At 51.0% G+C, this 57,671-nt stretch carries 50 protein-coding genes and 1 tRNA gene (2 of these 51 only partly in view); 22 read left to right on the forward strand and 29 right to left on the reverse strand.

The features are described 5' to 3' along the window. The 13 genes from L9P87_RS07205 to L9P87_RS07265 all read right to left on the reverse strand — a co-directional run. Positions 1–329: the start of an ATP-binding protein gene (locus L9P87_RS07205; protein WP_237443999.1), read on the reverse strand. It extends 3,160 nt beyond the left edge of the window; the window shows 329 of its 3,489 coding nt (coding positions 1–329); it begins with the start codon at positions 327–329; the stop codon falls past the left edge of the window. Between the two features lie 151 nt (positions 330–480). Beyond that, a complete protein-coding gene (phoU, locus tag L9P87_RS07210) occupies positions 481–1,185 on the reverse strand; it encodes a phosphate signaling complex protein PhoU (RefSeq protein WP_237444000.1) in 705 nt (234 codons plus the stop codon). A gap of 24 nt (positions 1,186–1,209) precedes the next feature. Continuing rightward, complete coding sequence (gene pstB, locus L9P87_RS07215) at positions 1,210–2,091, reverse strand: phosphate ABC transporter ATP-binding protein PstB (RefSeq protein ID WP_237444001.1); 882 nt, start codon at positions 2,089–2,091, stop codon at positions 1,210–1,212. A gap of 63 nt (positions 2,092–2,154) precedes the next feature. Continuing rightward, a complete protein-coding gene (gene pstA / locus L9P87_RS07220) occupies positions 2,155–3,438 on the reverse strand; it encodes a phosphate ABC transporter permease PstA (protein ID WP_237444002.1) in 1,284 nt (427 codons plus the stop codon). Further along, positions 3,431–4,663 carry a phosphate ABC transporter permease subunit PstC gene (gene pstC / locus L9P87_RS07225; protein ID WP_237444003.1) on the reverse strand — a complete coding sequence of 411 codons (1,233 nt, stop codon included), beginning with the start codon at positions 4,661–4,663 and terminating at the stop codon, positions 3,431–3,433. The genes pstA and pstC overlap by 8 nt, the downstream gene beginning before the upstream one ends. Positions 4,664–4,746: 83 nt before the next feature. Further along, a complete protein-coding gene (locus L9P87_RS07230; RefSeq protein ID WP_435531787.1) occupies positions 4,747–5,778 on the reverse strand; it encodes a substrate-binding domain-containing protein in 1,032 nt (343 codons plus the stop codon). 209 nt (positions 5,779–5,987) lie between these two features. After that, complete coding sequence (locus tag L9P87_RS07235) at positions 5,988–7,343, reverse strand: substrate-binding domain-containing protein (RefSeq protein ID WP_237444004.1); 1,356 nt, start codon at positions 7,341–7,343, stop codon at positions 5,988–5,990. A 177-nt stretch (positions 7,344–7,520) separates the two neighbouring features. Beyond that, entirely contained in the window at positions 7,521–8,141 is a 621-nt protein-coding gene (locus L9P87_RS07240; protein ID WP_237444005.1) for a histidine phosphatase family protein, read from the reverse strand. A 23-nt stretch (positions 8,142–8,164) separates the two neighbouring features. Then, positions 8,165–9,205, reverse strand: a complete 1,041-nt coding sequence (gene cobT, locus L9P87_RS07245) for a nicotinate-nucleotide--dimethylbenzimidazole phosphoribosyltransferase (RefSeq protein WP_237444006.1) — start codon at positions 9,203–9,205, stop codon at positions 8,165–8,167. Further along, the gene (gene cobU / locus L9P87_RS07250) at positions 9,202–9,720 is read right to left on the reverse strand and encodes a bifunctional adenosylcobinamide kinase/adenosylcobinamide-phosphate guanylyltransferase (protein WP_237444007.1); all 519 of its coding nucleotides are present in this window, start codon (positions 9,718–9,720) and stop codon (positions 9,202–9,204) included. Before cobU ends, cobT begins: the two co-directional genes overlap by 4 nt. A gap of 121 nt (positions 9,721–9,841) precedes the next feature. Continuing rightward, positions 9,842–10,744, reverse strand: a complete 903-nt coding sequence (locus tag L9P87_RS07255) for an ROK family protein (protein WP_237444008.1) — start codon at positions 10,742–10,744, stop codon at positions 9,842–9,844. Positions 10,745–10,766: 22 nt separating this feature from the next. Next, a complete protein-coding gene (gene ampD / locus L9P87_RS07260; RefSeq protein WP_237444009.1) occupies positions 10,767–11,324 on the reverse strand; it encodes a 1,6-anhydro-N-acetylmuramyl-L-alanine amidase AmpD in 558 nt (185 codons plus the stop codon). Positions 11,325–11,401: 77 nt separating this feature from the next. Then, complete coding sequence (locus tag L9P87_RS07265) at positions 11,402–13,723, reverse strand: DUF1631 domain-containing protein (RefSeq protein ID WP_237444010.1); 2,322 nt, start codon at positions 13,721–13,723, stop codon at positions 11,402–11,404. Positions 13,724–14,016: 293 nt separating this feature from the next. On the opposite strand from L9P87_RS07265, the gene L9P87_RS07270 reads away from it, so the two are divergent. Next, the gene (locus tag L9P87_RS07270; protein ID WP_237444011.1) at positions 14,017–14,541 is read left to right on the forward strand and encodes a retropepsin-like aspartic protease family protein; all 525 of its coding nucleotides are present in this window, start codon (positions 14,017–14,019) and stop codon (positions 14,539–14,541) included. An 89-nt stretch (positions 14,542–14,630) separates the two neighbouring features. Continuing rightward, positions 14,631–15,476, forward strand: a complete 846-nt coding sequence (nadC, locus tag L9P87_RS07275) for a carboxylating nicotinate-nucleotide diphosphorylase (protein ID WP_237444012.1) — start codon at positions 14,631–14,633, stop codon at positions 15,474–15,476. Between the two features lie 87 nt (positions 15,477–15,563). Here the strand turns inward: nadC and aceF are convergent, their stop codons facing one another. The 6 genes from aceF to L9P87_RS07305 all read right to left on the reverse strand — a co-directional run bounded on the left by aceF (position 15,564) and on the right by L9P87_RS07305 (position 25,124). Then, positions 15,564–17,516 carry a dihydrolipoyllysine-residue acetyltransferase gene (gene aceF, locus L9P87_RS07280; protein WP_237444013.1) on the reverse strand — a complete coding sequence of 651 codons (1,953 nt, stop codon included), beginning with the start codon at positions 17,514–17,516 and terminating at the stop codon, positions 15,564–15,566. A 75-nt stretch (positions 17,517–17,591) separates the two neighbouring features. Beyond that, positions 17,592–20,231 carry a pyruvate dehydrogenase (acetyl-transferring), homodimeric type gene (aceE, locus tag L9P87_RS07285; protein WP_237444014.1) on the reverse strand — a complete coding sequence of 880 codons (2,640 nt, stop codon included), beginning with the start codon at positions 20,229–20,231 and terminating at the stop codon, positions 17,592–17,594. A 219-nt stretch (positions 20,232–20,450) separates the two neighbouring features. Then, positions 20,451–20,687, reverse strand: coding sequence for a hypothetical protein (locus L9P87_RS07290; protein ID WP_237444015.1), 237 nt, complete (start codon positions 20,685–20,687; stop codon positions 20,451–20,453). 224 nt (positions 20,688–20,911) lie between these two features. Beyond that, entirely contained in the window at positions 20,912–23,770 is a 2,859-nt protein-coding gene (locus tag L9P87_RS07295; RefSeq protein WP_237444016.1) for an insulinase family protein, read from the reverse strand. A 29-nt stretch (positions 23,771–23,799) separates the two neighbouring features. Next, positions 23,800–24,873: an AI-2E family transporter gene (locus L9P87_RS07300; protein WP_237444017.1), complete on the reverse strand. Its 1,074-nt coding sequence runs from the start codon at positions 24,871–24,873 to the stop codon at positions 23,800–23,802. Between the two features lie 26 nt (positions 24,874–24,899). Next, entirely contained in the window at positions 24,900–25,124 is a 225-nt protein-coding gene (locus L9P87_RS07305) for a sulfurtransferase TusA family protein (RefSeq protein ID WP_237444018.1), read from the reverse strand. A gap of 225 nt (positions 25,125–25,349) precedes the next feature. Here L9P87_RS07305 and L9P87_RS07310 point away from each other — a divergent pair, with 225 nt between their 5' ends. Beyond that, a complete protein-coding gene (locus L9P87_RS07310) occupies positions 25,350–26,828 on the forward strand; it encodes a M48 family metalloprotease (protein ID WP_237444019.1) in 1,479 nt (492 codons plus the stop codon). Positions 26,829–27,039: 211 nt separating this feature from the next. Then, complete coding sequence (locus L9P87_RS07315; protein WP_237444020.1) at positions 27,040–29,208, forward strand: malate synthase G; 2,169 nt, start codon at positions 27,040–27,042, stop codon at positions 29,206–29,208. A 67-nt stretch (positions 29,209–29,275) separates the two neighbouring features. Here L9P87_RS07315 and L9P87_RS07320 read toward each other — a convergent pair whose 3' ends face one another. The 3 genes from L9P87_RS07320 to L9P87_RS07330 form a co-directional block, all read right to left on the reverse strand. After that, positions 29,276–29,956 (reverse strand): TetR/AcrR family transcriptional regulator, encoded by a 681-nt coding sequence (locus L9P87_RS07320; protein WP_237444021.1) that lies wholly within the window; start codon positions 29,954–29,956, stop codon positions 29,276–29,278. A 109-nt stretch (positions 29,957–30,065) separates the two neighbouring features. Next, positions 30,066–30,956 carry an outer membrane protein OmpK gene (locus tag L9P87_RS07325; protein WP_237444022.1) on the reverse strand — a complete coding sequence of 297 codons (891 nt, stop codon included), beginning with the start codon at positions 30,954–30,956 and terminating at the stop codon, positions 30,066–30,068. 385 nt (positions 30,957–31,341) lie between these two features. Beyond that, the gene (locus tag L9P87_RS07330) at positions 31,342–32,526 is read right to left on the reverse strand and encodes a pyridoxal-phosphate-dependent aminotransferase family protein (RefSeq protein WP_237444023.1); all 1,185 of its coding nucleotides are present in this window, start codon (positions 32,524–32,526) and stop codon (positions 31,342–31,344) included. Between the two features lie 353 nt (positions 32,527–32,879). On the opposite strand from L9P87_RS07330, the gene xdhA reads away from it, so the two are divergent. From xdhA to L9P87_RS07380, 10 genes are all read left to right on the forward strand, one after another. Beyond that, positions 32,880–34,364, forward strand: a complete 1,485-nt coding sequence (gene xdhA, locus L9P87_RS07335) for a xanthine dehydrogenase small subunit (RefSeq protein ID WP_237444024.1) — start codon at positions 32,880–32,882, stop codon at positions 34,362–34,364. Then, positions 34,357–36,702, forward strand: coding sequence for a xanthine dehydrogenase molybdopterin binding subunit (gene xdhB / locus L9P87_RS07340; protein ID WP_237444025.1), 2,346 nt, complete (start codon positions 34,357–34,359; stop codon positions 36,700–36,702). Before xdhA ends, xdhB begins: the two co-directional genes overlap by 8 nt. A gap of 1 nt (position 36,703) precedes the next feature. Beyond that, positions 36,704–37,672, forward strand: a complete 969-nt coding sequence (xdhC, locus tag L9P87_RS07345; RefSeq protein ID WP_237444026.1) for a xanthine dehydrogenase accessory protein XdhC — start codon at positions 36,704–36,706, stop codon at positions 37,670–37,672. A gap of 4 nt (positions 37,673–37,676) precedes the next feature. Next, positions 37,677–39,035 carry an allantoinase AllB gene (gene allB, locus L9P87_RS07350; protein ID WP_237444027.1) on the forward strand — a complete coding sequence of 453 codons (1,359 nt, stop codon included), beginning with the start codon at positions 37,677–37,679 and terminating at the stop codon, positions 39,033–39,035. Between the two features lie 54 nt (positions 39,036–39,089). Beyond that, positions 39,090–40,082, forward strand: coding sequence for an allantoicase (gene alc / locus L9P87_RS07355; RefSeq protein WP_237444028.1), 993 nt, complete (start codon positions 39,090–39,092; stop codon positions 40,080–40,082). After that, complete coding sequence (gene uraD / locus L9P87_RS07360) at positions 40,082–40,588, forward strand: 2-oxo-4-hydroxy-4-carboxy-5-ureidoimidazoline decarboxylase (protein ID WP_237444029.1); 507 nt, start codon at positions 40,082–40,084, stop codon at positions 40,586–40,588. Before alc ends, uraD begins: the two co-directional genes overlap by 1 nt. After that, positions 40,585–40,926 carry a hydroxyisourate hydrolase gene (uraH, locus tag L9P87_RS07365; protein WP_237444030.1) on the forward strand — a complete coding sequence of 114 codons (342 nt, stop codon included), beginning with the start codon at positions 40,585–40,587 and terminating at the stop codon, positions 40,924–40,926. Before uraD ends, uraH begins: the two co-directional genes overlap by 4 nt. Then, positions 40,898–41,425 (forward strand): ureidoglycolate lyase, encoded by a 528-nt coding sequence (locus tag L9P87_RS07370; RefSeq protein ID WP_237444031.1) that lies wholly within the window; start codon positions 40,898–40,900, stop codon positions 41,423–41,425. The genes uraH and L9P87_RS07370 overlap by 29 nt, the downstream gene beginning before the upstream one ends. Positions 41,426–41,462: 37 nt before the next feature. Next, positions 41,463–42,803 (forward strand): guanine deaminase, encoded by a 1,341-nt coding sequence (gene guaD, locus L9P87_RS07375; protein ID WP_237444032.1) that lies wholly within the window; start codon positions 41,463–41,465, stop codon positions 42,801–42,803. 82 nt (positions 42,804–42,885) lie between these two features. Next, a complete protein-coding gene (locus L9P87_RS07380) occupies positions 42,886–44,076 on the forward strand; it encodes a urate hydroxylase PuuD (RefSeq protein WP_237444033.1) in 1,191 nt (396 codons plus the stop codon). A 190-nt stretch (positions 44,077–44,266) separates the two neighbouring features. On the opposite strand, the gene L9P87_RS07385 is transcribed toward L9P87_RS07380, so the two are convergent. Continuing rightward, positions 44,267–45,226 (reverse strand): HlyD family secretion protein, encoded by a 960-nt coding sequence (locus tag L9P87_RS07385; RefSeq protein ID WP_237444034.1) that lies wholly within the window; start codon positions 45,224–45,226, stop codon positions 44,267–44,269. Continuing rightward, positions 45,226–45,621 (reverse strand): DUF3302 domain-containing protein, encoded by a 396-nt coding sequence (locus L9P87_RS07390; protein ID WP_237444035.1) that lies wholly within the window; start codon positions 45,619–45,621, stop codon positions 45,226–45,228. The genes L9P87_RS07385 and L9P87_RS07390 overlap by 1 nt, the downstream gene beginning before the upstream one ends. A gap of 84 nt (positions 45,622–45,705) precedes the next feature. Between L9P87_RS07390 and L9P87_RS07395 the strand changes: the two genes are divergently transcribed. The 4 genes from L9P87_RS07395 (at position 45,706) to L9P87_RS07410 (ending at position 52,410) form a co-directional block, all read left to right on the forward strand. After that, the gene (locus tag L9P87_RS07395; RefSeq protein WP_237444036.1) at positions 45,706–46,017 is read left to right on the forward strand and encodes an MGMT family protein; all 312 of its coding nucleotides are present in this window, start codon (positions 45,706–45,708) and stop codon (positions 46,015–46,017) included. Positions 46,018–46,545: 528 nt separating this feature from the next. Continuing rightward, positions 46,546–47,265: a VPLPA-CTERM sorting domain-containing protein gene (locus L9P87_RS07400; RefSeq protein WP_237444037.1), complete on the forward strand. Its 720-nt coding sequence runs from the start codon at positions 46,546–46,548 to the stop codon at positions 47,263–47,265. 451 nt (positions 47,266–47,716) lie between these two features. Beyond that, on the forward strand, positions 47,717–50,320 hold the full coding sequence (locus tag L9P87_RS07405) for a TonB-dependent receptor (protein WP_237444038.1): 2,604 nt from the start codon (positions 47,717–47,719) through the stop codon (positions 50,318–50,320). A 38-nt stretch (positions 50,321–50,358) separates the two neighbouring features. Beyond that, positions 50,359–52,410 carry a hypothetical protein gene (locus tag L9P87_RS07410; protein ID WP_237444039.1) on the forward strand — a complete coding sequence of 684 codons (2,052 nt, stop codon included), beginning with the start codon at positions 50,359–50,361 and terminating at the stop codon, positions 52,408–52,410. A gap of 49 nt (positions 52,411–52,459) precedes the next feature. Here L9P87_RS07410 and L9P87_RS07415 read toward each other — a convergent pair. The 3 genes from L9P87_RS07415 to L9P87_RS07425 form a co-directional block, all read right to left on the reverse strand. Further along, positions 52,460–52,536, reverse strand: a tRNA-Arg gene (locus tag L9P87_RS07415). A gap of 110 nt (positions 52,537–52,646) precedes the next feature. After that, positions 52,647–52,934: a YebG family protein gene (locus L9P87_RS07420; RefSeq protein ID WP_237444040.1), complete on the reverse strand. Its 288-nt coding sequence runs from the start codon at positions 52,932–52,934 to the stop codon at positions 52,647–52,649. A gap of 102 nt (positions 52,935–53,036) precedes the next feature. Then, positions 53,037–53,729, reverse strand: a complete 693-nt coding sequence (locus tag L9P87_RS07425; protein WP_237444041.1) for a class I SAM-dependent methyltransferase — start codon at positions 53,727–53,729, stop codon at positions 53,037–53,039. A 184-nt stretch (positions 53,730–53,913) separates the two neighbouring features. On the opposite strand from L9P87_RS07425, the gene L9P87_RS07430 reads away from it, so the two are divergent. Further along, positions 53,914–54,189: a hypothetical protein gene (locus tag L9P87_RS07430; protein ID WP_237444042.1), complete on the forward strand. Its 276-nt coding sequence runs from the start codon at positions 53,914–53,916 to the stop codon at positions 54,187–54,189. On the opposite strand, the gene L9P87_RS07435 is transcribed toward L9P87_RS07430, so the two are convergent. Next, positions 54,190–54,753, reverse strand: a complete 564-nt coding sequence (locus tag L9P87_RS07435) for a hypothetical protein (RefSeq protein WP_237444043.1) — start codon at positions 54,751–54,753, stop codon at positions 54,190–54,192. 120 nt (positions 54,754–54,873) lie between these two features. On the opposite strand from L9P87_RS07435, the gene L9P87_RS07440 reads away from it, so the two are divergent. Continuing rightward, positions 54,874–55,527: a pseudouridine synthase gene (locus L9P87_RS07440; RefSeq protein WP_237444044.1), complete on the forward strand. Its 654-nt coding sequence runs from the start codon at positions 54,874–54,876 to the stop codon at positions 55,525–55,527. Between the two features lie 54 nt (positions 55,528–55,581). Here the strand turns inward: L9P87_RS07440 and L9P87_RS07445 are convergent, their stop codons facing one another. Continuing rightward, entirely contained in the window at positions 55,582–56,382 is an 801-nt protein-coding gene (locus tag L9P87_RS07445) for a sulfurtransferase (protein ID WP_237444045.1), read from the reverse strand. Positions 56,383–56,478: 96 nt separating this feature from the next. Here L9P87_RS07445 and L9P87_RS07450 point away from each other — a divergent pair, with 96 nt between their 5' ends. After that, positions 56,479–56,991, forward strand: coding sequence for a DUF2244 domain-containing protein (locus L9P87_RS07450; RefSeq protein WP_237444046.1), 513 nt, complete (start codon positions 56,479–56,481; stop codon positions 56,989–56,991). A 73-nt stretch (positions 56,992–57,064) separates the two neighbouring features. Continuing rightward, a protein-coding gene (locus L9P87_RS07455; RefSeq protein WP_237444047.1) for a 16S rRNA (uracil(1498)-N(3))-methyltransferase crosses the window boundary here: on the forward strand, positions 57,065–57,671 show its 5' portion. Its footprint extends 113 nt past the window's final position; only the first 607 of its 720 coding nucleotides appear in the window; the start codon lies at positions 57,065–57,067; the stop codon falls past the right edge of the window.

Below are 57,671 nucleotides of genomic sequence, written 5' to 3' on the forward strand. Positions count from 1 at the left end.
TCCAGACCGTGTTTGGCCGAATAATAGCTGATGGGCAAACCAGTGAGAAAGATGACCAGCGCAACCGTCAACATAGCCCACAGGGTATTGATAAACCCGTACTGTAAGGTCGAGGCCGCAGCCAGAGCCTCCAAGGCTAAGAAGGCGGTTGCACCCAGAGCGGTAAGACCTACCTGGCCAATGCTAAAACGACGGGCGGTCTTGGCGGTAAAACGCAGAGCATAATCTTCCAGCGTCTGGTTGCCCACCCACTGGTTATATTGTCGGCGAACACGAAAAATCGACTGCGACGCCCTCATAACAGCCTCATGTTCGGCTGCTTTTGCCATTTGTTGATTGTCTGCATACCGTTTTGTCCACAGGGTTTGATCTCGGCACGGTGTATTATTATCGTCGTCGGTGACAATGACCGTTATTTAAGCTGATATCATACCATGTGTGATCGGCAATAAAATTCACCCATAAGCGCAAGCGTTTTGGTCAAGACTGGGCGATATCGTCCAACAACGATTTCACCGAAACATGGCGAATATCCTTGCCCAGCTTGTAATAGATTGCCTGTTCGGCAACATTCAATGCATGGTCGCCGACACGCTCAATACTACGCAGCGTCCATATAATCTCCATGACACTCTCTATGCTGTCAGAGTCTTCGCTCATCATCTTCATTGCATCGTGAATACCCTTGCCATATTGCTGATCAATCCTCTTATCTGAGCGAATGACATCGACGGCCATCCCGACATCACCGTTGCTAAAAGCACTCAGTGCCCGCTCTAATTGAGCATTCACATCGTTGGCCATTTTTTTTAATCGACCATCGGCAAACACCTCGTTGCGGCTTTTCAAGTTTTCAACAATTTTTGCGATCTTATTGGCCTCGTCACCTGCGCGCTCTAAATCACGAGCGATACGGGAAATCGACAGGATCAAACGCAGATCCCGGGCCGCAGGTTGGCGAACAGCCAAAATATGTGCGCACTTATCGTCGACGATGATTTCGAGCTGGTCAATCTCTCTCTCGGCAGCTCGCACCTTCGAAGCCAGCGCTTGATCATTAGTCGACAACGCTGACACCGCCGCCACCAATTGTTTACCCACCAAGACACCCATGCGATAGATATCATCATTAAGTGCCATCAACTCTTCATCATACTGGCTGTAAATATGGTTTTTTAAACTCATAGTAAACCTCATAATCTGTATTTATTAACCGAAACGACCGGTAATATATGCTTCTGTTAATTCATGTTCTGGATTGGTGAATACTGTGTCGGTATCGTTTACTTCGATTAATTTTCCGAGATGAAAATAAGCTGTTCTGTTAGACACGCGAGCCGCCTGCTGCATAGAATGGGTAACAATGGCAATACAGTAACGGTTGCTGAGTTCATGCATCAGTTCCTCGATGGTTGCCGTGGCAATCGGGTCCAGTGCCGAGCAGGGTTCATCCATCAGTATCACTTCTGGGTCAACGGCAATTGCACGCGCAATACACAGCCGCTGTTGTTGACCACCGGACAAGCCATTACCCTGTGTATGTAGACGATCCTTCACCTCATTCCACAAGCCGGCCTTGATCAAACTGCTTTCAACAATATGGCCAAGCTCACTCTTGCCAGTAGCAATACCGTGAATTCTTGCACCATAGGCAACATTATCAAAGATCGATTTAGGAAATGGATTGGGTTTTTGAAAAACCATACCCACCTTTGCCCTCAGCTCGACAACGTCCTGCTTCTTGCTATAGATATCCTGCCCGTCGAGTAAGATTCTGCCTTCAACACGGCAGCCGACAACCGTATCATTCATTCGATTCATACTGCGCAGAAAAGTCGATTTACCACAGCCTGACGGGCCGATTAACGCAATGACCTGATTCTTGGCAATGTCCAAATTGATGTCTGAAATCGCTGTTTTACCCGAGTAACTCACCGCCACATCGCGTACTGATATCTTGGCATCATCGGCAAAGGGCTGGCCAACGGTATGGCTGTCAAATTGCTCGATGTTTAAGTGACTGGCCTGAATTTTTTCAGTCTTTTTCGTCTTGATAGACGCCTTGTCGACCACGGTTGCAGCACTATTCATTATTCGTCTCCAATATTCTTTTGATTATTCCGCCTGAAAACCTTGAGTTTACTATTCGCTTCACTACCAGCGTCGCTCAAGCTTTCTACGGGCCCAGACTCCAAAGGCGTTCATTACCACCAAGACAACTAACAGGACAATAATGGCCCCCGATGTCCTCTCGGTGAATGCCCGTTCGGGGCTGTCAGCCCAGAGAAAAATTTGTACCGGTAAGACTGCCGCGGGATCGGTAAACGTCTGTGGGATATCAACAATAAAAGCCACCATACCGATCATCAGCAACGGCGCAGTCTCGCCTAACGCCTGTGCCATACCTAAAACCAAACCGGTCAACATGCCCGGCATCGCCAGCGGTAGTACATGATGCATCACTACCTGAGTCTTAGACGCGCCCATACCCAATGCCGCCTCTCTGATAGAGGGCGGAACCGATTTAATCGCCGCTCTGCTGGCGATAATGACGGTTGGCAGTGTCATTAATGTCAACACTAATCCACCCACCAGGGGAATCGAGCGCGGCATATTGAAGAAGGCAATGAAGACCGCCACCCCCAATAAGCCAAAGACAATAGAGGGTACCGCCGCGAGGTTATTAATATTGATCTCCAACATGGCCGTCCAACGGTTCTTTGGCGCGAATTCTTCCAGGTAGAGCGCTGCTGCCACACCGATTGGGAAGGATAAAAACAGCGTAATCACCAAGGTCAATGCCGACCCCATCAAGGCCCCGCGAATACCGGCCAACTCAGGTTCTCTCGAATCACCGTTAGTAAAGAATCGTTGATTAAACACCGTCTTCGCTTCGCCGCTGACCTTGAGTTGATCGATCCATGACTGACGCTGTTCGCCGACCCGGCCATAAACCTCACCCGTGTCATAATAATGTTTTAGATAAGTATCAACTTCATCATCAGCCAGTAGTGGCAAAGCTACTGTCTGCCCTAACTGTTGCGGATTTTCTAGCAGGTAATCACGCAACTCGTACTCTGCTCCGATGCTCCACAGACTGGCTGCGGCACGACGATCTTTACGCTTACTTACCTCTAGGCGCTGATAGATAGCACTGCGCAACACCGCCAAATAATCACCGGAACGCAGCAACGCTTGCGAGGCCAACTTACCGTCTAACGGCATCTCTATGCCGAGATAATCCGGGTCAAATGTCACCTCCAACGCAATAGTTGTTGTCGTCAATGCGCCGATGCCCTTGCCGGTAATATCAATCAATAGAAACAGTAAACAAAAGGCGGCAAAGGCCACTGATAACAGGCCGAAGCCTGCAAATATTTTTTCTTTTCGGTAGCGTTTTTTTAAGTTGTTCGCAACAACATTATTCGTATTAGTCATATTGCTCTCGGTATTTGTTCACCACGTACAGCGCGATCACATTCAACATCAGGGTAATCACAAACAGCACCAGACCAAGAGCAAAGGCTGCCAGTGTCTTGGCGCTGTCAAACTCCTGATCACCGGTGAGCAGAGTGACAATTTGAACCGTTACGGTAGTGACCGATTCCAGTGGATTAGCCGTTAGCTTTGCCGCCATTCCCGCCGCCATGACCACGATCATGGTTTCACCAATGGCACGGGAGATAGCCAGCAGAACACCGGCAATAATGCCCGGTAACGCCGCTGGCAATACCACTTTTTTAACGGTTTCACTGCGTGTTGAACCTAAGCCCAGCGCACCATCTCGCAACGTCTGGGGCACAGCGCGAATAACGTCGTCGGATAACGATGAAACAAAGGGTATGATCATCACCCCCATCACAATACCAGCAGCCAATGCGCTTTCAGATGACACCGACAAGCCAATGGATTCACCCAGCTGCCGTACCCAAGGTGCCACTGTTAGCGCGGCGAAAAAGCCATAGACCACTGTCGGTATACCGGCCAATAATTCCAACACCGGTTTCAACATGCTGCGGTATTTTTCGCTGGCATATTCCGACAAATAAATTGCAGACATCAGCCCTATTGGCACCGCAATCAACATGGCGATGGCAGTAATCAACAAGGTACCCGCCAGCAACGGTACAACACCAAACAAACCTGTGGCACCGGCTTGATCTTCACGCATGGCAATTTGCGGGCTCCACTGCAAACCAAAAAGAAAATCGTTAAGAGGGATTTCATTAAAAAATCGAATCGATTCAAACAACACTGAAAACACGATAGCAAAGGTGGTTAACACCGCGATAGCGGCACAAAAAAACAGCAACAATTGAATAAATCGCTCGACCACGACCCTGGCGTTGAATTGTTGACTCACTCGCTCACTGGCATAAAATCCACCGGCGATAGCGACAATCAACAATATTGAACCAACATAAATCGTATTAAGCTCAAGCGTTAGAAATACAGTGACAATGTGAATTACTATCACTGCCACCACCACCGCTAACAGTACGGCGATAGCGGTAAAACTGGCGTGATAAATCGGCTTAGCCGACATCCTCTGGTTGTTAGCGGCGAGTGCGTTGTATTGTACAATCACCGCCTTTTTATACGACTTAAACACAAAGAATGCCGCCATAACCACCATAAAAGTTATATAAATAATACTTGTCATAATAATTTTAAAACCTGAAAAACCATGGCCGCAGTCTCTCCTTCGTCCATGGCTTTCTTTTCTTAAAAACTGCTATTGATAACTTATAAGGTAACGCCATTTTTAACGTTGCTCTTGATCTTCGCGTAGTACTCGCTATTTAGCGGAATCATACCTTTGTCGACCAGGTAACCTTGCTCGCCCATTGCTTTTTTACTGGTGAACTCGGCTAAAAAGGCTTCAATTCCTGGTGTTTTCTCGATGTGCTGTTTCTTGACATAGAAGAACAGTGAGCGTGATACCGGGTAGGAACCATCAGATATTTTTTCAAATTCGGGTTGCTCACCATTGATCTTTGCGCCCTGCACAACATCGGCATTCTGATCGAGATAGGAGAAGCCAAAAATGCCTAGCATGGTTGGGTTTGCACGTAATTTTTGCACGATTAGGTTGTCGTTCTCGCCCGCCTCAACATAGCCACCATCTTCACGCACGCCATGGCAGACAGCCTTGTACTTCTTTTTATCTTGCTTCTTCATCGCCCTGATCCAGCCATATGTTTTACAGCCACCCTCCAGCGCTAATTCAGCGAATGCATCACGGGTACCCGATGTCGGTGGTGGACCCAATACTTCGATCCTGCTGTTCGGAAGCGCTGGGTTCACATCGTTCCAAGTCTGATACGGGTTTTCAACCAGAGTCTCAGAGCCGTCAGGGTTTGGTACATTACGCGCCAAAGCGAGGTATATGTCGCGAAGAGACAAGTCATACTGGGCTGCACTCTTGGCATTGGCTAATACGATGCCATCATAGCCAATCACAACTTCCATAATGTCTTTAACGCCGTTACTGTTACACAGCTCAACCTCAGATGGCTTAATCGCCCGCGAGGCATTGGTAATATCAGGTGTATTGGTGCCAACACCGGCACAAAATAGCTTGAAACCACCACCCGAGCCTGTCGATTCAACCTTGGGGGTTTTGTAGTCGGTATTCATGCCAAAACGCTCTGCCACTACGGTAGAGAAGGGATATACCGTCGACGAGCCAACAATACTGATGTAATCGCGCTGCTGAGCCTGAACGACGGTTGATACGAGACCTGTAAGGGCCATGACTGCCAGTGTTTTTTTCATGATCTACTCCAATAAGTTATTATATTTAAATGCTGATGACTTACTTTCTGTTAATACCGGATATCTTAGCGCTGACAATTGACAGTTACGTGAACGTAATATGAAGCTTCCGTGACAGGCGGGCGAAATTATGAGGGACAAAAAAGCCCCGCATCAACCACGATAAAATCGGGCCGACCGGGGCAAAGAGAAAACATATTTTTATTATTTCATTGTGCTGATGACAGCCAGACTTCAACCCGTCCATTTTTCATCTTGGCCGCATCATCGGCATTATTCGCAATCGGCATAAACGCACCAACACTCATCACCGGCTGAATATTTTCTACCTTGCCATGCAGTTTATTCTTCACCTTCAGAGCCCGATGTCTGGCCAACAATGATTCTAATGCCGGGCTGCTTTTCTGATCGCTAAAACCTACCAACCAAACCTCATCACCACTCTGCTCGCGGGCAAAATAGTGCTCTAATCGCAGTAAGTCACGGTAGGCCTTGGTATCAAGTTTAGAACTGCCGGGTGAGAAATAAAAATTGACGCTCAGCCTCTGCGCTCGCCGAATCAGCTCGTTATAATTATCGGGGGCACCACGTACTATTGGTTGTTTAACGGCAATAATATTCTGCGATATAAAACCGATGTCCTCGACCACCGTCTGCCCTTGTCGCGCCATCACGTAGTCAATAAAATGTAGAATATGGGGGTTATCCACATCCGGGCGAGTATACAAATACAATCGCCGAGCCAGCGGGTAATCCTCTGTGGCAACATTGATTTGCTGCGGTCTCATCGCCCGAGTCTGATCGTCCGATACCGACAACACCTTGGCTTGCCCCACTGCGGCCAAGGGAACAAAGCCAATACCATAGAGGTCGGTACTGACTCGACGAGACAACTCCGCATTGGATTCGAAACGTTCTGCCGACTTATCCAGCGGCACCTTACCCAGCACCAGCTTTTTAAATGTATCCCAAGTACCCGATTGATCATCACGTGCATAACGATTAATCGCTGTATCAGCGCCGCCGAGCTGTTGCCAATTATTAATTTCACCAGAAAATATTTTTGCTAAAAGTGTTTTAGACAAAGTCTGAAGTTTGTTATCCCGATGAACTATAATAGCTAATCCATCGATAGCAATTATATGTTCAGCCCCTATCGCCTTGAGATCGCCAAAGCGCTGTAGGCGTTTTACTTCCTTGGGCTTAATCTGCCGTGACGACATGGCAATATCAGCCACCTCACTGTTTAACGCCTTGAATCCCGTGCTGGAACCATGAGCAGCCAAATGCACCGAAATTAATTGGTACAATCCATTATCGCTCAGCAGTCGAGCCCTTATCACCGACTCATTGTTATTTGTCGCGCTGGGTTCGATATTAATCGCCTCGGCACCGACACTTTTCAAATATCCAATCACCAGAGCCGGCGCCAGTTTCGCGCCGACAGTATTGGAACCAGACAGCGAAAATATAACCTCCTCAGACACTGCTGAACGGGGCAATAACAGCACGATGCACAGTATTATCAGCAGGATATTTTGGCCTGCCACTTTTCTCAAAATCATAGTTATTAACACCCTAGACAACAATAATAACGTTATTATTTTTGACTATTTTAATAACAAAAGATGAACTATTAGTGACAGAAAAATGACAACTTAATGACAGCCTAGGCTGGCTAGCCGAAGCGTAAGCCTGACAGCAACGACAGAATAGCAGCCGATACCTGCAAACATTTCAAACTAACCCAGCATTTCAATCGAGGTATTATGGCTTACCAACTGGCTCCAATCGCTGCGGCCATTACTGTGATAGATTTTAACCCGTGTGAAACAGGCGTAGGGGACATCCAGCTGAACAATGGCATCAAGCGGCATCGATAATATCTTGGTCAATAACACCCGCAACGCCCCACCATGGTTGACCAGCAGCAGATGCTGGCCACGGTAATCCGCCAACAGACTTTGCCAGCCACGGTCTAGACGATCTGAAAATGCCACCATCGGCTCTCCGTTCGGTGGTGTGTTAGTCGTCGGTGAATGCCAAAACTTCTTTAAATTTTCACCCTGCTCGCGCTCGACATCACTGACCAAGCAGCCCTCCCAATCACCAAAGCTAATCTCGGCAAAATCTTGGTGCCTGGTACAGGGCAGCTGATGCTGTGCTGCCAACTGCTCGGCAAATAGCGCACACCGTTTCAATGGCGAGGTAATAATTTGCTGCCACGGCGCGCTCTCACAAGCGCTGCTGACCTGCATTTGCCGCCAGCCTTTGTCGGTCAGTTCGACATCAGTGGTGCCTCTAAATATTTCTCCGCCCTGACATTCGCCATGACGCAGCAAGTCGATAATTGTTACATCCATAGTACACCTCGCCCCTGCACACACTATTCGCCGGTTGAGACACCGGCATCGGCAAAACTTGCCATTTGATTATGTAAGGCCAGCGCTGATTGTACAACGCTATACGCCACCGCAGCGCCAGACCCCTCACCGAGGCGCATATCGAGCTGCAGTATCGGCTTCGCTTCAAGCTGACGCAGTACTTTGACGTGGCCAGGCTCTGCAGAACTATGGCCAAACAACATCCAATCCCGAACGGAGGGATTGATTTTAACCGCGATAAGCGCCGCCACAGTGGCAATAAAGCCATCAACTAAGATTGGCAAACCACGTTGAGCACAACGAATATAAGCGCCGACCAGTCCGGCGATTTCCAGGCCACCCAGAGCTGCTAACAAGGCAACAGGTTGCTCCGCCGATGGCTGATGTAAGTCGATGGCGGCGGCAATAACCTGGGCCTTGTGATCGACCACGTCCTTACTGACACCGGTGCCGGGGCCAGCTAAATCATCGGCGTTTTGCACCAGCAAGACTGTCGCTAACGCAGACGCTGAGGTGGTATTGGCAATACCCATCTCGCCGCCAATAAAAATGTCGCAGTCGAGACCATCAATAAAATCAGCGCCGGTCTGTAAACAGGCCTCTGTTTCGGCTGGGGTCATGGCGGGCTGCTGACTAAAATCATCCGTGCCCGGTTTAATACTGACGTCAATCACGCCTTCCAGTGGCTCCACATAATAAGCGGTTCCCATATTTAACACACTGAAGCCCGCGTTCATCTGCTTTGCCATTACTGTGATAGCGGCACCACCGGCGGAAAAATTTCGAATCATCTCACCGGTGACCACCTGCGGGAAAGCCGATACACCCTGGTTTGCGACGCCATGATCACCGGCAAAAATTGCAATATACGGCTTTTTTAGCACCGGCTTTACCGCACCCTGCATCGAGGCAAGCGCTACAGCAACAGCCTCAAGCTGGCCGAGCGAGCCTGGTGGTTTGGTCAGCACCGATTGTCGCTTGATCGCCTCTAGCTTCATCTCAACATTGATTTCTTTTGCTGCCTGCTGATACCACATAGTCATAACGCCTCACCTTTAAACACCTGTGGCAACCCGGCCACCACAAAAATAACGCGGTGGCATTGTTTTGCCAGCGCCTGATGCAGCCAACCGGCCTCATCGCTAAATCGCCGAGAGAGCTCCCCCAAGGGCACAATACCCAAGCCCACCTCGTTGCTGACAAATATTATGTCACCTTTAAAATCCTGCAGTAGCGCCAGCAGTGCCTGTTTTTGCTGCTGCCAACAGTCTACCTCTGCCAATAAATTATTGGTCAGCCACAGGGTCAAGCAGTCGACCATCAAGCAATATTTTTCATCGTTATAGCGGGTCAGTGCTTGGGCCAATGCAATCGGCTCTTCAATTGTCGGCCATTGACCGGGACGGTCGGCACGATGACGGGCAATCCGTCGAGTCATTTCGTCATCACCGGCGGTGGCCGTGGCGACATAAATAACCTGCTTTTCGCTGTCACGACAAAGCTGCTCTGCCAGAGCACTTTTACCGGAGCGAACGCCGCCTAAAATCAATTGTTTCACAGTCGTTAATCCTTTCTTTAGCCCGTGGCAAGTTGGTCTGTTGCTGGCGGGCAATCATAGCGTGCCGCGAGAAGCTGGCAAGCTACCGTTTGTTCATTTGATTGTGCTGCTTCATGCAGGGTTACGGCCACAACCAGGCAGCCCCCCTGGCACCGCTGGCATCGCCGTGATGAGACAGGCACAATTGGGTCTTCACACTGTCGCCAATAACATGATCAGCCAGCCTCGCCTCAAGCTCTGTTAACACACCCGGTAACCGCGACATACCGCCGGCTAAAACAATGACGTGGGGGTCCAACATATTGACAATCTGAGCGATACAGGCGGCCATCATTTGGTAGTATTGCTCCAGCGCCATGTCGCAATACTGACCTTTTCTGGCCACTATATCGAAGCTGGTCATCGCCGAATCGGCGTTGTCTGCGGCTATCAATTGATACGTTTTTACCAGCCCCGGGCCACTCAGGTGTGTCTCTATGCAATCGAGCCTGCCGCAGTAGCAGGGCCGTGAGTAATGATGGCCGGCGATGGCCACAGCAGGGTTGTGTCCCCACTCTCCGGCAATGTCATTGGGGCCTGACAGCAACCGCTGCTCTACCACCACGCCACCGCCGACACCGGTACCCAAAATAATACCGAAAACTGAGCTGGCCTTACTGGCAGCACCGTCGATGGCCTCAGCCAGTGCCATGCAGTCCGCATCGTTTGCCAGCCGAACTGGACGCTGCAAATTAGCCTCTAAATCTCGCTGTAGAGGCTGATCATTGAGACAAATTGAATTGCAATTTTTCATTCTGCCCGTGGTTTTTGACAGCGCCCCCGGTGTTGCCAAACCAATTGAAAATGGTTGATCGGTGAATTCACCGGCACCACTGACCAAGCGCTTAATCGTCTCGAGCGTCTGCTGATAGTCGCCTCTTGGTGTCGGCAAACGTTTCGACCAGCAGGCATTATTCTCGTCATCGAACAACTGCGCTTCTATTTTTGTACCACCCAGGTCGATGCCCAGTCGCCACTGCTTCATGCGAAACCTTTAATCATTTTCCTTAACACATTATCTCCGCCGCCATTAAGCGACGAAACATTGACCAATCGAAAGACTCGCCAGGGTCGGTTTTTCTTCCTGGCGCAATATCACTGTGACCGACAATTCTATCTGGTGTGATGGCGGGATAGGCTTTCAATATGCTGGCGGCAGTCCTCGCCAAGGCGTGATACTGCTCCAGTTCATAGAGCTCATCATCACAGCCCTCAAGTTCAATGCCGATACTAAAATCATTGCAGTTATCGCTGCCGCGAAAGTTTGACACCCCGGCGTGCCATGCCCGATCCGCAAAGTTGACAAACTGACTGATGGTGCCGTCCCGTTCAATAAACAGGTGGCTGGAAACCTCTAATCCTTCCAGGTCAGCAAAGCTGGGGTCGGCCTGACAATCGAGATTGTTTTGAAACAGCCGATGTACCTGGCCCGTACCGAAGCAACCGGCAGGCAGGCTAATATTGTGGATCACAAGCAGTGAAATTTCTGCGCCATCGGGGCGCTGGTTGAAATTGTCACAGGGGCAAAAGATTGCGCCCGCTAAAAGGCCTTCGAAGACCATCATCCGATACCTGTAATGAAAGTATTATCGCCATAATAACGCATTTGTACCGCGATAAAAAACGTCAGCCCCTCATCGGGCTAGCGGCGACGCTGATCCTTCATCTCACGCAGATTATTAATCACCGATTCCAGCGCTCGATCGAATAACAAGCCGCTTTCCAACAGTTTAACATGCCCCTTTTCTACCTCCGCAGCCAACTCACCACGCAGCCAATCAGCGACTTTAACCCCGGCGCGATTGACAAAGATATAACGCTCCGTCGACTTAATAATGGCTGCCAAACGTGCGCGTAGCTGTTGCTCATCGTTATCGCTTACCTCAACCCAGCTCCCGGCCACCATGCTATCGACCATCTCGAGGATGTCTTCGTCGGCACAAAAATCTTCGCCCTCCGAGGCACCGGCGTCGGCGCCGCCAGCCAGAGCCTCATCCAGACTGGTCGGGGCCACTGACTGCTGCTCGGCCTGCTGTTTATACTCATTGGCCACGGCATGTAATTCACCGCGGACATTGGCCATGTGTAGCGCTTCCAATTGTTCAAACAGCTCGGTGGTATCGAACTCACTGTGTCCAATTTGCTGCAAGCCCGAGCGCAAACTCCTCAACAACGTTGGCATTACCTTTAACAGGCGTTGGCGCTGCTCACTGGTTTTCAACGGTGACACCGACCACAGTAAATTGTCGACCAGCTTCATCGCCCGACGCCACTGCTCACCCTCCACGCCTTCGCGCAGACAGATTAAAAACAGCACATCACTCCAAGCCTGACCCAGGAACCGCGTCACCACCACCGGCAATTCATGGCCGCCGCTTTCGGCCCGCTGAATTCTCTCAACCAGTTGACGTTCAACCTGGCGACGGGCGTTCTCAGATTTTGCCCGCCCCTGCTCTGCCGTTAAAGTACGCTGCTCAACCAGCCGAGCACGTCGATCCTCAGACTCATTAAAGGCGATTAAGTCGACTAATAACTGTTGAAAAAGGGAGATGTCATCATCAAATTCGGTGGTGATTTGATCGACGATCTGCTCAATTTTTGAATACAACTTATCGCGCTGGGCACCCTTTGCTCTATTCCAACCCAGTGCATTGGCGGCCAACTCATTGAGCAACAGCCGCGCCGGATGCTGACTACTGTTGAACAATTCCTTGTCAAGCATTGCCACCTTAATCAACGGAATTTGCAGTCGCGCAATCAACGCCTTCATCGCCGTCGACAAGTTCTTATCATCGAGAATATAGCCAAACAGCATCTCGACAAGATTAATGGCGTCCTCATCGAGCTGACCAATACGCCGGCTCTGACCGCCACTGGCCTCCGTCAGCTGCTTTACCAACTGCTCGCTGGCCATTTTCAAATCATTGTGACTGGGTGCAACGGCAACATAGCCCAGATCATCCACCGGTAACTGCGCCGACTTTGCTTGAATCTCAGACAATGCACTAACGACCTGATCACGGGATACCGCCCTCGTTCTCGGAGCCAATTTTGCCTGGGTATCGGTGGCACTGAAACGCTGAAGTTGCGTCATCAACTGCTGCACAGAACGAAAGACATCTTGTTCCGGCAAGTCGACCGGGGAGGACTCCTGTTCCGCGCCAAAGACATCCATCTGATCGAGGCTGACACCGTCATCTTGCGGTGGTTGCTGCGTCAATGAATCCGCACCCAACAAGGACTCTTCTGCATCGGGATTTATGGCGCGATAAGCATCAGCCAGCACTAGGTTGGGCAATATGCCATCACCCTCTAACTGCGCGTTACACTGTTGATAAAATGGCTGAAGTTTGCCGAAAACCTGCTTATCAAACAGCTTAAACAGCATCAGCTTTGACTTAATATCAATATCTAAATTATCACAGGCATCGACAAAAGCCTTGCCCAACACCTTCGGTGATAACGGGTTATCCTCAAAGCTCAATTGACGGTCGGTCAGCAGGGCATCACAGCGGGCAGTCAACAGCATCAGCTCGTTGTTGCACTCGCCTAGGCTCTTAGCCACCATGCCATCGAGGGCAACAATCTGTTCAAGCTCGTGGTGTTCCAACAGTGACAGACTGTCTGCCGAAGCCTCGACCGCAACCCTTGGTGCTTCATTGACCACCTCTGCAACGCTATGACTTATTGCCTTGCCAAAATTCAACTCGATGCCACGGCGCTGCATGCGCACTTCTCGCATTGACTCAAAGTACAGGTTTTGATCGCCGTTGTTATCAGCACGACTGGCCAGCTCGAATAAGTTGTCATCGATGTTGTTGAAAACACCGGCCAGCAGTTCCAGCAACTTTAACTTGGCTCGACCCTGCAAGCTGAGCAACGGCGTAGGTAAGGATTTGGCTCGCTGATTGTCCGAGGCGGCAGCAGAACGTAGAGGAACAATTTTTTGCTCACTGGTATTCATTCACAAACTCTCTTTTCATCTCGGCACGATGCATTGTTGCGGGCAACAATCTACATTAGACCAGACCAAGCCATTGTATTATTGTTAGTTATAGATTTAAGCTAGGTGACACCCTGATGCGAAGAAAACAACAAGCACCTCAATAATGGGGATGTCTAAACTGACTACTTTGCTATAAACGATTTTTTATTATAAGGACAAATACGCACAACAACAGCGAATAGAAGACATTCTGTGATCTACATCACGTTCGATGAATGAGATTTAATAGTGCGTTTTTTTAGGTAACACATATGAGCACAAACAGCTCTAGATCAATGGGTACAGCGATGCTAATCGTCGCATGGGTAATTCTGTTAGGACTGCTCGGTTGGGCTTTCAGCTCGATTCTTGACCACCAGGAGAACCCCAATCAACAACCCACCAGCCACTCCAGTAACAACACGACCACGCTGACCTTGCAGTCGAACCGCCAACACCACTATGTCACCCGTGGCGTCATCAATAACCAGTCGGTTAAGCTGCTGCTCGATACCGGCGCCACCGACGTGGTTGTGCCACTAAAACTAGCCAAGGTGTTAGCCCTTAGCAAGGGACGGGCGGGCACCGCACGTACGGCCAATGGAAATATCACCGTCTATCAAACAATCATCCCAAAACTGACAATCGATGGCTTGGTCTTTCGCAATCTTCGCGCCTCTCTCAACCCAGCGATGACTGAGGATGACGCCATCCTGCTGGGTATGTCGGCACTGAAACAAGTTGATATCGCCATCTCTCAGAACACCTTAACCCTGAAGCAAAGACATCGCCAATAAACAGTCACGCTGGGTGACGACTTCTCGATGTGGCCGCAAACCGTCTGGGGTGCTAGAATAGCCGCTTTTGTGATAATGAGTACCCCGCCATGACTGTGCCGGCCGCCTTTGCTAAAGATATTGAAGCCACTGTTCGTCAATCATTACTCGAAGATGTTGGCAGCGGTGATATTACCGCCGAGCTTATCCCCGAGAACAAACAGGCTATTGCCCGTATTATTACCCGTGAGGATTGCATCATCAGCGGCAGCGCTTGGGTGGACGAGGTTTTCAAACAGGTCGATAGTGACGTCACCGTTAACTGGCAGTGCCAGGATGGCGACAGCGTCAAAGCAGACGCGACACTATTCACCCTCGAAGGCAGTGCCCGCAGCCTATTAACCGGCGAGCGTGCGGCACTCAACTTCTTACAACTATTATCGGGCACCGCCACCACAGCAAAATTTTACGCCGACCTAGTCGCCGGCACCAAGGTCAAAATCCTCGATACCCGTAAGACTATTCCCGGCCTGCGAACTGCGCAAAAATACGCCATTACCTGCGGCGGCTGCCACAACCACCGTATCGGCTTATTCGATGCCTTCTTGATCAAGGAAAACCACATAGCGGGCTGCGGCGGCATTCATCAAGCTATCGCCACTGCCAAGAGTAACCACCCTGGTAAGCCGGTTGAAGTCGAGGTTGAAACCTTTGACGAGCTCAACCAAGCCCTGGAGGCGGGTGCCGATATCATCATGCTTGACAATTTCAGCAATGCGCAAATGGTCGAGGCGGTCAAGCACGTCAATGGTCGCGCCAAACTAGAGGCCTCGGGCAATATTACCAACCACACCCTACGCAGCGTGGCGGAGACGGGTGTCGACTATATTTCTATCGGCGCCTTGACCAAGCACAATACGGCCATCGATTTATCGATGCGTTTTACCGAGCTATAAAAAGCCGAGCTTCGTCAGACAGCAATATCGCCCACCGTTCGCGCAAAAAAAAGGCCGCTATTAAGCGGCCTTTTTTGTCACTACTGATTACAACATCAATCGACGAATATCGCTCATCAATTGATTGAAATACGTCAGGAAGCGACCCGCATCACCACCGTTGATGGCACGGTGATCGTAGGACAGCGCCACAGGCAACATCTTACGGGGCACAAACTCACTGCCATTCCACACCGGCTTCACCGTCATCTTAGACACACCTAAGATACCGACCTCAGGGGTGTTAACAATCGGCGTAAAGCCTGTACCACCAATACCGCCGAGGCTTGATATAGTAAAACAAGCACCCTGCATTTCCGCTGGCTTAAGCTTGCGATCTTTAGCCTTGGTTGCCAGCTCGATCACCTCGTTAGATATTTCGTAGATGCTTTTCTTATCGACATCACGCAAGACGGGAACAACCAAACCAGCAGGCGTATCAACGGCCATACCAATATGGACATACTTCTTATAAATCACCTCTTCCCCGTCGACAGAGATCGAAGAACAGAATTTCGGATTTGCCTTCAGTGCATGAGCCAGAGCCTTGAGCATAAATGGCAGTGGCGTTAATTTAACGCCCTGCTTTTCCGCCTCGGCCTTCATCTCCTTGCGGAAGTCTTCAAGATCAGTAATGTCGACATCGTCAAACTGCGTCACATGCGGCACGTTGAGCCAACTGCGCTGCATATTGGCCGCCGTAATCTTGGCAATCTTCGACAGTTTCTCGGTTTCGATGTCTCCAAACTTGGCGAAATCAACCGCTGGCACCTGTGGAATACCACTGCCTGAGGCCACCGCTGGGGCTGCGACAACCTTGGCCGCGCTCTGTAGCGTAGTCTTTACATAAGCGTGAACATCTTCTTTGACGATTCGCCCCTTTGGACCGGTACTTGGCACCAATGCCAAATCTACGCCGAGTTCCCGTGCCAACATACGCACAGCTGGGCCGGCATACACTTTTGAACTGGCAGCCTGTGTCACCTGCTGAGCAACGGTTGTCGCCACTGGCGCAGCCACTGGTGCCGGCGTAGGCTGACGAGCCTCAGCGGCAGGACTGGTAACAACAGCTGGTGCGGCAACTGCCGGAGCTTGGCTTTCGCCCATGACAACACAGATAGCAGCGCCCTCGCTGACCTTGTCACCCTCATTGACAGCAATGGATAAGACCTTGCCGCCTTGGGTGGCTGGCACTTCCATCGAAGCCTTATCGGTCTCCAATACGATTAGCGAGTCACCCTCGGCAATATCATCGCCGACAGCAATACAAATCTCGATAATTTCCGCTGCATCAGTGCCTAAGTCGGGGACAACCAAGCTGACCTCGCTGCTGATCGCAGCGACCGGTGCAACAGCCACCTCAACAACAGCCTCAACCTTGGCCTCAGCAACCGGGGCAGCGACCGCAGGGGCGGTGGGAGCAACAGTGGTCGCGATCACACAGACATCGGCACCCTCACTAACACTGTCACCCTCTTTTACAGCAAAAGACACCACGGTACCTGCAAAGGGTGCCGGCATTTCCATCGATGCCTTGTCGGACTCCAGCACGATCAGCGAGTCGCCCTCTTCAACAGTGTCACCGACGGCGACACAGAACTCGATCACCTCGGCAGAGTCGGAGCCGATATCCGGCGCCTGTACCAATTGCTCGCTGGCAACGGCTGACACTGGTGCCTCAACGGCTTGCTCAACAACCTGCTCAACAACGGCTTCCGTAACAGCTTCCACAACGGGGGATTCAGCAGCGGCAGGCTCTGCCGCGGTGCCGGCAACCTCAACCTCGACAACAATATCGCCCTCGTTCAGGGTGTCGCCCTCGGCGACCTTGATGGCGGTAATTGTACCCGCACAATCAGAGGGCACTTCCATTGACGCCTTATCAGACTCCAATACGACCAGCGAATCCTCTAGGGCGACAGTATCACCAACCGCGACACAGATCTCGATCACTTCTGCTTCGCCGGCACCTTCCGGTACTACAACCGATTTAATGCTCATAATTCTCTTCTCTTATAAAAATACAATCAAAACCTCTGCGGATGAGAGGCCGCCTCGCAGCCCCACCCCCAATACTTAGCAGCTGGTAGGATCGATTTTTTCTGGGTCAATTCCGTATTTCTTAATCGCTTTTGTGACGACTGACAACTTGATTTCACCGTCATCGGCCAAAGCCTTAAGCGCCTTGATAACAATAAAGTAGCGATTAACTTCAAAGAAGTGACGCAGTTTCTCACGCGAGTCCGAACGGCCGAAGCCATCGGTACCCAGCATGGCGAAACGACGAGGCATGAAGGGCAGCAGTTGATTCAAATATGACTTCATATAATCGGTGGCACCAACAATAGGGCCCTTGGTGTCGGCGAACGCTGCCGTCACAAATGGCACCTGTTGCTCCCCCTCAGGATGCAATAGATTCCAACGCTCACAGGCCAAACCATCGCGGCGCAATAAGTTAGCCGAGGTGACACTCCAAACATCCGCATCCACTTTCCAATCGGCAGACAGCAACTCAGCCGCCGCTTCCACTTCGCGCAAAATAGTGCCTGAGCCCATCAACTGAACATTCAGTTTATGCTTGCCCTCAGCTTCTTTCAGCTTGTAAAGACCGTTGATAATGCCCTCTTCACAACCCTGAGGCATCTCGGGGTGAGTGTAGTTCTCGTTCATCACGGTCAGATAATAGAACACGTTCTCTTTATCCTGATACATCCGCTTGAGACCGTCCTGCATAATGACGGCAAGCTCGTGGGCGTATGTTGGATCGTAAGAAACACAGTTGGGAATCATATTAGCCATCAGATGACTGTGACCATCCTGGTGCTGCAAACCCTCACCGTTGAGTGTCGTCCGGCCAGCAGTTGCGCCGATCAAGAAGCCACGCGCCTGCGAATCACCGGCAGCCCAAATCAAGTCCATCACACGCTGAAAACCGAACATCGAGTAGAAGATATAGTACGGCACCATTGGGTAGTTAGACGTGCTGTAAGAAGTTGCCGCTGCAATCCAGGCAGAAGTAGCACCGGCCTCGTTAATCCCCTCTTCGAGAATTTGACCGCTTTGATCTTCCTTATAGAACATGATCTGATCATGATCATGTGGGGTATATTGCTGACCCACTGAAGAGTAAATACCCAACTGACGGAACATCCCCTCCATACCAAAGGTACGTGCCTCATCGGGCACGATAGGAACAATACGCTCACCAACTTGCTTATCTTTGGTCAGCGTTGACAGCATACGCACAAACGACATGGTCGTTGATATTTCACGCTTACCAGAGCCCTTAAGATGCGATTTAAAGGCATCCAGATCGGGACATTGTAGCGCTTCGAAATCGGGGTTGCGCGACGGAATCATGCCACCCAACTCTTCACGACGCTTGCGCATGTAGACCATTTCTGGGCTATCAGGCGCCGGACGATAATACGGGACGGTTTTCAGTTCGTCGTCACTCAATGGAATATTGAAACGGTCACGGAAGCCTTTCAGGGATTCCATATCGAGCTTCTTCAGCGAGTGCGTTTCGTTCTGAGCCTCACCCGCTGCACCGGTACCATAGCCTTTAACCGTTTGAGCAAGCACAACTGTTGGCTGCCCCTTATGCTCAGTGGCGTTGGCGTAAGCAGCATAAACTTTATAAGGATCATGGCCGCCACGGTTGAGATACATAATATCCTCATCGGTTAAATCCTTAACTAATTCGAGCAACTCGGGGTACTTGCCGAAGAAATGCTCACGAGTGTAAGCACCACCATTAGCCTTGTAGTTCTGTAGCTCACCGTCACAGACTTCGTCCATACGCTTTTGCAGCAAACCTGTGGTGTCTTTTTCTAACAGAGCATCCCAGTGGCGCCCCCAGACAACCTTGATAACATTCCATCCAGCACCGCGGAAGACACCTTCCAGCTCCTGCATGATTTTACCGTTACCACGTACAGGGCCATCGAGACGCTGTAGATTACAGTTAACCACGAAAATCAAGTTGTCGAGTTGCTCACGGCCAGCCAGTGAAATGGCACCCAATGATTCTGGCTCGTCACACTCACCGTCACCAAGGAAAGCCCAGACCTTACGGTTAGTCTGATCAACCAGGCCACGCTTGTCTTGGTACTTCATCACGTGCGCTTGATAGATTGCTTGAATAGGACCCAGGCCCATAGAAACCGTTGGGAACTGCCAGTAATCTGGCATTAACCATGGGTGCGGATAGGAGGACAGGCCGTCGCCATCCACTTCACGGCGGAAATTATCAAGCTGATCCTCGCTGATACGACCCTCGAGATAAGAGCGTGCGTAAACCCCTGGAGCGGTATGGCCTTGATAGAAAACAAGATCGGCTTTTTCGCCACCCTTGAAGAAATAGTTAAAGCCGACATCATATAAGGTGGCACTGGATGAGAAACTTGAAATATGGCCACCGAGACCGTCACTGTTATCATTGGCGCGCATTACCATGGCCAGGGCATTCCAGCGAATCATCGAGCGAATGCGGCGTTCAACAAACAAATCGCCCGGCATCCGTCGCTCGGCTGTCGGCACAATAGTATTGCGGTATGGCGTGGTAATGGCTGAAGGCAGCTTTACGCCAACATCGGAGGCGCGCTCCGACAATTGATTGAGAAGAAAGGATGTACGCTCATGTCCAGCGTGATCGATAACGGAATCGATGGCATCCAGCCACTCGCGTGTTTCAATAGGATCTTGATCCTGCATTTACTACCCCAACAATTTTAATGATGTCGCCTTACAAATGACCGTCATTAGCCGATCTTTAAGCTTGGCTGTCGAAACGCCCCCCGATAACAGGGAAACGCATGTTGAATTCTTGCTACCTGGTATTACTCATCAAAAGACCCAGTCGTTCGACCCCAAGGCCTGGCTCAACACAATGTTGATACTCTCTGCCGACTAGGCGTTTACCAGTTGTTTAATCTAAATTGCTCGCCCAACACTGAATAAAGAAAGCGCAGGAAACTGTAAAATTTTTACATAATCAAAACCTATAAGCAATATAAATATCATCAATACTACCACCAAAGCCTTGCGGGACAGCAGCTTTAGAGCAGTCTCTCGACAAAGTACAAAGGCTACAGATACCGTTGCTATTGACCTTTCAATTAAATCCGGCAGAGCGAGAGCAAGCAAAAACAGCGGTTTAACCAAAGTCACCAATCAACAGCTCAACAGGCGAAGACAGCGGGCTTCAAACAATTTGAGCTAAACTTTTGTTTAGCAACTAAACAGCGGTTTTGCCGCCTACTGTTTAATGTAGTATCTAATAAGCGGCTGACAATAAAAAATGCGTTGAAACAAAAAAGCCCATACCAGCAAACTGATATGGGCTTTATTCAAACCAGATCAAACTCAAACGCTATTCGACCCCACAGCACGCATTACTTGTAATGGTAATACTGCTGCTGCGCCTTAAATTCAACAACACTGCCCAGTGGCACTGCCTGTAGTGGCGAGGTAAACGCTGGCGACTCTGTCTGCAGCCAGAGCGTGCGATCTAACTGACCGACAAAGCGCTGACGATAGAAGGACAGCCACTGCTGGTATTCCACCGCTTCTATGTGGCTGATCAACTGCTCACGCATCTCAAAATCATCGTAACCCAGGGCGATTTGGCGCCAGTAAATACCTGACTGCTGGCTGAGGTTTTCCGGTTCCTTGGCCACCGCCGCCACCAGCGCTTGGCGCTGACGAATAAAGGCCTCCTCGCCCTCAATCTCAACCTGCTCGGCAAAGCCCGCGATAAACGCCAGCATCGAAGACTCAATTTTCTCTGGTGAGGCCGTTGGTGACTGCACTAACAGCATCAAGCCTGGAACCTTCAACGTCACCTTAGGCACACCGTAAACGATATAGCCAAGTTGCTGCTCAGTTCTCAACGAGCTATAAAACGGCGCCTTCAACAATTGCGCTGTCACACCCATCAGCGCGCGCTCATCATAGCCATCACTGCGCCCCTGCACATAGAGCAAACCGGCAGCATCATTGTGATTAACCGCCACCGTTCGCGACCAATTTTTCTCGGCAGGTAACACCACCACAGTATTTTCACCGGGGTTACCGCCACCCAGACTTAAGCTACTCACCGTCAGCTCAGCAAAATCTTTGGCCTGCTGCTCACTGTAGTTACCGTAAACCAGCATTTCCATCGCCGCCTGACTAAAGAACTGCTGACGATAGGTAAGGACATCAGTCAGTTCGACCGACTCAATCGCAGCCAGCAGTTGTTTTTCGCTCCAGTAATGCAGCATTAGGCTTTCGTTAAGCGCTGTCACCAGACGACCATAAGGCGGCTGATAATCGGCATTGGCCCAGCCACGACGAAACTCATCTTTAATATTGTTAAACCGAGTCTGACTATAAGTTGGCTGCTGCAAACCATCGAGCAACGCCTTTAACAACAATGGCTGCTTATCGGTATAACCGGCCACCTTTAACGACAGGCCACGGGTTGTCGCCGATACATCAAACTCAAGACCAGCCAACATCGCGGGATAACTAAAACTGTTAAGACTGTCATCGGCCAGGGCGGTCAGCAGCAACAGCTTAACGGCGTGATCTGCCGACTGCTGAGCGTCATCACTGCGCAGTGTCGCTCGCACCTCACCCTTGGGAATACGGAATTGTTGATCGGCACCATACCAGAGCTGGTAGCGCTGATTGTCAATAATTTTCTGCGGCAGCTGTGCCTCCGCCTTGTCGTTGAGCAAACTGAAGTCTTCGGCAATAAAGTCATTGGCCGCCGGCATGGTAATAGCGGAATTAGTGCCAACCTGAGCCCAGCCGCCCGTCGGCTGATAGCTGTAATCCGTGTGATAAAGCTCCGTCACCTTGTCGGTATTAACCGTGCGACTAGTTAACGTAATCATGGCGTTATCGGGCGAGATAAAGGTCAGCAGTTGCTCGACCAATTCTGGCTTATAAACATCCAGCATATAGGGAGCTGACAACACCTCAGAGGCCGGGTATTTCTTCAGCTGGCCAGCCAAACCACTGACAGTGTGTATCGCTGCGGCTTTTTCCTGGTAGCGGAATCGAATATCCATCAGCTGGCGCTGCTGAGCAAACATCTGCTCATTCATGCCGTGCTGCTTGAACCGATTAACCGCCTGAAAAACAGCCTCGACCACCTGCGACCAATTGGCCTCGCCCTTGGCCGTCAAGCTCACCGAAATATTAAATAACCCGCCCCCATTATAATCGAGGCCGGCGCCGGCACTTAACCCCTCGGCCAAGCCCTGCTGTTTAAGGTATTCAAGCAGACTGCCCTCGCCCTCATGGCCCAACATGTCGCCGACAAAAAGTGCCGGCTTGGAACGATAAAACTGACGCTGCGAAGGAATCGGAAAGGCCAGACTGAGACTGCGCACATCTTTTAATGACTTAACCTGCATAAAGCCAGGCAGCTTATCCACCTCAAACAACGGCACGGTAATTTCGTTACTAGCAACCTCTGGGCTTGGGATCTCGGCAAAGCGACTGCGTACCATCTGCTCCAACTCAGGCAGCGATTCACGCCCCAACACCACCAGACTCATCACCTCAGCGGAATAATGCTTGTTATAAAATGCCAACAAGTCGTCGCGTACCTTGTCGTCGTCACGGTCGGCCAAAGTCTGCAGGTTACCGACGGAGAACTTGGCCATCGGGTGAGCGGGGTTAACCTCCTGTCTCAGGGCATCCAGCGAGCGGCGGTATTCATTTTTCAGCTTCGACTTGTACTCCGAATAGACAGCATTCTTTTCGCGTTCAACATAGGCCTCGGTAAATAGCGGGGCGACGAAAAATCGCGAGAAACGGTCGAGCCCTCCAGCCAAGTATTCGGGTTCAATGTCGAAGAAATAGTTCGTATTTTCAAAGGCCGTATAGGCATTATGACTGCCGCTATGGGCACTGATATAAGCCTGATACGCCTCAGGCTCCGGGTAATTATCCGTACCCAAGAACAGCATGTGTTCAAGGAAATGCGCCAACCCCTCTCGGTCAGCTGGGTCCTGTGCAGAGCCAACGCCAACATCCAAGGCGGCGGCCGACTTATCGGTTTGCGGGTCAGAAATCAACAACACCTTGAGGCCGTTATCAAGCACTAAACTACGATAATCCCTGCCATCATTAGGGCTTTTAATCACCTCACCACCCCGCTCTGAAGATTTAATGCCGTCGCCACAGGCTGTAAGTAATAGCGCAATAATAATTAACGTACAGCGACTAACCACCGCCGCAGGTAGCTTCAAAACCACGGAAATTCTCCCACAAAAATAATCGTTTTCTATAAGTTTGGTTGCGCAGGCAGCTCTTTTGCCGAGGGCCACGCATTAATGAGAGCCTTGACCAGCGTAGCCAAGGGTATGGCAAAAAACACCCCCCACAACCCCCAAAAACTGCCGAACACCAAAACCGCCAGAATAATCGCCACCGGATGCAGGTTAACCGCTTCTGAGAACAACAGCGGCACCAACACATTGCCATCGATAGCCTGGATGATTAAATAGACCGTCATTAGCCAGAAAAATTCATTTGTCGGCCCCCATTGCATGTAGGCAATCACCGCCACAGGCAACGTGACCACTGCGGCACCGATATAGGGAATCAATACCGACAGTCCCACCAACAGGGCCAGCAGCGCCGCATACTGTAAGCCCATCAGGGCAAAAGCTATGTACGTAAAGACGCCAACCACAAGAATTTCGATGACTTTACCGCGAATGTAGTTAGCCACCTGTTCATCCATTTCCTGCCAAATACGGTGCATCATCGGGCGCGAAGCAGGCAGAAAACTGGCAAACCAACTGAGAATCTGACGTTTATCCTTGAGCATGAAAAAGATCAGTATCGGTACCAAAATAGCGTAAACCGCCAGCGCCGCCAGATTCAATAAATTCGCCAGCGAGAAAGACAGCAAGAACTGCCCCATGGCCGCCATCTCATTAGTCGCCGTGGTAACAATGCCGTTAAACTGATCGGCTGTTAATATATCGGGGTAACGCTGATGCAGCTCGCCCAGTAACTCCTGCGCCTTAGCCACCATATTCGGCAACTCCTGAAACAGTGATACCGCCTGCTTCCACACCATTGGCATCACCACCAGCATCAGCGCGGCACAGCCGGCGACAAACAAGCTAAAACTTAAAGCCAAGGCAAAACCAGGGCGCAGCCCCCATGACTTTAGCTTCTCTATCAGACCATCGAGCAAGTATGCCAATACCACACTGGTAATCACCGGTGCCAGTATATCGCTCAAGCCTACGATCAACGTCAGTGTCACCAGAATAATGAGCAGCAGCAGCACCGCCTCTTCATCACCGAAGAGGCCGTCCATCCATTTTTGAAATACCTTTAACACCGATCATTCACCATTGTCGTTTTCGTTTAATCTGCTTTTTTCTCTAATAAATAGCAGTATTCGCCGTTATTTTGCTCAGCGTTCAACAGCAAATGCCCACTCTGTTCGGCAAAGACGGCAAAATCACGCCACGAGCCACTGTCTGTTGCCAGCACCTGTACTCGCTCACCTGCGTTAACGCTATTCAACCCTTTTTTTGCCTTCAGCAGCGGCATCGGGCAGCTCAAACCTCGGGCATCCACTTCTAACATGTCAACCAACCTATAATGAATGAAAAAAATATGCGCGCTCAGAATCGGGCAACAGCCACCATCATCACACAATCACGGAGCATACAGTGTTTACTGGGGCGATTATTTAATATTAGACAAAACTATCAACTATTTAAGCATTTTATTGTCACAGTAGTATGAAATAATTGGCAAACACACCCGCTATCTGATTTAGTGAGCACTTTAACTATCCCAAGCCCAACTATGCGTTTGAAAACCATCCACACAATTAAGAGGCTCAGCGTAGCACTGGCACTCAGCTGCGCCATACTCTTTAGCGGCTCGTTCAGCCTGGCGCAAACCAGTGACCTGAACCTCCCGACGCTGGGCAACTCCGGCGCCAATATGTTTTCCGACGATCAAAAATACGACCTTGGCCGCGCCTGGCTGATGGCATTTCGCGGTCAGGCACCGACCGTCGACGACCCTATTATCTACGATTATCTCGAGCATTTAATCTATCGCCTTGCCCAGCACAGCCAATTACAGGATAGGCGTATTGATATTGTTGTCGTCGCCAACCCGACACTCAACGCCTTTGCCGTACCCGGTGGCGTGGTAGGGGTTCACAACGGCATCTTCATCAACGCCAAGAATGAAGCCCAACTCGGCTCGATCCTGGCCCACGAATTAGCTCACCTCAGCCAACAGCATTTTGAACGGGGGGTCGAGGCACGCCAACGCTCGACTATCCCAACCATGGCCGGTCTGCTAGCCGGTATTGTCCTCGCCGCCACCACCGGCAGTGACGCCGGTATTGCCGCCATCGCTGCCAGCCAGGCTGGCGCCATCCAAAGCCAGTTACGGTTCTCTCGTCAGAACGAACAAGAAGCCGACCGTATTGGCATGCAAACCATGGTCGACGCGGGCCTAGACCCGAGGCAGTCCGCGGCTATGTTTGAGGAAATGCAACGAGCCAGCCGCTATTACGGCAACCGCGCCCCTGAATTCCTGCTCACTCACCCCTTGACAGAAACCCGAATCAGCGACGCCAAGACCCGTGGCGACCGCTACCCTGCCGGTGGTTCAGTCAACTCGATCGACTACGCCATCGTGCAGGCCAGGGTGCGCATTTATTACGAAGAAAACCCTCAGTCGGCAATTAAGTTCTTTCGCGCCAAAATTAACACCACCCAGGGCGTTGAGCTGGAGTCCAATCACTACGGCCTCGCCATCGCTCTCACCGACGCCGGACGCTATGAAGAAGCGCGAAAGGAATTAACACCACTGCTCGAAAAACGCCGTAACAACATCCCCTATCAGCTTGCCGATACCAAGCTGCTCGCGGCCAGCGGGCAAGCTAAGCAGGCACAACTGCGGCTTCAGCAACTGCTGAAAATCAACCCCACCAATTACCCATTGATGCAAAGCTATGCCAAGCTTCTCCTGGCCACCAATCAAATTCAAGCCTCCAGGGATGTCTGGCTAAGACTGTCGGAGCTATACCCCAACCAACCCTCTATTTGGTATCAATTAGCCGAGGTACAAGGGCTGTCGGGTAATATCAAGGCTGTACATACAGCCAGAGCGGAATATTTTTTATTAGCTGGCAACCCCGATGCTGCCACACGACACCTCAACTATGCGCTAAAGTTGGTCGAGGGTGACTACTTGCAGACAGAGATTATTCAGCAAAAAATTCGCGATATCCAAGCGTGGAAACAGCGATTAAATTTGAAGTAATGGCCGCCGCCGCAAAAAAAGCTGACAACACAGTCAGGTTTTTTCTGTTACAGCGTTAACTAGCAAGGTATAATTGGCCTATTACAACCGAATAACAGCCACTGCTATTCACCATAATTATAATGCTTATCGAACTAATCACTCTACTAAATAGGCCCAGCTAGGCCTAAAATACAGTCAACTTATAGATACGCTTTTAAAAGGTTTTATTATGTCGGAACGCATCCAGAAAGGCGGCCTTACAGTAGCCACCGAAATTCATGAATTGGTTAACCAGCAAGTCATACCGGGCACCGGCATTGATGCCGAGGCATTCTGGGTCGCACTAGAAGAGATCGTTAATGATCTGGCACCGAAAAATCGCGATCTACTGCAAAAGCGTCAAGACCTGCAGGATCAAATCGATCAGTGGCATCAGCAGCAGGGCGCCAACAATGTTGATCCTGTAGCCTACAAAGCCTTTTTAACCCAGATTGGTTACCTGGTCGCCGAGGGTGACGAATTCACCATCGACACCGCCAGTGTTGAACCGGAAATAGCCACGCAAGCTGGGCCGCAACTTGTTGTACCCATTATGAATGCCCGCTTCGCTCTCAACGCTGCCAATGCTCGCTGGGGCAGCCTGTACGACGCACTTTACGGCACCGACGTGATCAGCACCGATGATGGCGCCGAGAAAACCGGCCAATACAACCCCGTACGCGGCGACAAGGTTATCGCTTACGGTCGTCAATTCCTCGATGACACGGCCCCTCTGGCCAACGGCTCACACGCCGACGCCAGCGAATACCGCATTGTCGATGGTCAGCTGCTGATCACAGTCAATGGTCTGGAAGGTCAACTGGCAACACCGGGATTATTTGTTGGCTACAAGGGCGAGGCCGACCAGCCCAGTGTCATCTTGCTCAAGCACAACAACTTGCACATCGAAATACAGCTCGGCCGCGAAACACCCATTGGCCTGAGCGACAAAGCCGGCATCAAAGACATCGTCATCGAGTCCGCCATTACCACGATTATGGATTGCGAAGACTCTGTTGCCGCCGTCGACGCAGAAGACAAGGCACTGGCCTACAGCAACTGGCTGGGCCTAATGAAGGGCGACCTATCTGAAACCATCGACAAAGGTGGCAAGACCTCTGTTCGCCGCCTAAAGGCAGACCGCCAATACATCGGCGCCGATGGCAGCGACTTGGTGCTCAAAGGGCGCAGCATGTTGTTCATCCGTAACGTTGGCCACCTGATGACCAACCCTGCCATCATCGACAAGGATGGCAACGAAATCCCCGAGGGGATTATGGACGCAATGATTACCTGTCTCATTGCCATGCACGATTTAAAGGGTGATAACGAGCTGCGTAACTCCTCGGCCAACAGTATCAACATTGTTAAGCCCAAGATGCACGGCCCTGAGGAAGTCGCCTTCGCCAACGAGCTGTTTGAGCGTGTTGAAGACGCTCTCGGCCTTGATCGCTTTACCATTAAGATTGGCATTATGGATGAGGAACGCCGTACCTCGGTCAACCTGAAAGAATGTATCCGCGCCGTGAAAGACCGCGTTGTTTTCATCAACACTGGCTTCCTAGACCGTACCGGCGACGAGATTCACACCTCGATGGAAGCCGGCGCCTTCGCCCCGAAAGGCCAGTTAAAAACCATGACCTGGATCGGCGCCTACGAGGATCAAAACGTCGACCTAGGTTTGGCCTGCGGCCTGCCTGGCAAGGCTCAAATCGGTAAGGGCATGTGGGCCGTACCCGATAATATGAGCGACATGATGGAGCAGAAAATCGGCCATCCGGTAGCCGGCGCCAACACTGCCTGGGTGCCCTCGCCAACCGCCGCAACCCTTCACGTGATGCATTACCACAAGGTAAACGTGCAGAGCCGCCAACAAGAGCTCGCCACCAGAACTCGCGCCAGCGTCGACGATATCCTAACCATCCCACTACTGGGTGATCAGCCTCTGTCAGCAGCCGAGATCGAGCGCGAAATTGAAAACAACGCTCAGGGTATTTTGGGCTATGTTGTTCGCTGGGTTAACCAGGGCGTTGGTTGCTCGAAGGTACCTGACATCAATAATGTCGGCCTGATGGAAGATCGCGCCACACTGCGTATCTCCAGCCAACATATTGCCAACTGGCTACACCACGGCATCTGCGACAAGGATCAAGTACTTGCTATCATGCAACGCATGGCAGCAGTGGTTGACGGCCAGAACAGCGGTGACAAGGAATACACCAATATGGCACCAAACTTCGACAACAGCATCGCCTTCCAGGCGGCCTGCGAGTTAGTCTTTGATGGCTGCGCTCAACCCAGCGGCTATACCGAGCCTGTATTGCACCGTATGCGTCAAGAGCTTAAAGCCAGCCTGTAAGTTTTAAGCGCAGAAAAAAACCGCCATTTGGCGGTTTTTTTCTATCTACAATAATTGCACAACCCGATCATTCACTCTGACCAATGACGCCGGACGATATACCACAGCCCTTGAGAATAATATGGCACAGCGTGTCTGCTGCTCGCTCAAACTCCTCATCGTCCAAGCCGTTCTCAACCCCCAGCGCGTGGGTCACCTGAGAGCTAAAGTCAGCATAGTGCTGGGTCGACGCCCAGATCATAAAAATAAGATGATTGGGGTCGACAGCATCCATTTTCCCAGCATCGATCCACGCCTTAAACACCTGCGCTCTGCCGGCAAACCACAGACGGTAATCCTCACCAAAATATTCACTGAGATGTTCGCCACCGCTGATTAATTCGATGGCAAAAAGGCGCGAGGCCAACGGGTTGTCGCGGGAGAACATCACCTTGCCGCGCACATATCTCGACAGCGATTGCGCCGGGTCATCGTCGGCGGTCAATTCGTTAAATGTCGCATCCCACAGCTCCAGAACCTCTCGAAGCACTGCCCCGTACAAACCCAACTTGCTGCTAAAATAATAATGTAAGTTCGCCTTCGGTAGACCGGAGCGCTCAGAGATCGCATTCATGCTGGTGCCACGAAAGCCATTGAGCACAAATTCTTCGGCGGCCGCGGTTAAGATAATTCGCTCGTTCTCCTGCCGAATCAATCCGCGTTTATATTTTTTTTGTTCCAACTGTTCATCCCCACTAACAACAACCATGAGCCACAGCTAATCAACTGTATTTTTGCACTAATTTAATTCCTATTGCTGAACAAAAAACAGCGGCATAGGCCGCTGTTTTCTTATCGGTAATATTACTCAACAATAATTACAGGTGGTACTTAACGAGGAATTGAACGTTTGATTCAGCGGTATCCCACTTGCCTGTATCACCAGGGAAGAAGTTAGTATCAGAACCGTCTTCGATACCGAACTTGTTGTTCCAGTATTCGTATTCAACACCGACATAGAGAGACTTCTCTTTGCCATAAAGTGTCTTACCGGCATCCCACTTCAACTGAGTCTGAACGTGAACAAAGCCTTTCTGCTCTTTAAAGTTATCAACATCGGCATTACTGGTGATATCGGCAAAGCCGTCCCAAACAAAGCGTGCTGGACCAAGATTAAATGAGGTTGCCCACACTGGCGTAATCTGGAAGTTATTATCAACATCTTGGCGCTTTAGAGAGCCATCGTTGCCGTATTCGTTATAGGCGGTATCGCCATTGAAACGGTAATAGGTGTTCACTTGGACGAAGTCAAAGCCTGGAACATTAAAATCAAAACCCAAACCTAACAACTGATTATTAACGGTACCGCCAGCACCATTAATGTTGTTGGAAGCAGAACCCATTTCCAACTGACCGGCAAGTAGTACATCGGTGACTGGACCGAAAGACAGCTTCTCGTCGAAAACAAGACCTGAGGTTAGACGTGCGCCAACTTCAGAGTAAATTTCAGATTCTTCGGTACCGTCTAAAGACTGGCTGCGATCCATGAAGAAGAAGACATCACCCCAGCTGTGGCCAGAAGCATGTTCAATAGTCAGCACATAGCGGCTTTCTTCTGATTTATTATCATCTGCACTCAGCGGCAATTTGTAGCTGCTACCCTGTAGATAGCTGATTGAGTTATCGCTCCAGAACATCTCCGCCTGAGCGGCACCGCTGATAGAGGCAGCTGCAACAGCGGCACTCATAGCCAATTTTTTAAGGCCCATATTATTCTCCAACATCATCAATTAAAAAAAGATTGCCGCTTTGTTACCCCAAGCGAACTAATACTCGGCCAGCCTAGGTAATCCCACCTATGCCGCCTTAGTCATCCACCGCCACATCTCTCAATCTGTACCGTTTGACTAACTTGCAGCTAGTCTACCCAACTTTGTTGACCCAAACGACAAGTTTTTAAACTAAATGTTTCATTTTGTTCAAAAAAAATAATTTCTCTCATTAATACAAGAACCTACAATTTAAACTTTTCGATTAATCAATACGAAAAAACACCTATATGGTCAAAAAACAGCCCCGAAAACGAAAAAACCACGCCTGATGGCGTGGTTTTTTAACGGTATTTAACGCTGCCTGCGTGGCAGCAATAACAGCTTATTGCTGTGACTGATAATAGGCGCGGGCAGCAGATTGACCTGAGCCAGCAACAATATCAGCACCCTGTTCACGCAGCACCTGCTCCAACGACGCCAGACAGAACAACACATTGGTTTGGTTACAGGCATAACCCATCAGGCCAATGCGCCAGACTTTACCAGCCAGAGGCCCGAGGCCTGCGCCGATCTCCAGGTTGTAATCCTGTAACAGCGACTGACGAATTGCCGCCTCGTCGATACCATCAGGAATGGTCACCACATTTAACTGCGGCAGACGGTATTCTTCGTCGACGACAAACGATAGACCCATGGCCTCAAGACCGGCGGCCAAAGCCTTGTGGTTGAGGTCGTGGCGGGCCCAGGCAGCTTCCAGCCCTTCCTGTTCAAGAATTAACAGCGACTCATGCAAGGCATACAGGGTATTCACCGGTGCGGTGTGGTGATAGGCACGCTGGGTGTTCTGCCCCCAATAGCCCATGACCAACTCCATATCAAGAAACCAGCTCTGTACCTTGGTTGTACGATTTTTGATGGCGGCGATGGCGCGCTCACTGAAACTGACTGGCGAAATGCCAGGCACACAACTGAGACACTTTTGGGTGCCCGAGTAAACTGCATCGGCTCCCCAAGCATCGATGGCAACCTCGATACCACCGACAGAGGTCACGGCATCAACAATCGACAAACAGTTGTTCTCAGCTGCCAGTTTACACAGGGTGGCGGCATCGCTGCGCACACCGGTAGAAGTCTCAGCGTGAACAAAGGCCACGACTTTGGCATCGGGGTTGTCGGCCAACGCCTGCGCCAACTTAGCTGGATCAACAGGCTTACCCCAGTCGTCCTGCACCAGGATCGCCGTGGCTCCGCAGCGCTCAACGTTTTCCTTCATGCGGCCACCGAAGACGCCGTTCTGACACACAATCGCCTTGTCACCGGGCTCAAGTAGGTTAACAAAACAGGCTTCCATACCGGCACTGCCGGGTGCCGATACCGGCAGGGTTAAGGCATTCTTGGTTTGGAAGGCATATTGCAGCATCGACTTCACCTCATCCATCATCGCCACAAACTGTGGGTCTAGATGACCAATCGTCGGCCTCGCCAGAGCGGAGAGAATACGAGGGTTAACATCGGAGGGACCTGGGCCCATTAATGTACGTGCCGGCGGATTAAATACATTTGTCATATTACTGTTCCATTGTTAACAGGCCAAAACTATCAAGCCATTGAATTAAAGTACTTTGCGCCAATTATACGGCCTGAAACACGCGTGTATAGAGCGCTATATGCAGATTTAGTTTAGTGATATTGCGACAAAATAGGCGGTATTTAAAAATATTTCAACAAAAAAGTTGACCACAGAGACAGGTTTTCATTTAATGGGGGTAAGTAGCGTTACCAACCATCCATCTCACTAGCTGGTTTTGCAGAGAGCAAAAATTGATTTTTCTCTACTACAATTTAGCCAATTAGCGCGACATCGCACGATAGCCGGCCTCTTAAAACCTTGAGGCTGCAGACCAAACAGAGGAAAGAACCGTGATTCGTTTTTTACTGAACAACCAGCCGCAGGAGATAGAGCACTGCGACCCCAATATGACGGTACTGGAATATCTGCGCGATGAGCTCAATGACACCGCCACCAAGGAAGGCTGTGCCTCTGGTGACTGTGGAGCCTGTACGGTGGCCTTTGTCGAGCTTGTTAATGGCGAGTTGAAGTACCGCACCGCCAACAGCTGCATCACCTTCGTCGGCAACCTACACGGCAAGCAACTGATTACTGCCGCCCACTTAAAAGAAGACCAACAGCTTCACCCTGTTCAACAGGCGATGGTTGATCAACACGGCTCCCAATGCGGTTTTTGTACCCCCGGCATTGTCATGAGTTTGTTCGCATTAGAGAAGCGCAGCGATAGCTATAACCGCGCCGACACCCTGGAAGCACTCTCAGGCAACCTCTGTCGCTGTACAGGCTACCGTCCTATCATGGACGCAGCGGTGCAAATGTATGAGCCCAGTGCAGACGACCAGTTTGTACGCAACCAAGAACACACGAAAAAACAGCTGAGCAAGATTGCCAATGACAGCGCCGAGCTTATCGAGCTCAGCAATGGCAACAACCATTACTATGCCCCGGCAACATTACAACAAGCACTCGAACTTGTTCGCGACCACCCCAAGGCGAGGCTTGTCTGCGGTGGTACCGACCTGGCGCTGGAAGTCACTCAGCAACTAAAAGAAATCCCGCTGATGATCGACCTTTCCCGCACCGCCGAATTGAATAGCATCACCGTCGATGAACAACAGATTGTGATCGGTGCTGCCCGCAGTATTGACAGCAGTGTTGAGACGATTAAACAGCACTATCCTGAGTTTGCCGAGATGCTGGGGCGCTTTGCCGCCAAGCAAGTTCGCCAACAGGGCAGCTTTGGCGGCAACGTCGGTAACGCGTCTCCGATTGGAGACATCCCCCCCGTGTTACTGGCGCTGAACGCCACCCTAACTCTCAAGTCGGCCAGCGATTGTCGCGACGTGCCGACGGATGAGTTCTTTACCGGCTACCGCCAAACAGTACTGCAGCCAAATGAGTTAATCGCTCACATCAACATTCCGCTGCCGACGGCCAATAGCCACTGCAAGGTTTATAAAATTTCGAAACGTCAAGACGATGATATCTCCGCTGTCTTGGCCGCCTTCAATTTCACCATCGACGATAACAATATTGTGACCGATGCTCGCTTGGGCTTTGGCGGCATGGCGGCGACGCCAAAGCGTGCCACCGCAACCGAACAGGCACTGATTGGGCAGCCGTTCACTCAGGCCTCCATCGACAGCGCCCAGACTAAAATTGCAGACGACTTCCAGCCACTTAGCGACATGCGTGCGACCAGCGATTACCGCTTAGAAGTCAGCCGTAACCTGCTGCAGAAAGCCTTCGTCGAAATCGCTCTTGCCGCCAAGGGCGACAACAGCAACACCTTCTTTGTTGACGCCACTCAGACCAGGATTTGCAGCCATGCGTAGTATGCCTAACAGCCACAATAAAACCGATCAGGCACTTGGCCACACCGGCAGCTCTCGCAAACACGAAAGCGCCCATAAACACGTGACTGGCGAAGCCATCTATGTCGATGATATTCCTGAGCCCGCCGGGATGCTTTTCGCCTACTGCGGTTTCAGCCCTAAAGCACGCGGCAAAATTACCAAACTCAACTTATCCGCGGTCAGCCAGTGCGAAGGTGTTGTCGCCGTCATGACCGCCGACGATGTACCCGGTCACCTCGATATCGGTGCCGTCTTCCCCGGCGAGCCACTGCTTGCCAACGGTGAAGTCGAGTTCTTAGGTCAGCCAATTTTTGTCGTTGCCGCCACCAGCTACAATGCCGCGCGCAAAGCAGCGCGCAAAGCCGAGATCGACATCGACGCTGAACCGGCGATTATTACCGTCAATCAAGCCTTGGATGCTGAGAGCTTTGTCCGCCCACAACACACCCAACAACGGGGTGATGCCAGCAGCGCCCTCAGTCGCAGCGCGCACATCGTTGAAGGTGAGCAGTATATTGGCGGTCAGGAACACTTCTATCTTGAAGGTCAGGTCGCTCTAGCAATCCCAGCAGAAGACCGCGGCATGATGGTCTACTCCTCCAGCCAGCACCCCACCGAAGTACAAAAGCTGGTGGCCGAGGTACTGCACATTCCGATGAGTCAGGTAACCGTTGACATGCGCCGCATGGGCGGTGGCTTCGGCGGCAAGGAAACCCAAGCCGCACAGTGGGCCTGTATCGCCGCCATTGTTGCCGACAAGACCAACAAGCCGGTCAAGATTCGTCTGGCCCGCGCCGATGACATGAGCTCGACCGGTAAGCGCCACCCGTTTTATAACCAATTCAAAATTGGCATCAACGAAGAAGGATTAATTGAGGGTGCCGACATTACCGTCAACGGTGAGTGCGGCTTCGCCGCTGACTTATCCGATGCCATCGTCGACCGAGCAATGTTCCACAGCGATAACGCCTACTATCTCGGCAACGCCAAGATCACCGGCAACCGCTGTAAGACCAATACGGTTTCGCACACCGCATACCGCGGCTTCGGTGGCCCTAAGGGCGTTATTTTAGCCGAACGTATGCTCGACGACATTGCCCGCAAAGTGGGTAAAGACCCCCTCGATGTGCGCAAGCTCAACCTTTATAACGATGAGGGCGACCGCAATGTCACCCACTACCATCAAACCGTTGAACATAACATTCTGCCCGAGTTAATCGAGCAATTAGAAGACAGCAGTGATTACCGCGCCCGCCGCGCCGCGATTACCGAGTTCAACAAGACCTCGCCTATTATGAAGAAGGGCTTGGCACTGACACCGGTTAAGTTCGGTATTTCGTTTACCGTACAGCACCTCAACCAGGCCGGCGCACTGATCCATGTCTATACCGATGGTTCTGTGCAGGTCAACCACGGCGGCACCGAAATGGGCCAGGGGTTACACACCAAGGTTGGCCAAATCGTGGCACAGGAATTTGGCATCGATATCAGCGATATCCTCGTCACCGCCACCCGAACCGACAAGGTGCCAAACACCTCGCCGACAGCCGCCTCATCGGGCACTGATCTGAACGGCAAGGCCGCTCAGAACGCCGCCAAGATTATCAAACAGCGTCTGGTCGATTTCGCCGTCGAACACTTTGGTCTGGCCACCTCCGCCATCGAATTCAGCCAGGGCCGGATTAAACTGGGCGCCGAGCAGATGACCTTTGCAGAACTGTGTCAGCTTGCCTATATGAACCGCGTATCATTATCATCGACCGGCTATTACAAAACGCCGAAGATTCACTACGATCGCAACACCGCTTCCGGACGCCCATTCTTCTACTTTGCCATGGGCGCCAGTTGCTCGGAAGTCTTGGTCGACACCTTAACCGGTGAATACCAGCTTAGCCGTGTCGATATCCTGCACGATGTCGGCACTTCGCTGAACCCGGCCATCGATGTTGGCCAAATTGAAGGCGCCTTTGCTCAGGGACTCGGCTGGGTGACCACCGAAGAGCTGGTGTGGAACAACGAGGGGCGACTAACGACCAACAGCGGTGCCACATACAAAATCCCTGCGGTCAACGATTTGCCCGCCGACTTCAATGTCGAGCTGTTCACCCGCGCCAACCCTGAAGACACAATTTACAATTCAAAGGCTGTTGGTGAGCCGCCGTTTATGCACGGCATCTCCGTGTGGTGCGCCATCCGCGACGCAGTCAGCTCACTGAGCAACTATACGGTCAGCCCGGTTATCCACACCCCGGCAACACCAGAAAAAGTGTTATGGGCGGTAAAAGAATTGCGTCAACAAGTTGAAAAACAGGGCTGATATGATGAATTGGTCGCAGGCATGTAGTGAATTACAACAGCGCGGTGAAGCCTATGTACTGGTTACCGTAATAGGCGTGCGCGGCTCAACACCGCGTAACAGTGGCACCAAAATGGTCGTCACCGCCGAGCAGTTGTTTGGCACTATCGGCGGCGGCCACCTCGAGTATAAGGCGCTGGCCAAGGCACAGGCTTTGATTGCCGGCAATGACAGCGACCAACACATCGAGCACTTCGCCCTCGGCCCCAGCCTGGGACAATGTTGCGGCGGCAGCGCAACGCTGATGTTTGAATGCTTCGCCCGCAGCGGCATCGACATTGCCGTCTTCGGCGCCGGCCACATTGGTAAAGTGTTAGTGCCTATTCTCGCCGGTCTCAATGCCAGAGTGCACTGGATTGACAACCGCGAAAACGAGTTCCCTGCAGCCATACCTGCCGCGGTTAACGCCATTGTCAGCGACCACCCAGTCGACGAGATCGATGACCTGCCCGCCGGCTGTTACTATCTCATTCTAACCCATAACCACCAGTTAGATTTCGACCTCACTGCTGCAGTGATCAAGCGCGGCGACGCCTCTTATCTAGGTGTTATCGGCTCTAACACAAAAGCACTGCGCTTTCAGAAACGGTTACAACAGCGTCATTTCAGTGCCGAACAAATTGCCTCGATGACCTGCCCCATGGGCAATCTCGATGTGCCTGGCAAGCTGCCTATGGAAGTCGCTGTTTCGGTCAGTGCCGAGATCATCAGCCACTATCATCAACAGCTACCGGCCCAATCTACACAGCAGGGTATGAGCTGGCGCAATATCAAAACCTTACTGCAGGTAGAACAGGGGCATTCGATCAGACTGGTCGATTCAGTACCGGCAGAACAGGGAATAAAGGATCAATATATTGCCGAAAATTTCACTCATTCCGTAACGAGTTACGATACTAACTCCGAACCCACTTCAGATAAGCAAGAGTAATATTGTGAATCAGACTAAGACCGCCTTACGCAGCCGACGCGTTATTACCCCCTCCGGCGAAATTGCCGCCACTGTCATTGTCGATAACGGTAAGATCACCGCCATCGAAGCCTACGACTTTGACGTCGACGAGGGTATTGATCTCGGCGACAAGGTACTAATGCCGGGTTTGGTCGACACCCACGTTCACATCAATGAACCGGGACGCACCGATTGGGAAGGTTTTGATACTGCCACCCACGCCGCCTGCGCTGGCGGTATTACCACGCTGGTCGATATGCCACTCAATTGCAGCCCGGTAACCACCACTGCAGCAGCACTTGAGATTAAATTAAACGAGGTCGCCGACGGCAAAAAACTGTGGGTAGACTGTGGTTTCTGGGGCGGTATTACCAAGGATAATCTCGACGATTTAGAAGAGTTGATCGACGCCGGTATTCTCGGCGCCAAATCCTTTACCTGTCACTCAGGTCTCGATGAATTTCCCAACGTCGAAGAAGCCGACCTCAAACACGCCATGCGTATTATGGCCAAGGCTCAACTTCCCTATCTGGTACACGCGGAAATGGACGGCGATCCTGAAGCCCTCATTACCAACGAGTACAATACCTTTTTGGCATCGCGACCAAAATCGCTGGAGAACAATGCGATTGAGATGGTGATCCGTGTTATGCAGCAGATCAAGGCAGAAGGTCTGGAGCCGATTGCCCATATCGTGCATTTATCGAGCGCCGATGCACTGCCACTGATACGTCAGGCTCAGCAACAGGGCATCCGCCTTACGGCAGAGACCTGCCCACACTATTTAACGCTGTTCAGCGAAACCATCCCCGATGGCAAAACCGTGTTTAAATGCTGCCCACCGATTCGCGAGGACAGCAACCGTCAGTTGTTATGGCAGGCCATCAGCGACGGCACCATCAGTAAGGTGGTTTCGGATCACTCACCCTGCACGCCGCAACTCAAGCACATCGATGACGGTGATTTAAGTGCCGCCTGGGGTGGCATTTCCGCCCTGCAATTCGGCTTACCGCTGATTTGGAGCGAGGGTGAGGCTCGAGGCTTCAGCCTGGTGGATATCGCACAATTAATGAGTACACAGCCGGCAATTTTTGCCAGCATGTCACACCTCAAAGGCAGTATTGAAGTGGGCAAGCAAGCCGACTTCTGCGTCTTCGACCCCGATGCCGAATACACCGTCAGCACCGATATGATTAAGCACAAACACAAAATTTCACCCTATGTTGGCAAGACCGTCAAAGGGCGTATTGAACAGACTTGGCTACGCGGCGCCTGTATTTACCAGCACGACGAATACCTTGGCAGCGCCAGTGGTCAGCACCTGTTAAAAGGTCAATTTTAAACCCTATTACTTATATACCGGCAGCAAAACTGCCGCACTAGACGAGATAAAACAATGAGCGCAGTAAAAGAAAAAAATCGTTTCGAACAACAGTACACCGATCTGCTTAACGAGCGCTGTGGCGGCCAGGCAATCGCCTGCTCCGATGAGTTTTTTGCCGAAAAAGAAAACATGGTAAAAACCGCAGAGCCAATTTTCCAGGAAGGCGTGTTCACTGACCGTGGTCAAATCATGGACGGCTGGGAGTCACGTCGTCGCCGTGACGGTGGCTATGACTGGGCTATTTTACAGCTGGGCTTGGTCGGCAAAATCCGCGGCGTCAACGTCAACACCACACACTTCAAGGGTAACGCCCCCGGCAAGATCACATTGGAGGCCTGTAATATTGAAGGTCAGCCTAACGATAATACCGAGTGGACTGAAATCATTAGCATGACTGATGTTAATGCACACTTTGAGAACCTGATCGATGTCGACAGCGAAGAGAGCTGGAGCCATGTTCGCCTCAACATCTTCCCCGATGGCGGCGTCGCTCGCCTGCGTGTCTACGGCGAACCCACTGTTGCCTGGGATAACTTCCTCGACGGTGAGTTGGTCGACCTGGCCCTTGCCGCTCACGGTGGCCGTGCCATTGCCTGCTCTGATATGTTCTTCTCTGATATGAACAACCTGCTACAGACCAACCGTGGCGTGAACATGGGGGACGGCTGGGAAACCAAGCGTCGTCGCGGCCCCGGTAACGACTGGGTTGTTGTTCGCCTCGGCCATGCCGGTGCAATCAAGACCGTCGAAATCGATACCAACCACTTTAAGGGCAACTTCCCAGACAGCATCAAGTTGGAAGCCACCACCGCCCAGTCTATCGATGACAACACCGAGTGGAGCGAAATCATCAGCCAGCGCGCAGCCCAGGCTCACCGCCAACACTTTTACCGCGCCGAGCTTGCCGATACCACAACAGCCTTCACCCACGTTCGTTTGTCGGTTTACCCAGACGGCGGTGTCAGCCGTCTTCGCATCAACGGCGTACCCTCAAAGGAGGCGTAATGGCTATGGATTTAACCACGCTAAATAACAGCTCAAATGAAGATGCAGCACATGCTTTTATGCAGTGCTGCGTCAGCGAGCGCTGGGTCGAACGGATGGTTAACAGCCGCCCCTTTGCCGATATCGAGGCGCTGAACAGCGCCGCCGACAGCAACTGGAAAAACCTCGACGACGCTGATTATCTGCAGGCCTTCGAAGGCCACCCGATGATTGGTGACGTGTCGACACTGCGCGCCAAGTACGCCAATACCAAAGAGCTGGCCAGCGGCGAACAGTCCAGCGTTAACCAGGCAACAGAAGATGTCATCCAAGCGTTAGCCGCTGGTAACAAGGCCTATTTTGAAAAAAATGGTTTTATCTTTATTGTCTGCGCCACCGGTAAATCGGCAGCCGAAATGCTGGCACTGTTAGAGGCGAGATTACCCAACGACAGCGCCACAGAAATCGTTAACGCCGCCGAAGAGCAACGTAAAATCACCCGTATTCGTATCGAGAAAATGCTATGAGCCAGATTACTACTCACGTACTAGATACCGCTACTGGCCTACCCGCCAGCAACCTCGCCATTACCTTGTTCGGTCAGCAGAGCGGTGAATTCATCAAGATAAACGGTGGCGTCACCAATGCGGATGGCCGCCTTCCCGGCCTGCTCGCCGACGATGTTGTACTGGCAGCCGGCACCTACAAAGTGCTGTTTGAAACCCAGGCCTACCACGAAGCCAATCAGCAGGATTGCTTCTACCCCTATGCCGAAGTGGTTTTCACCATTCCCGGTGACGGCCAGCACTATCACATCCCACTGTTGCTCAGCCCCTATGGCTACAGCACTTATCGAGGCAGCTAAGATGTCGATGATTACTCTGACACCGAAACCATTGACCGCCGAAGCCTTCGCCCCCTATGGCGATGTGATGAGTGTTGAGACACCTGAAAAGCTGCTCAATATTAACTATGGCAATACCGAACGTTACCACAACCTTGCCAAGGTCGATGTCAATGAGGCTGACGGCAGCACGCTGATTAATATTTTCCGCTCTCGGCCACTGCCGCTGCCCATCGATATTAAAATCATGGAGCGTCATCCGCTGTCATCTCAGGCCTTTATGCCACTGGGTAACCAACCTTATCTAGTCGTGGTTGGCAAAGCTGGTGAGTTTGATGAAAATGCCTTAGAAGCATTTCTTGCACAACCGGGCCAGGGTGTTAATTATCACCGCGGCACATGGCACCACTATTGTTTAGCCCTGAACAGCGAGAGTGACTTTCTGGTCATTGATCGCGGAGGCGAGGGTAACAACTGCGACGAAGAAGAAGTGCAGCAGACCATTCGCATTGCACCCTAAACAGAAACGTTAGCCATAGATTAACAAAGGTAGACCAATGAAACCGACAAAACTCACCGCAGTACGCGGCAACATATTACATTTTCTTGCCGACCCTTCGGTGCATGGTGAAGAGGCCTACCAATACGTCGAGGATGGCATTCTATTCTGTGAAAATGGCCATATAAAAAAATTGGCCCCGGCCCATGAAATCCTCGGCGAGCTGCCCGAGGACGTCGAAATAGAACACTATCCCGGCCACCTTATTGTACCGGGCTTCATCGACACCCACGTGCACTACCCACAGATCGGTATGATTGCGGCCTATGGCGAACAGTTGCTCGAATGGTTAGAGACCTATACCTTCCCCACAGAGCGACGTTTCAGTGATCAGGTCTATGCTGAGCAGGTTGCCGAGGTATTCCTCAATGAACTTGTTAGCTGCGGCACAACAACAGCGTTAGTCTTTGGTACCGTACACCCACAATCTGTTGATGCATTTTTCAATAAGGCTGAAGCCCGCAACCTACGAATGATTTGCGGCAAGGTTTTGATGGACAGAAACTGCCCTGATTATCTTCGCGACAGCGCCGAAAGTGGCTACCGCGAATCCCGCGACTTAATCAAGCGATGGCACGGCAAGGATCGCTTGCAATACGCTATTACACCCCGCTTTGCCCCGACCTCAACGCCGGAACAACTCGGCCGCGCCGGTGATTTATTGCGTGAAAACCCCGGCGTCTATATGCACACCCACCTGTCGGAAAACAAAAACGAAATTGCCTGGGTACAGGAGCTTTACCCCGACAGCAAAAACTATCTCGACGTTTACGACAAATACAATTTGCTCGGCAGCCGTTCGGTTTTCGCCCACGGCGTTCACCTCTGTGACGACGCCTGTCAGCGCCTGGCTGATACCCAGTCAGCCATCGCTCACTGCCCATCGTCAAACCTATTCCTTGGCTCCGGACTATTCCCACTGCAAAAGCTCAAAGAGCTCGGTGTGAAGATGGGCTTTGGTACCGACGTCGGTGCCGGCACCAGCTTTTCAATGCTGCAAACCATGAGCGATGCCTACAAGATTCAGCAACTGCAGGGATCGACTCTGTCGGCGATGCAAGCCTTCTATCGCGCCACCTTAGGCAGCGCCGAAGCCCTCGACCTACACCATACCATCGGTAACTTTGAATACGGTAAAGAGGCCGATTTTGTAGTGCTGAACCCGCGTTCAAGCACCCTGCTCGATTTCCGAGTCGACCGGGCGCGTAACTTAGAAGAACAACTGTTTGTACTGGCCATGCTCGGCGATGATCGTACCGTCAGCGCCACCTATATCATGGGTGAGGCTCAATACAAAAAACAACGCTGCGGTGACAAACACTGTAACCACAACCACTGATTTTAAAACAATAAGCCCGCTGTCTGCGGGCAACAACGGGCTTCGACAGCCGTACTGTTAACACTTAAGGGTAGAGACCTCTATGGATGCTTACATCATTGATTCTATGAATCTTATCGTGCGCTTCTTGCACGTTATTACCGGCGTTGCCTGGATTGGCGCCTCATTTTATTTCGTCTGGTTGGATAACAATCTAGAGAATCCACCGCAGTGGAAAAAAGACAAGGGTATTGGCGGCGACCTGTGGGCCATCCACGGCGGTGGTTTTTACGAGGTAGCCAAGTACAAATTAGCACCTGAAAAAATGCCCGAGACGCTGCATTGGTTTAAGTGGGAGGCCTATACCACCTGGCTGACCGGTATACTGCTGATGAGCATTATGTTTTATCTCGGTGCCGATACCTATCTGATCGACACCTCTAAGGCCGATATCAGCCAAGGCACTGCCATTGCCATTGGCCTAACCAGTCTATTCGGCAGCTTTGTACTCTATGAATTGCTGTGCCGCACCCCGCTGGCCAACTACGGCCTCACCTTTGGCATTATTTGTCTTGTTTACATCACCGCCATGGCCTATGGCCTCAGCCTGATATTCAGTGATCGTGGCGCCTATATGCACGTCGGCGCACTCATCGGTACCGTCATGGCCGGTAACGTGTTCAACGCCATTATGCCTGCTCAGCGCGCCCTGGTTGCCGCCGTCACCGAAGGATCAGCGCCAGACCCTAAGTTTGGTGCCAAGGCGAAATTCCGCTCGACTCACAACACCTATGCCACACTGCCACTGATTTTCATCATGATTAGCAACCACTATCCGATGACCTACGGTCACCAGTATGGCTGGTTAATCCTCGCCGCTATCTGCACCATTACGGCCTTTGCGCGTCACTATTTTATCCTCAAGCACCGTGGTATTCAGAAGCCGAGTATTATTGTTTTCTCTGCTGCTCTGTTCATCGCCTTGTTAGTGGTGATCGCACCCAAGCCTCCCGCTGCAGTAGACGCCGGCACGCCCAAGGTCAGCTTTGCCAGTGTTAACACCATTATCGAGCAGCGCTGTGTCGCCTGTCACTCCGACGCACCGACACTGATGCCGACGGCACAGGGTGGCGTTAAACTCGACCAACCAGCGCTGATTAAGAAGTGGGCACCACGAATTCAAGCCCGTGCCATCAATACCCACGATATGCCTCTGGGCAACATGACCCAGATGACCGACGAAGAGCGTGCAAGCCTGGCGACCTGGATCAGCCAAGGCGCCAACATCGACTAAGCTACTGCCCCTGAGCGAGTTGCCAGCCTTGGCAGACTCGCCAACCAAACACTGATGCAGGTGTAATATCGCGAACCGCGACCTTCAGCGGGCTTATCCAGCCCGCTTTTTTTATGCCTGCGCTTTATTACTGGGCATTAAAAAGCCCCCGAAGACCACGTCTTCGGGGGCTTTTTAATAGCTTTCAGCGTTAATGGAAGGGGAATATATAATTCAACCAAGAGCTGACTCGCAGTATTACCCGTCGGATAATAGCCACATGTACCGCGTGCTCGGTGTAGATGGCACTTTGTGCGTAGGCACCACCCACCATCAGCTGGCGATAGGGGTCGAAGGCGGGGTCGGTAATCTTAATAATAACCGGTATGCGGCCCGGTTGAGGGGCAGAACTGGGGTCGATTAAATCGCCACTGGCCTGTACCTGCCCCTGACGCATAGCCGGCGATACGGCAAGAATTTCACCGCCAAAAACCTGGCCCGGCAACGCATCAAAAGCGACCTCGGCCTCATTACCTATTTGCAAACGCATCAGATTATTTTGACGATACCAGCCGACTAAATACATCTCTTCTTCCGGCAAAAACACCATCACCGGACGCACTGGCAGGGGAACTGCCATCACACCCGGCCTCACCGCCACCTGTACCACATAACCATCCGTCGGCGCCTCGACCACCGTTTTACCAAGGTCTCGAACAGCGTTCTCAAGCTTCGCCGCTAAGCTATCGGCTTGTGAACGGTATAACTGCGCATCACGTTCACTGCCCAACTTCTTACGGAACAGCTCCTCGGCACGCAGCGCATCTTCCTCTGCCGCGTCATACTGCGCCTGAAAATCATCTACGTCATTCTGAAATGGCTCGGGGTCAATAGAAAAGAGTACGTCGCCTTTATTTAAACGGGTACCCGCCTCGGCATGAACAACCAACACCTTGCCACGCACCTCGGGCACTATCGGCACGGTGACAAAATACTCACGGGTAATCTCCGAATAAGGGTGGTTGTAGTTCATCACAAACACCATCACCCCAACCAGCACAATACCGCCGAGACCGGCCGTCGGCACAGACCATTTGTTGAGTGGTATCTTGAATATTTTGAAGATGGCGATACAGATGGCGGTATAGGTTAATAAAATCAATAACTCCATTACCCTTCACCTCGCGAATCATCGGCCACGGGGTTCTTCACCCCGGTCAACAGTGCAAACTCACCCTGTAATGTCTCGAGCTGTTGCTCCAACTCCGCCACTCGGGTCGGCAGCGCCTGCTGACTGTGGTGGCCAAAGCCCCAGCCCCGGTCCTCACGATAAATCGTTGCCCATATCCACAGGAATGGCCAAATCACATGGAGAGTAAATAAACTGACCCAACCCGCGGCATGGATGGCATCCTGATGGGGGTGATTTCGGTGCTTGGCGATCTCATAGGGAATATCGTGCAGGGCAATAATGCCGTAGAACAATACCAGCACGGTAAAGATAAGCACCCCAAGGGCGAAATAATTGAGCATGACCAGCTCTCCAATCCGTTGATTTATATTCATTTGACAGTCTTGAAAGAATAGCAGAATAGTATTCAATACTCATGTAAAATCAATCTCCCCAACCCGCCGCCAATATCGCATACCATGAACAGCCAATTCCAACAGCAGATTTTGACCACTGTTGCCGCTATCCCCGCAGGCTTCGTCGCCAGTTACGGAGACATTGCTCAGCTGGCCGGTTTATCGAACCAGGCCCGCCTCGTCGGGGCGGTATTAAAAAAGCTGCCGGCCAATTCAGCCATCCCCTGGCACCGAGTGATCAACAGTCGAGGACAGATCAGCCTTCCCCTCGACAGCGATGGCTATCGGCGTCAAAAAGCACTACTCGAAGATGAAGGCCTAATCATTCAAAGCCAAAACGTGCTGTGGCAGGGCAAGCGCTGGCAGCCACAATGACACCCAGCCCTACAAAAAACTCTTGCAGGAAAGATAATAAATGCGGCGATTATTATGTGACCCAAGTCACACAATAGACAGAGTGTCGAAATCACTTACAAGACCGCGCCTCCCTACCAAAATACCGATGTCGCCAGTCGGCGACAGCGATAAAGAGCCATCCGCATTACATTTTATAAAAAACAAAACTTGTCACTAGCGGGTGATAAATTCCTATTTTTACAATTGTAAAAACCCTGCCGACGAAACCTTTTACAACCCGCAATTAAGATTCCTCCAGCACTGACCAACACCCTATTATAACAACACAAAAACAATTTAAACCACTGAATTTTAATCATAAAATAATTTTGGCACTAATATTGTTTATATCCTGCATACAGGCTAATAATTTCTTGTTTCTGCTGCAACCATAGGGAGGCGCAAGAATTACAACCTGAAGGAATGAAATAATAAAAACCAAGGCTTGGGCAGTGCAGATTGATCGCAACGCCCTTCCAAATCGAGTTTTCTCGAAGGATAATAAACATGAAAAAATTATTGATTGCGGCTTCAGTCGCAGCAGCAGTTGCTTCAACAGGTGTTAACGCTGCCCAGGTAGTACTTCACTATGACGTATCGCTGGCCGGCACCATCTCTGGCGGCTCTTCAGGCAGCCAGAGCGGTGGTGGTACTGCTACCATCGTGGTTGACGATGAAACCAACTATGGCGCCTTCGTAATGAATACTGCACTGGCTACCAGCAGTACTTCTTTCGGTTCCACACTAACCGCCAACACAGAAAACGTAGTGTGGGGCCAGTTTGACCCTCTAGCCTTCCTCGACGGCCAAGGTCTTGTTTTTGATGCTGACGGTGCCACCTCACGCGTCACAGCCTGTACCGATACCTCACCACCAGTTTTCGGTAACACCGTATGTTCAAACGCCCCTGTTGGCAGCGAGCTACCGTTTACTATCAAAACTGATGGTGCCGGCAACCAGATTATGGACGCCAGCAATATCGGCTTAGTAACACTGACTTCAACACTGACGATTAACGCGCCTTTCGTTGGCAATGTTATGACTGATGTTGACTACACACTGACTATGAACCCTGCCGGCAGCTTCGCCGCACTGCCAGACGACGTCAACCTGGGTCTCTATAACGATCTGGCCAACCCTGTTCCAGTTCCTGGTGCCGCTTGGTTGTTCGGCTCGGCCCTTGTCGGCTTAGGCGGCATCGCCCGTCGTCGTCGTAAAGCTGCATAATTAATTTTGGCTAATCGCTAAATTTAATGTTAAAAAAACGCGCTGTAATGCGCGTTTTTTATTCTTTTATATCATTATTATTCAACCTAATCCGTTATCCTATCTATAGAAAGCATGCTCAAATATTCAAACATCCTACTGACTCACTTGCGAATGTTTTTTCTTCTGCATACGACAAACACCGCCCGGTGACAGCATCTGATTATTGATCATGATAACGCACTATTCTTTGCGTTAAATTTTACGACACTGTAATTATTTTTTTAAACAGCAACAGTCAGTGACCACGCCATAACATGGCCTGCAGTGTCACCGCTGTAAAGATTTCCGAACTTAGTAGCCTTTTGCGTCTGTTTTATTTTATAAAATAAACGTCAACAGATAACGGCCAATAAAAATAACAAGCCGAAAATAATAATTTATACAAGAATAAAAATAACCGGAGAAACCTATGCCGCGGTCACGTAACCGGCTGTTAGCACCTGCCAATTTATTGCCTAACACCCTAGCCGTTTCAGTAGCGATTGCCTCGTCACTGATTATTAGCCCAAGTTTCGCGCAAGAAAAAGAAGGCTTTGCCCTCGAGGAAGTCGTCGTTACCGCTCGTAAACGTGAGGAATCGATGCAGGAAGTGCCGGTAACTGTCTCGGCCTTCAGCGGCGAATCGCTGAAATCTCTCGGTATCTCCAGCGTCAAGGATTTAGAAGGTGTTGTTCCCGGCCTCAACATGGGGGGCGGCGGTAACGGCACCAAGGGCGAAAGCAACCCATATATTCGCGGTATCGGTCAACGTGAAACCAAGGTCACCGTCGACTCTGCCGTTGGTACCTATATCGACGGTATTTACTCTTCACGCGCACCCGGCGCGCTGCTCGATGCTGCCGATGTTGAATCGATGCAGGTACTGCGTGGCCCACAGGGCACGTTATTTGGCAAGAACACCACCGGTGGCGCCATTGTTATCAACACCAAAAAACCCCATGAAGAACTCGGTGGCCATATTGAGGGCACCATCGGCAACCACGGCCGTCAAAACGTCTCTGGCACCGTCAACCTGCCACTGATCGACGACACATTGCTATCGCGCTTTACTCTCGCTCAAACCAAGAACGATGGTTACATGGAAAACCTCGAAGACGGTAAACTGTGGAACGACGATGATAGAATGATGGGAATCGGTCAATTCCGCTGGGAAGCGACCGATACGCTGCGCGTCGATTTATTAATGGCGGCGACAAAAACTCGACAAAAATCGCGGGGACAACAGTGTAACTTCTACGGTGATGAGCTTGCCGATCAGGGTTATAGCAAATCCTCACTTGAATTATTTTATGACAACAACAGTCAGAAAAGTGCAGAAGAACACTGTAAGGAAAGCGGTCAAGACTTAGACACTGATCAATTTAGAAGCGAACTTAATAACAGCAATGGTATTTTCCGTCAGAGTATTTACGAGGTGGATACCAAAATGGTTGGCCTTACAGTCGATTGGGATCTCTCTGATGTCTCCGATTACGCATTAGCCCTCAAGTCTATTACCGGCTTCCGCCAGGTAGAGCAAAAAGCAGACGAAGACTTGGACGGTAGTGCAGCCGCCCTGATTGGCCGCATTCAACCAATTGGCAATGAGGTTAATCAGTACACACAGGAATTTCAGTTTACCGGCAGCGCAATGGATGGCCGACTCAACGCCACCCTTGGCCTCTTTGGCTCCATCGAAAGAGCCGATGACGATTGGCTGCAAAGTTATGTTGCCTTTGCTGACAGCAGCCAGACCAATCCTCAGCCACAGGATTATATGACACTGCTGGCGCAATCAGATTTGACCGAGCGCGAAACGGACAACACCTCTTGGGCGGTTTTCTCTCAGGTTAGCTTTGACATCACCGAACTGACTGAACTGACGCTGGGTATTCGCTATACCGAAGAAGAACGTGAGACAACCTATCATGAGGCTAATGTTTACCTACCGAGTATTGGCAACGGCACTTACTGCCCACAGGGTGGCTGTTTAAACTATATCGATACCACCACGCAAAACGTGACTCACCTCTTCAGCGAGTCGGGTACTCAGCCCTTTTCACAATGGCAATATGGTTATGATGCCAACCGTAATGGCAACTTAGAAGATCGTGAAGTGGGCACCTATGGCGAGTCTTCAGACAGCCGTAAAGACAGCGCTTGGTCGCCTAGCATCAGCTTAAAAATGCGCGCCACCGATGCCATTCTCGACGCGCTTTATCTCGAAGAAGGCATGACATTTCTCACCGTCAGCCAGGGCTTCAGATCCGGCGGCGTGGTGGTCGGCAACGAGGTCAACCCCGCCACCGGCATGAAAGACATGAGTCAGTTCGAGCCTGAAAACGTGCTCAACTATGAAATCGGTTTCAAGGCCGATGCCTTCGATGGCTTACTCCGTGCCAATATGGCGCTGTACTATACCGACTACACCGATATTCAGGTCACCACCGTAGTACCCGACGCCCTTGGCATCCCCCTGCCAGCGGTTGAGAATGCCGGTAAGGCAGTTATCCAGGGAGCCGAAGGTGAATTCACCTTAATCCCTCATGAAAGTGTGCGCTTAACCGCGAGTTTTGCCTATACCGATGCGGATTATAAAGAATATTTAGTCGATGTTTACGACCCAGCCAGCAGCAGCTTTCAACAGATCGATCGTGCCGATGAGCCTATGCCTCGCGTCGCGGAATGGACGGGGTTTCTTGCCGCTGATTACTTCCTGTATACCGAAAGCTTTGGCACCGTCATCCCCTCGGTTATCGCTCGGTATACCTCAGAAATCTATCACGGCTTCGATCGAGAAAGCTTTGTTGTTGAAGAGCAAATCACCTCTGATGCGACCACCTTCCTCGATGCCCGTTTAACCTGGCAGCTGCCTGATGACGCCACCACAGTCACGCTATGGGGCAAGAACCTGACGGATGTTGACGACTACTTAGTTGGCGGCATACCACTGGTCGGCGTTGCTCGCAGCAGCGGTTCGGTCTACGGAGAACCGCGCACCTATGGCATCGATTTAGCCTATACCTTCGAATAAATAAAACAAAAATAAAACTGTTCTTTTGGAGAATAGCGATGAAAAAAAATAATAGTTTTGTAAAAATTAAAAAATCGAGAAATATGTTCAGTAAAACATTAATTTCGGCCGCCCTCACAACCGCATTACTATCAGGCTGCGGTGGCAGCAGCGGCACTGACGACTATGCACAACCGGCACTTTCGGGTGCTAATAACAGCAGCCAATCATTGATGGGGTCGGCAGTTAAGGGACCTATTATTAACGCCGATGTCACTGTTTATGCTCTAGACCTCAATGCCGAAGATCTTCGAGGGGCAATCGTAGCCACCGGTTCGACTAATGAGCTTGCACAATTCAGCGACATCATTATTGAATCAGGCAATGATAACGAGGCTTTCTTCGATAGCTACTTCATCGTTGAAGTGAGTAACGGCACAGTCATTACTACAGGGGAAGCACCAAAGTTAGCCACACTAACCACCCTTATCAGTGGCCGAACCTATAGCCGAGATGGTGCTGTTTATGCCACCCCGCTAAGTACTTTCGCCGTCACCTATACGGCAAAACTACTGAATAATAGTGATATGCTATTTGGTGAAGCATTGACGGAAGCGTCTGAGACGATTCAATCAGCCTTCGGCTTCGGCATTCTAGACGGTATAGACCTCTATACCACGGCACCGATACTAACCGACAGCGGCAATCACCAGCAGGCATTGGAGTATCGGACGGCTATTGAAGGCTTTGCCGCCATCCTACTGTTGATTACTGAAACCAGTGGCCTCACTACCGACCAATTATTATCGATGCTGGCCAGCGATTTACTCGATGGCGGCATCGATGGCCTTGCCAACGGCGAAGTAATTGACGGGCTACCCTCTGTTGAGCAGTTAAGTACTGCGATTGCGACCAACCCTGCACTGCTAAACATTCCAGGCACCGATCAAGCGATCAGCCAACTCATTGACTTGATCAAGCAAGAAAGCACACTGATTGCGCCTTCGGTAACCGCCGCCGATCTTACCGCACCTCAACCTGTAGCAGCACTAGGCGGCAAAACTGACACCGACGGTGATGGTATTTCCGATAGCCTAGACCAATTCCCACTCAACGCCAATGAGGCCAAAGATAGCGACAGCGATTGCCCTGTTGTCAGCGACAGCGAGCAAAACGAAGTGACTGGCAATGGCTGTGGCGATAACTCTGACTGGGCCAGCGAAATTTCCGATGTACAATCGGCCTGTGACCCCGGCGCCCTCAGTGAAGGTAATACCGGCACCGTGCTCACCCCGGACGAGAAAAAAACACTAGGCTGCTCCGACAGCGATGAGGATGGCATCAAAGACATTGATGATATATTCCCTCTCAATAAAGCAGAGTGGGCGGATTCTGATAATGACTGCCCGGCCTCTGAGACTGATCCCAGCCAACAGTCGTCAACATCAGGCAATAACTGCGGTGATAACAGCGACCCTACTTACTGTTACTCGATTGAAATCGAAGGCCAAATACCTTCTGTCAATATTGAGGGCGGAGCAGGTACTACGCACGGGCTCGGCTTTGCCAGTTTCGATAGCTACCAACAGATTGCCACAATAGAAGCCGTCCAACGTGCCGAGGTATTACTGGTTGCCGGTTTTGAAGGGAGTCGCGCCGCTGACTCAACATTAAATGTTGAGTATTTCATCAACTTTGACAAGCCGAATCGTAACCCAGATTTAACCAGCGCCAGTGATCGCGCCCTTGGTAATAGTAAGCGCTTGAGCAACTGCACTCGAGCCGCATTAGTCCCAGCAGCTGATGGCGGTCCCTTACAGGTCTGCCCTGAGGTTGACGGAAATGGTGCCATCGTTCCCGACACCGGACTGATCAGCTCCGACGCAGCATACAATGCTTGGACACAGGCGGTAACAACTGACCGCGGGGTTTTCAATAACGCGCAAACCATCGAGTTTTCCACCACCTTGGTCGTCGCTACTTTCGATGTCGACGTCGATTATCGAATGACTAAGACCAGCGAATTTTATGGCCCAGGTAGCTGTAATATCGATGTCAGCAATATTCGTGACGATGTTTTGGCAATCCCGCAAAGCTTTACCCTCGATTGAGCCTTAGTCGAGACATAAAAAAACCGCCAGCAGGCGGTTTTTTTATGTGTGGTGCCCCCTAGAGGATTCGAACCTCTGACCTATCCCTTAGGAGGGGATCGCGCTATCCAGCTGTGCCAAGGGGGCATGGGCTGCATTGTAACAACTGATCTGACAAAGCAAAAGAGCCGATACGGTAAAGTATCGGCTCTTTTATTTAAGCACTATTATTCCAACCCTAACTAATTAGTTAGAGGTTATGCCTTCGCGCTTTTGATATCGGCAACATTATCGCCAGCAGACTCTTCTTCCTGCAGCAGCAACTCCGGCTTGCCCTTACAGGCTCGAGCCAACACATCACGACGACGCGCTAACAATAAACCTATTTCTTCCAGTGCTGACTCATCAACACCCTCAATGTTTTGCTCGATCAAGGCGGTGATGTTCTCAGCCAACTCAAGCATTTTATCGTGTTCTTCCGCCGATTTTTTATCGCTAAACATACTGTCGTCCCGGTCACAAAGCCACATAGCCTTAACAGCCATAGTCATCTCCTCATTATTTATACTGTTAATTTATACAGCATTCGTTATTTATTACAACTGTTATTTCTTTTCCCGCCAGTAATGGCGATTGGCGTCATCACATTAACAGCCATATTCTGCGCTATAGATATTCACCTGATTAAATTCCTGCGATTCATCGAGATCCGGGATGGTGCTGCTCTCGATGGTTTGCCGCTTGATATAGGGCGGCACAGACAGGTTTCTCACCCGCGAGTCGGCCAGTAGCACTGCCGGTGCCCGCTCGGCAAAGGCGGACAGCAACGGCAGGTTTTGTTTATCGTAGAGCACGTCGGCCACCAGAATGATGTCAATACCGCCTCGATAGGTAAAAAAGTCTCCGCTGATTTCAAGCTCGACATTATTTAACTCGGCATTGTGGCGCGTTGCCAGTTGCGCCACCGGATCAATATCACAGGCGACGACATGGGAGGCTCCGGCCTTGGCCGCGGCTATCGCCGCCACCCCCGAACCGCAACCAAAATCCAGCACTCGCTTGCCGGCTACCCAGGCCGGATTATCGATGATATATCGCGCCAACACCTGACCACTGGCCCAACAGAAGGCCCAATACGAAGGCTCGTTCATCAACCGCATCATGGTGTCGTAATCGAGTTCATGCTGAGGGTAGTTTGCATCCAACAGATACAGTGCCAATTCGGGGCACTGTGGTAGCAACTGACAGTCAACTATCGCCTTGGGCAGGGTGATCTGCATTTGCTCAGTCAACGCCGATGAGCAATGACCTAATTGTTCAATGGGAAATAATGACGACATATTTTCAACTCTTGATGAGGCCGGCAATATAACAACTCAAGGGGGTTTTATCAGCTAAAATGCCAATTTGGTAATAAGTGCTATAATTATAAAATCACGGAAGCGCAACAAGTTAATAATAACTAGAAGTTTTTAAGTAAATTTGCACTCACTGTTCGCTTTGAACAGGCCAAGGAGAATAAGAATGCCAACACCCACCGCAACTGAACGTCAAATGGCTGTGCGCGAAGCAATCCGTATGCGCGAGAGCGAAGAAGATCCCTACTATTTAGCCAAGACCATGCTCAACCAGGATCTGTCACTGAAAAAGCTGATGATTGTACTCGACAAGGCCGAGACCCTGCTCGAAGCCAGTGACAGCGAGGATGAGATCAATACCGAGTTAGCCGCTGCCATTGCCACGGTTTACCGCGTGATTAACAATACCGGCAAAACCACCAGCGGCGCAGCCAAGGCATAATTAACGCGTCATAATGTCGGTTTCAACCGTGGCCAATCGTTGCGCTAACTCGGCCAGCGGTTGCCTTTGTTGCTGATATAACTGCCGCCAACGCTCACTCACCCGTTGTTGCAATTGTTGCTGCTGTAACGGGCTTATCTCTTTCAACAGCGCAATCTCCTCTCTCTCCTCATGATGCTCGAGTAAGTTTTTGTAACTGCGCTGACTGTCTAGCAAAGCAATAACCTGTGTCGCCGTTGGTCGCTGGGCAAGTGACTGCAGGCGCTGCTCTTCACGTGTCAGGAAACGGGTTATTTTCTTATGCTCAGCTAGATACAGCGATGCCGGCCAACGCCAGGCTTGCTGCTGTTCAGTGGCAATCGACAACAGCCACTGATCCTCAACCTCAATATGCGCACTCAACATCTGCCGGTGCAACTGCATAAAGCCCAGCGCCAATTCGGTTTCTCTTGCCACCAGCGCCTGCTGTTGCAGCAACAGCAACCGATCGATATAACGATGATATTGCGCCACTATATTGGCAACCTCGCTCTCTTCGAGGTCGATCGATAAATCAATACTCACGCTTACTCTCTCTATTTTTAGCCGATAATAGCAGACCAACAGACTGTTGATGTATGGCCAGCATTAACAGCCAGCCTTCTGTCAGGCATAATAGCCGCTGTTTACGTCAGGCCTATTGATATGCAACAACCTTACATTGTCCCGCCCTGCCACGAGCAGGTTGAGATCTTATTTGAAGATGATTTTTTACTGTTGATCAATAAGCCCTCAGGCCTGCTGTCGGTGCCTGGCCGTCTGCCACAAAACAAGGACTGCATGATAACCCGTATTCAACAGGACTACCCTACCGCAACCGTCGCTCACCGACTCGATTTGGACACCTCCGGCCTGATGATGGTGCCGCTATGTCGCGATGTTCACGCCGACCTGACCCGACAGTTCCAGCGCAAAGAAATCAACAAAACGTATACCGCTGTGTTGTGGGGCGACCTCACCGAGGATGGTTCAATCGATCTGCCTATCGCCTGTGACTGGGAGCGTCGGCCGCGACAAAAAATCTGCTATGACAATGGCAAGCAATCACTGACCCATTACGAAATTTTACAGCGTCACGGTGATCGCACCCGTGTACTACTCAAACCGGTTACCGGCCGCTCACACCAGCTGCGTATTCACAGCCGCGAAATCGGCCACCCTATTCTCGGCTGTGATCTCTATGCCCATGAAGAGGCGCTGAACGCTGCCCCTCGACTCATGTTGCACGCCACCACGCTGGAGTTCACCCACCCGCTCAGTGGCGAACGTTTTAACTGGCACTGCCCTCCGTCATTTTAAACAAATCACGCAATCGATAGTAAGTACCCACTCTTTTTAAGCGTTGGATTATGACTATAAGTAACTACACCAATCACTCCAACTACCAGGGTAAAGTCGGCAGTCATCAACACCGGCCAACTCCAGCGCCAGCAGTGTCACACAGGCGGTGACACCGGAGCCACAGTAGACCACCAACGGCGGCGATATATCATCGAAGCGAGTCTCCGTCGGCTGCACCCAACCCTCCTCATCGGTTAAGTCCTGCCAGGGGTAGTTCAATGCCGCTGGAATATGGCCGGCGATGGGGTCGATTGGCTCTTGCTCCCCCCTAAAACGCGCCGGCTCTCTGGCGTCCAGAAGGGTATGGCCTGTCGGTTGCTTAGCCACCAACAACTCGTTTCTCTCAGCCACCATAAAAGGGTTGGGTTTGGCTTCGAAGATACCATCATCGGGACGGTCAACCGGAGTAAAACCCAGCCGGCCGCCAGCATCCTTCCACGCCTGATAACCGCCATCCAATACCCGAACATCCTGATGGCCAAAATACTTAAATAACCACCACGCTCGGCTGGCAAAGGCAAAACGGGAGTTATCATAAACCACCACCTCGGTCTCACCCTTGCGAACACCCAATTGACGACAAAGGTCGCTGAACTGCTCTGGCGTCGGTAAAGGGTGGCGACCTCCGTGCTCAGCTACCTCAGAGGAAAGCTCCTTATTGAGATCGACATACAGCGCCCCCGATATGTGATCCTGCTGATACTGATAAAAACCCTGTTCGGGATCGACCAGTGAAAAACGGCAGTCCAAGATGACAAAGTGTGCCGTCTCTCTGCGTCGCTGTAACTCTTCGACATCGATAATTGCCGACATATGATTTCCTTCTTCAAACTCGCGTTTAACCAAAAACTGCTAGTATTTATTCTGTAGCCTACACATTAGCAGGCTATTACGAAGGAGGCAGGCATCATGGTCAGTATCAAGCGCCAAGACAGCAATACCACGGTTGTACTCTCGCCCAACCGCTCGATGAGCTGGGCAACCACCCGCCTGGTTATGATAGCCATCTGCGCCTTTACCATGACGATAGCCATACTCTTTGCCTTTGCCGGCGTCTGGATGGTGCTGCCCTTTGCCGGCTTAGAAATGCTCTGCCTCTGTTCTGCGATGTACTTTGTCTCCTGGCAGCAGTCCAGCAAGCAAGTGATATTAGCCGACTGCAAACACGGTCGACTGGTGGTTGAAAAAGGCATCTATCACATCGATCAAAAATGGCAGTTTAAACTGCAGGACACCGCGATAGCTGTCACAGACCGCGAACAAGATTGGTCGCCCTTTGAAATCTGTCTATTCGATCACGAACAGCGTCATTGTATTGGTGAATTCCTCAATCGCGATGACTGCGACGAACTGTTAAGCCAACTAAAAACAATCGGCCTACCGCTTCGCTGCCGAGGTGAAATCGGCATGGTAGAGTTTTAGCCGACCAGCCACTGGCGAGCATTTTTGTTTAGCAGTACACTGCCGGTATTTACCTCTGCGAGTACTGCCACTCTTGAATATTATTCTCCTAAGCCCTGACGACTATATCAACGACAATACCGTGCAGCTGGTCGACGACCGCCTGACGCATATTAACAAGGTCATCAGAGCGCAGCCTGGCGACCGCCTTCGCGTCGGCCTGATCAATGGCAAAATAGGCTACGGTATTATCAATAACGTGGATAAGACGCTGTGCTCACTGACTGTCAAGCTTGACCAAGAACCGCCTCCCGCCACCCCCATTACTTTAGTACTGGCCCTGTCACGCCCCAAGATGATGCGCCGCATCTATCGCATGGCCGCCGAGTATGGGCTCAAAGATATCTATATTATCAATAGCTATAAAACCGAGAAAAGCTTCTGGCAAAGCCCAGTGGTAGAGCAGCAGTCGGTGCATAAATACTTATTGCAAGGGCTGGAGCAAAGCGTGGATACGGTACTGCCAAGCGTCACTTTCAAAAAGTACTTTAAGCCCTTTATTGAAGATGAGCTGGCCACCCTCGCCGCGGGTAAAAAAGCCCTGGTTGCTCACCCCGGCAACCATCCGCCCTGTCCAATCGCGGTCAAGCAGCCGATGATTTTAGCCATTGGCCCCGAGGGCGGTTTTATTCCCTATGAGG

This window comes from Sinobacterium norvegicum (assembly GCF_923077115.1).
In the GTDB taxonomy this organism is placed as follows: domain Bacteria; phylum Pseudomonadota; class Gammaproteobacteria; order Pseudomonadales; family Sinobacteriaceae; genus Sinobacterium; species Sinobacterium norvegicum.

What these genes read in the sequence shown, in the direction of transcription:
- L9P87_RS07265 (WP_237444010.1), bottom strand. Translation starts at nt 13,723, where the DNA reads ATGAATACCAGTGAGCAAAAAATTGTTCCTCTACGTTCTGCTGCCGCC.
- L9P87_RS07310 (WP_237444019.1), top strand. Translation starts at nt 25,350, where the DNA reads ATGCGTTTGAAAACCATCCACACAATTAAGAGGCTCAGCGTAGCACTG.
- L9P87_RS07370 (WP_237444031.1), top strand. Translation starts at nt 40,898, where the DNA reads ATGGCTACAGCACTTATCGAGGCAGCTAAGATGTCGATGATTACTCTG.
- xdhC (WP_237444026.1), top strand. Translation starts at nt 36,704, where the DNA reads ATGATGAATTGGTCGCAGGCATGTAGTGAATTACAACAGCGCGGTGAA.
- L9P87_RS07270 (WP_237444011.1), top strand. Translation starts at nt 14,017, where the DNA reads ATGAGCACAAACAGCTCTAGATCAATGGGTACAGCGATGCTAATCGTC.
- xdhB (WP_237444025.1), top strand. Translation starts at nt 34,357, where the DNA reads ATGCGTAGTATGCCTAACAGCCACAATAAAACCGATCAGGCACTTGGC.
- aceE (WP_237444014.1), bottom strand. Translation starts at nt 20,231, where the DNA reads ATGCAGGATCAAGATCCTATTGAAACACGCGAGTGGCTGGATGCCATC.
- L9P87_RS07315 (WP_237444020.1), top strand. Translation starts at nt 27,040, where the DNA reads ATGTCGGAACGCATCCAGAAAGGCGGCCTTACAGTAGCCACCGAAATT.
- pstA (WP_237444002.1), bottom strand. Translation starts at nt 3,438, where the DNA reads ATGACTAATACGAATAATGTTGTTGCGAACAACTTAAAAAAACGCTAC.
- L9P87_RS07425 (WP_237444041.1), bottom strand. Translation starts at nt 53,729, where the DNA reads ATGTCGTCATTATTTCCCATTGAACAATTAGGTCATTGCTCATCGGCG.
- aceF (WP_237444013.1), bottom strand. Translation starts at nt 17,516, where the DNA reads ATGAGCATTAAATCGGTTGTAGTACCGGAAGGTGCCGGCGAAGCAGAA.
- L9P87_RS07330 (WP_237444023.1), bottom strand. Translation starts at nt 32,526, where the DNA reads ATGACAAATGTATTTAATCCGCCGGCACGTACATTAATGGGCCCAGGT.
- L9P87_RS07380 (WP_237444033.1), top strand. Translation starts at nt 42,886, where the DNA reads ATGGATGCTTACATCATTGATTCTATGAATCTTATCGTGCGCTTCTTG.
- L9P87_RS07320 (WP_237444021.1), bottom strand. Translation starts at nt 29,956, where the DNA reads ATGGTTGTTGTTAGTGGGGATGAACAGTTGGAACAAAAAAAATATAAA.
- L9P87_RS07395 (WP_237444036.1), top strand. Translation starts at nt 45,706, where the DNA reads ATGAACAGCCAATTCCAACAGCAGATTTTGACCACTGTTGCCGCTATC.
- pstC (WP_237444003.1), bottom strand. Translation starts at nt 4,663, where the DNA reads ATGACAAGTATTATTTATATAACTTTTATGGTGGTTATGGCGGCATTC.
- L9P87_RS07305 (WP_237444018.1), bottom strand. Translation starts at nt 25,124, where the DNA reads ATGTTAGAAGTGGATGCCCGAGGTTTGAGCTGCCCGATGCCGCTGCTG.
- L9P87_RS07390 (WP_237444035.1), bottom strand. Translation starts at nt 45,621, where the DNA reads ATGAATATAAATCAACGGATTGGAGAGCTGGTCATGCTCAATTATTTC.
- L9P87_RS07240 (WP_237444005.1), bottom strand. Translation starts at nt 8,141, where the DNA reads ATGGATGTAACAATTATCGACTTGCTGCGTCATGGCGAATGTCAGGGC.
- L9P87_RS07405 (WP_237444038.1), top strand. Translation starts at nt 47,717, where the DNA reads ATGCCGCGGTCACGTAACCGGCTGTTAGCACCTGCCAATTTATTGCCT.
- L9P87_RS07325 (WP_237444022.1), bottom strand. Translation starts at nt 30,956, where the DNA reads ATGGGCCTTAAAAAATTGGCTATGAGTGCCGCTGTTGCAGCTGCCTCT.
- L9P87_RS07400 (WP_237444037.1), top strand. Translation starts at nt 46,546, where the DNA reads ATGAAAAAATTATTGATTGCGGCTTCAGTCGCAGCAGCAGTTGCTTCA.
- uraD (WP_237444029.1), top strand. Translation starts at nt 40,082, where the DNA reads ATGGCTATGGATTTAACCACGCTAAATAACAGCTCAAATGAAGATGCA.
- L9P87_RS07385 (WP_237444034.1), bottom strand. Translation starts at nt 45,226, where the DNA reads ATGGAGTTATTGATTTTATTAACCTATACCGCCATCTGTATCGCCATC.
- L9P87_RS07235 (WP_237444004.1), bottom strand. Translation starts at nt 7,343, where the DNA reads ATGATTTTGAGAAAAGTGGCAGGCCAAAATATCCTGCTGATAATACTG.
- L9P87_RS07445 (WP_237444045.1), bottom strand. Translation starts at nt 56,382, where the DNA reads ATGTCGGCAATTATCGATGTCGAAGAGTTACAGCGACGCAGAGAGACG.
- L9P87_RS07230 (WP_435531787.1), bottom strand. Translation starts at nt 5,778, where the DNA reads ATGAAAAAAACACTGGCAGTCATGGCCCTTACAGGTCTCGTATCAACC.
- L9P87_RS07430 (WP_237444042.1), top strand. Translation starts at nt 53,914, where the DNA reads ATGCCAACACCCACCGCAACTGAACGTCAAATGGCTGTGCGCGAAGCA.
- cobT (WP_237444006.1), bottom strand. Translation starts at nt 9,205, where the DNA reads ATGACTATGTGGTATCAGCAGGCAGCAAAAGAAATCAATGTTGAGATG.
- guaD (WP_237444032.1), top strand. Translation starts at nt 41,463, where the DNA reads ATGAAACCGACAAAACTCACCGCAGTACGCGGCAACATATTACATTTT.
- L9P87_RS07450 (WP_237444046.1), top strand. Translation starts at nt 56,479, where the DNA reads ATGGTCAGTATCAAGCGCCAAGACAGCAATACCACGGTTGTACTCTCG.
- phoU (WP_237444000.1), bottom strand. Translation starts at nt 1,185, where the DNA reads ATGAGTTTAAAAAACCATATTTACAGCCAGTATGATGAAGAGTTGATG.
- L9P87_RS07410 (WP_237444039.1), top strand. Translation starts at nt 50,359, where the DNA reads ATGAAAAAAAATAATAGTTTTGTAAAAATTAAAAAATCGAGAAATATG.
- uraH (WP_237444030.1), top strand. Translation starts at nt 40,585, where the DNA reads ATGAGCCAGATTACTACTCACGTACTAGATACCGCTACTGGCCTACCC.
- alc (WP_237444028.1), top strand. Translation starts at nt 39,090, where the DNA reads ATGAGCGCAGTAAAAGAAAAAAATCGTTTCGAACAACAGTACACCGAT.
- L9P87_RS07440 (WP_237444044.1), top strand. Translation starts at nt 54,874, where the DNA reads ATGCAACAACCTTACATTGTCCCGCCCTGCCACGAGCAGGTTGAGATC.
- L9P87_RS07420 (WP_237444040.1), bottom strand. Translation starts at nt 52,934, where the DNA reads ATGGCTGTTAAGGCTATGTGGCTTTGTGACCGGGACGACAGTATGTTT.
- ampD (WP_237444009.1), bottom strand. Translation starts at nt 11,324, where the DNA reads ATGATGGTCTTCGAAGGCCTTTTAGCGGGCGCAATCTTTTGCCCCTGT.
- pstB (WP_237444001.1), bottom strand. Translation starts at nt 2,091, where the DNA reads ATGAATAGTGCTGCAACCGTGGTCGACAAGGCGTCTATCAAGACGAAA.
- L9P87_RS07255 (WP_237444008.1), bottom strand. Translation starts at nt 10,744, where the DNA reads ATGAAGCAGTGGCGACTGGGCATCGACCTGGGTGGTACAAAAATAGAA.
- nadC (WP_237444012.1), top strand. Translation starts at nt 14,631, where the DNA reads ATGACTGTGCCGGCCGCCTTTGCTAAAGATATTGAAGCCACTGTTCGT.